51 protein-coding genes (1 of these 51 running past the window's edge) are annotated in these 57,671 nt (G+C 71.1%); 40 read left to right on the top strand and 11 right to left on the bottom strand.

Translation table 11 applies throughout. The features are described from left to right. Positions 1-339: 339 nt before the first annotated feature. Positions 340-606 (bottom strand): 30S ribosomal protein S20, encoded by a 267-nt coding sequence (gene rpsT, locus ACWC1K_RS40880; RefSeq protein WP_351470889.1) that lies wholly within the window; start codon positions 604-606, stop codon positions 340-342. Positions 607-851: 245 nt separating this feature from the next. On the opposite strand from rpsT, the gene lepA reads away from it, so the two are divergent. Then, positions 852-2,720, top strand: coding sequence for a translation elongation factor 4 (lepA, locus tag ACWC1K_RS40885; protein WP_450838225.1), 1,869 nt, complete (start codon positions 852-854; stop codon positions 2,718-2,720). 286 nt (positions 2,721-3,006) lie between these two features. Beyond that, positions 3,007-4,881, top strand: a complete 1,875-nt coding sequence (locus ACWC1K_RS40890) for an AMP-dependent synthetase/ligase (RefSeq protein ID WP_450838226.1) — start codon at positions 3,007-3,009, stop codon at positions 4,879-4,881. A 72-nt stretch (positions 4,882-4,953) separates the two neighbouring features. Here the strand turns inward: ACWC1K_RS40890 and ACWC1K_RS40895 are convergent, their stop codons facing one another. Together ACWC1K_RS40895 and ACWC1K_RS40900 are read right to left on the bottom strand one after the other, a co-directional pair. After that, entirely contained in the window at positions 4,954-5,529 is a 576-nt protein-coding gene (locus ACWC1K_RS40895) for a response regulator (RefSeq protein WP_450838228.1), read from the bottom strand. 12 nt (positions 5,530-5,541) lie between these two features. After that, positions 5,542-9,690, bottom strand: coding sequence for a HAMP domain-containing protein (locus ACWC1K_RS40900; RefSeq protein WP_450838230.1), 4,149 nt, complete (start codon positions 9,688-9,690; stop codon positions 5,542-5,544). A 102-nt stretch (positions 9,691-9,792) separates the two neighbouring features. Here ACWC1K_RS40900 and ACWC1K_RS40905 point away from each other — a divergent pair, with 102 nt between their 5' ends. The 3 genes from ACWC1K_RS40905 (at position 9,793) to ACWC1K_RS40915 (ending at position 13,692) form a co-directional block, all read left to right on the top strand. Further along, the gene (locus ACWC1K_RS40905) at positions 9,793-11,808 is read left to right on the top strand and encodes a SpoIIE family protein phosphatase (RefSeq protein ID WP_450838232.1); all 2,016 of its coding nucleotides are present in this window, start codon (positions 9,793-9,795) and stop codon (positions 11,806-11,808) included. Positions 11,809-11,839: 31 nt separating this feature from the next. Then, positions 11,840-13,072, top strand: coding sequence for a radical SAM family heme chaperone HemW (hemW, locus tag ACWC1K_RS40910; protein WP_450838233.1), 1,233 nt, complete (start codon positions 11,840-11,842; stop codon positions 13,070-13,072). A 68-nt stretch (positions 13,073-13,140) separates the two neighbouring features. Further along, complete coding sequence (locus tag ACWC1K_RS40915) at positions 13,141-13,692, top strand: Uma2 family endonuclease (protein WP_450838234.1); 552 nt, start codon at positions 13,141-13,143, stop codon at positions 13,690-13,692. Here the strand turns inward: ACWC1K_RS40915 and ACWC1K_RS40920 are convergent. Beyond that, complete coding sequence (locus ACWC1K_RS40920; RefSeq protein WP_450838236.1) at positions 13,670-14,485, bottom strand: DUF3097 domain-containing protein; 816 nt, start codon at positions 14,483-14,485, stop codon at positions 13,670-13,672. The genes ACWC1K_RS40915 and ACWC1K_RS40920 overlap by 23 nt on opposite strands. A gap of 34 nt (positions 14,486-14,519) precedes the next feature. Continuing rightward, entirely contained in the window at positions 14,520-15,248 is a 729-nt protein-coding gene (locus ACWC1K_RS40925) for an MBL fold metallo-hydrolase (protein ID WP_450838237.1), read from the bottom strand. A gap of 152 nt (positions 15,249-15,400) precedes the next feature. On the opposite strand from ACWC1K_RS40925, the gene hrcA reads away from it, so the two are divergent. From hrcA to ACWC1K_RS40975, 10 genes are all read left to right on the top strand, one after another. Continuing rightward, positions 15,401-16,417, top strand: coding sequence for a heat-inducible transcriptional repressor HrcA (gene hrcA / locus ACWC1K_RS40930; protein WP_351470863.1), 1,017 nt, complete (start codon positions 15,401-15,403; stop codon positions 16,415-16,417). Then, complete coding sequence (dnaJ, locus tag ACWC1K_RS40935; RefSeq protein ID WP_450838238.1) at positions 16,418-17,554, top strand: molecular chaperone DnaJ; 1,137 nt, start codon at positions 16,418-16,420, stop codon at positions 17,552-17,554. A gap of 123 nt (positions 17,555-17,677) precedes the next feature. After that, positions 17,678-18,754: a nitronate monooxygenase gene (locus tag ACWC1K_RS40940; RefSeq protein ID WP_450838240.1), complete on the top strand. Its 1,077-nt coding sequence runs from the start codon at positions 17,678-17,680 to the stop codon at positions 18,752-18,754. Next, positions 18,751-19,503, top strand: a complete 753-nt coding sequence (locus ACWC1K_RS40945) for a 16S rRNA (uracil(1498)-N(3))-methyltransferase (RefSeq protein ID WP_450838242.1) — start codon at positions 18,751-18,753, stop codon at positions 19,501-19,503. The genes ACWC1K_RS40940 and ACWC1K_RS40945 overlap by 4 nt, the downstream gene beginning before the upstream one ends. A gap of 18 nt (positions 19,504-19,521) precedes the next feature. After that, the gene (locus ACWC1K_RS40950; RefSeq protein ID WP_450838243.1) at positions 19,522-19,914 is read left to right on the top strand and encodes a VOC family protein; all 393 of its coding nucleotides are present in this window, start codon (positions 19,522-19,524) and stop codon (positions 19,912-19,914) included. A 77-nt stretch (positions 19,915-19,991) separates the two neighbouring features. Continuing rightward, a complete protein-coding gene (locus tag ACWC1K_RS40955) occupies positions 19,992-20,555 on the top strand; it encodes a hypothetical protein (RefSeq protein WP_450838245.1) in 564 nt (187 codons plus the stop codon). 45 nt (positions 20,556-20,600) lie between these two features. Beyond that, a complete protein-coding gene (locus ACWC1K_RS40960; RefSeq protein ID WP_450838247.1) occupies positions 20,601-23,798 on the top strand; it encodes a S41 family peptidase in 3,198 nt (1,065 codons plus the stop codon). 65 nt (positions 23,799-23,863) lie between these two features. Next, positions 23,864-24,217, top strand: a complete 354-nt coding sequence (locus ACWC1K_RS40965; RefSeq protein WP_450838248.1) for a histidine triad nucleotide-binding protein — start codon at positions 23,864-23,866, stop codon at positions 24,215-24,217. 6 nt (positions 24,218-24,223) lie between these two features. Beyond that, positions 24,224-25,129 (top strand): ribonuclease Z, encoded by a 906-nt coding sequence (locus tag ACWC1K_RS40970; protein ID WP_450838250.1) that lies wholly within the window; start codon positions 24,224-24,226, stop codon positions 25,127-25,129. Positions 25,130-25,149: 20 nt separating this feature from the next. After that, on the top strand, positions 25,150-26,139 hold the full coding sequence (locus ACWC1K_RS40975; protein WP_450838251.1) for an adenosine deaminase: 990 nt from the start codon (positions 25,150-25,152) through the stop codon (positions 26,137-26,139). Here the strand turns inward: ACWC1K_RS40975 and ACWC1K_RS40980 are convergent. Further along, a complete protein-coding gene (locus tag ACWC1K_RS40980; protein WP_450838253.1) occupies positions 26,136-27,404 on the bottom strand; it encodes an MFS transporter in 1,269 nt (422 codons plus the stop codon). The genes ACWC1K_RS40975 and ACWC1K_RS40980 overlap by 4 nt on opposite strands. A gap of 197 nt (positions 27,405-27,601) precedes the next feature. Further along, on the bottom strand, positions 27,602-28,387 hold the full coding sequence (locus tag ACWC1K_RS40985) for an IclR family transcriptional regulator (RefSeq protein WP_450838254.1): 786 nt from the start codon (positions 28,385-28,387) through the stop codon (positions 27,602-27,604). 76 nt (positions 28,388-28,463) lie between these two features. Between ACWC1K_RS40985 and ACWC1K_RS40990 the strand changes: the two genes are divergently transcribed. From ACWC1K_RS40990 to ACWC1K_RS41040, 11 genes are all read left to right on the top strand, one after another. Next, complete coding sequence (locus ACWC1K_RS40990; protein WP_450838255.1) at positions 28,464-29,429, top strand: 5-dehydro-4-deoxyglucarate dehydratase; 966 nt, start codon at positions 28,464-28,466, stop codon at positions 29,427-29,429. Continuing rightward, complete coding sequence (locus ACWC1K_RS40995; RefSeq protein WP_450838256.1) at positions 29,426-30,715, top strand: glucarate dehydratase family protein; 1,290 nt, start codon at positions 29,426-29,428, stop codon at positions 30,713-30,715. The genes ACWC1K_RS40990 and ACWC1K_RS40995 overlap by 4 nt, the downstream gene beginning before the upstream one ends. A 168-nt stretch (positions 30,716-30,883) precedes the next feature. Further along, positions 30,884-32,032: a carbohydrate kinase family protein gene (locus tag ACWC1K_RS41000; protein WP_450838257.1), complete on the top strand. Its 1,149-nt coding sequence runs from the start codon at positions 30,884-30,886 to the stop codon at positions 32,030-32,032. Between the two features lie 144 nt (positions 32,033-32,176). Further along, the gene (locus ACWC1K_RS41005; RefSeq protein WP_450838259.1) at positions 32,177-33,250 is read left to right on the top strand and encodes a PhoH family protein; all 1,074 of its coding nucleotides are present in this window, start codon (positions 32,177-32,179) and stop codon (positions 33,248-33,250) included. A 13-nt stretch (positions 33,251-33,263) separates the two neighbouring features. After that, a complete protein-coding gene (gene ybeY, locus ACWC1K_RS41010) occupies positions 33,264-33,761 on the top strand; it encodes an rRNA maturation RNase YbeY (protein ID WP_030934120.1) in 498 nt (165 codons plus the stop codon). Next, complete coding sequence (locus tag ACWC1K_RS41015; protein ID WP_450838260.1) at positions 33,758-35,065, top strand: hemolysin family protein; 1,308 nt, start codon at positions 33,758-33,760, stop codon at positions 35,063-35,065. Before ybeY ends, ACWC1K_RS41015 begins: the two co-directional genes overlap by 4 nt. Beyond that, positions 35,062-35,421 carry an MmcQ/YjbR family DNA-binding protein gene (locus ACWC1K_RS41020; RefSeq protein ID WP_450838262.1) on the top strand — a complete coding sequence of 120 codons (360 nt, stop codon included), beginning with the start codon at positions 35,062-35,064 and terminating at the stop codon, positions 35,419-35,421. The genes ACWC1K_RS41015 and ACWC1K_RS41020 overlap by 4 nt, the downstream gene beginning before the upstream one ends. A 54-nt stretch (positions 35,422-35,475) precedes the next feature. Beyond that, positions 35,476-35,829: a cytidine deaminase gene (locus ACWC1K_RS41025; RefSeq protein ID WP_450838263.1), complete on the top strand. Its 354-nt coding sequence runs from the start codon at positions 35,476-35,478 to the stop codon at positions 35,827-35,829. Between the two features lie 210 nt (positions 35,830-36,039). Next, positions 36,040-36,513 carry a hypothetical protein gene (locus tag ACWC1K_RS41030; RefSeq protein WP_450838264.1) on the top strand — a complete coding sequence of 158 codons (474 nt, stop codon included), beginning with the start codon at positions 36,040-36,042 and terminating at the stop codon, positions 36,511-36,513. A 141-nt stretch (positions 36,514-36,654) separates the two neighbouring features. Continuing rightward, entirely contained in the window at positions 36,655-37,971 is a 1,317-nt protein-coding gene (locus ACWC1K_RS41035) for a beta-xylosidase (protein WP_450838266.1), read from the top strand. 106 nt (positions 37,972-38,077) lie between these two features. Further along, positions 38,078-39,094 carry a WxL protein peptidoglycan domain-containing protein gene (locus ACWC1K_RS41040; protein WP_450838267.1) on the top strand — a complete coding sequence of 339 codons (1,017 nt, stop codon included), beginning with the start codon at positions 38,078-38,080 and terminating at the stop codon, positions 39,092-39,094. On the opposite strand, the gene ACWC1K_RS41045 is transcribed toward ACWC1K_RS41040, so the two are convergent. Together ACWC1K_RS41045 and ACWC1K_RS41050 are read right to left on the bottom strand one after the other, a co-directional pair. Continuing rightward, positions 38,988-39,326 (bottom strand): P-II family nitrogen regulator, encoded by a 339-nt coding sequence (locus ACWC1K_RS41045; protein ID WP_450838269.1) that lies wholly within the window; start codon positions 39,324-39,326, stop codon positions 38,988-38,990. The two genes, ACWC1K_RS41040 and ACWC1K_RS41045, sit on opposite strands and share 107 nt — an antisense overlap. Beyond that, positions 39,323-40,633, bottom strand: a complete 1,311-nt coding sequence (locus ACWC1K_RS41050) for an ammonium transporter (protein WP_450838271.1) — start codon at positions 40,631-40,633, stop codon at positions 39,323-39,325. The genes ACWC1K_RS41045 and ACWC1K_RS41050 overlap by 4 nt, the downstream gene beginning before the upstream one ends. 176 nt (positions 40,634-40,809) lie before the next feature. Between ACWC1K_RS41050 and era the strand changes: the two genes are divergently transcribed. From era to ACWC1K_RS41075, 5 genes are all read left to right on the top strand, one after another. Further along, positions 40,810-41,775: a GTPase Era gene (gene era, locus ACWC1K_RS41055; RefSeq protein WP_115908253.1), complete on the top strand. Its 966-nt coding sequence runs from the start codon at positions 40,810-40,812 to the stop codon at positions 41,773-41,775. Positions 41,776-41,987: 212 nt separating this feature from the next. Then, entirely contained in the window at positions 41,988-42,800 is an 813-nt protein-coding gene (locus ACWC1K_RS41060) for an AIM24 family protein (protein WP_450838272.1), read from the top strand. 103 nt (positions 42,801-42,903) lie between these two features. Next, positions 42,904-43,530: a dihydrofolate reductase family protein gene (locus ACWC1K_RS41065; RefSeq protein ID WP_450838274.1), complete on the top strand. Its 627-nt coding sequence runs from the start codon at positions 42,904-42,906 to the stop codon at positions 43,528-43,530. A 90-nt stretch (positions 43,531-43,620) separates the two neighbouring features. Next, positions 43,621-44,526, top strand: a complete 906-nt coding sequence (locus ACWC1K_RS41070; protein ID WP_450838314.1) for a DMT family transporter — start codon at positions 43,621-43,623, stop codon at positions 44,524-44,526. Positions 44,527-44,611: 85 nt separating this feature from the next. Continuing rightward, complete coding sequence (locus tag ACWC1K_RS41075; protein ID WP_450838275.1) at positions 44,612-44,998, top strand: ribonuclease domain-containing protein; 387 nt, start codon at positions 44,612-44,614, stop codon at positions 44,996-44,998. A gap of 58 nt (positions 44,999-45,056) precedes the next feature. Here the strand turns inward: ACWC1K_RS41075 and ACWC1K_RS41080 are convergent, their stop codons facing one another. After that, positions 45,057-45,257 (bottom strand): hypothetical protein, encoded by a 201-nt coding sequence (locus ACWC1K_RS41080; RefSeq protein ID WP_450838277.1) that lies wholly within the window; start codon positions 45,255-45,257, stop codon positions 45,057-45,059. 168 nt (positions 45,258-45,425) lie between these two features. On the opposite strand from ACWC1K_RS41080, the gene ACWC1K_RS41085 reads away from it, so the two are divergent. The 4 genes from ACWC1K_RS41085 to ACWC1K_RS41100 all read left to right on the top strand — a co-directional run bounded on the left by ACWC1K_RS41085 (position 45,426) and on the right by ACWC1K_RS41100 (position 49,310). Then, a complete protein-coding gene (locus ACWC1K_RS41085; RefSeq protein ID WP_450838278.1) occupies positions 45,426-46,679 on the top strand; it encodes a sensor histidine kinase in 1,254 nt (417 codons plus the stop codon). A gap of 47 nt (positions 46,680-46,726) precedes the next feature. Further along, complete coding sequence (locus ACWC1K_RS41090; RefSeq protein WP_450838279.1) at positions 46,727-47,407, top strand: response regulator transcription factor; 681 nt, start codon at positions 46,727-46,729, stop codon at positions 47,405-47,407. Between the two features lie 182 nt (positions 47,408-47,589). Beyond that, positions 47,590-48,774 (top strand): cytochrome P450 family protein, encoded by a 1,185-nt coding sequence (locus tag ACWC1K_RS41095; RefSeq protein WP_450838280.1) that lies wholly within the window; start codon positions 47,590-47,592, stop codon positions 48,772-48,774. A 35-nt stretch (positions 48,775-48,809) separates the two neighbouring features. Next, positions 48,810-49,310 carry a hypothetical protein gene (locus ACWC1K_RS41100; RefSeq protein ID WP_450838282.1) on the top strand — a complete coding sequence of 167 codons (501 nt, stop codon included), beginning with the start codon at positions 48,810-48,812 and terminating at the stop codon, positions 49,308-49,310. 75 nt (positions 49,311-49,385) lie between these two features. Here the strand turns inward: ACWC1K_RS41100 and ACWC1K_RS41105 are convergent, their stop codons facing one another. Continuing rightward, positions 49,386-50,408, bottom strand: coding sequence for a Gfo/Idh/MocA family protein (locus ACWC1K_RS41105; RefSeq protein ID WP_450838283.1), 1,023 nt, complete (start codon positions 50,406-50,408; stop codon positions 49,386-49,388). Positions 50,409-50,525: 117 nt separating this feature from the next. Here ACWC1K_RS41105 and ACWC1K_RS41110 point away from each other — a divergent pair, with 117 nt between their 5' ends. The 5 genes from ACWC1K_RS41110 to ACWC1K_RS41130 form a co-directional block, all read left to right on the top strand. Beyond that, positions 50,526-51,275: a GntR family transcriptional regulator gene (locus ACWC1K_RS41110; RefSeq protein ID WP_450838316.1), complete on the top strand. Its 750-nt coding sequence runs from the start codon at positions 50,526-50,528 to the stop codon at positions 51,273-51,275. Between the two features lie 141 nt (positions 51,276-51,416). After that, positions 51,417-52,565, top strand: coding sequence for an ROK family glucokinase (locus tag ACWC1K_RS41115; RefSeq protein WP_351468048.1), 1,149 nt, complete (start codon positions 51,417-51,419; stop codon positions 52,563-52,565). Further along, positions 52,562-53,143, top strand: a complete 582-nt coding sequence (locus ACWC1K_RS41120; protein ID WP_450838285.1) for a sugar kinase — start codon at positions 52,562-52,564, stop codon at positions 53,141-53,143. Before ACWC1K_RS41115 ends, ACWC1K_RS41120 begins: the two co-directional genes overlap by 4 nt. Before the next feature lie 101 nt (positions 53,144-53,244). Next, positions 53,245-56,076 carry an SNF2-related protein gene (locus ACWC1K_RS41125; protein WP_450838287.1) on the top strand — a complete coding sequence of 944 codons (2,832 nt, stop codon included), beginning with the start codon at positions 53,245-53,247 and terminating at the stop codon, positions 56,074-56,076. Further along, a protein-coding gene (locus ACWC1K_RS41130) for an SWIM zinc finger family protein (protein ID WP_450838288.1) crosses the window boundary here: on the top strand, positions 56,073-57,671 show its 5' portion. It continues 864 nt past the right edge of the window; the window shows 1,599 of its 2,463 coding nt (coding positions 1-1,599); it begins with the start codon at positions 56,073-56,075; its stop codon lies off the right edge, out of view. Before ACWC1K_RS41125 ends, ACWC1K_RS41130 begins: the two co-directional genes overlap by 4 nt.

Below are 57,671 nucleotides of genomic sequence, written 5' to 3' on the forward strand. Positions count from 1 at the left end.
CGCTGCCCCTTCGACCCCGCTGGGGGCTGCCGCCCCCAGGCCCCCGCTTCGGCCTGAACGGCCTCGTCCTCAAACGCCGGACGGGCTGAAGAAATGCGGCCCGGCGCTCAAAGGTGCCGTCAAGCAAATGCCGTCCAAGAACGCCGAAGGCCCCGGCACCTCGCCCTGGGGAAGGGCTGGGTGCCGAGGCCTCGGCTCAAGCTGTCGGATCCGCGCCCGCGTGGCGAACGCAGGCCGCGCGCGGATCCTCGGGTGCCGGTCGGGAGCGGATGAGAGAGGGCCCGCTCTGGGTCTTTCCGGCGGTTCGGTCCCGGGGGACCGGTCAGATCAGTAAGAGGTTCAGCCCTGGATGGAGGCGACCTTGGAAGCAAGCGCCGACTTCTTGTTGGCGGCCTGGTTCTTGTGGATGACGCCCTTCGCGACGGCCTTGTCGAGCTGACGCGCGGCAGCGCGCTGGTACTCGGTGGCCTTCTCGACGTCACCCGCGGCAGCGGCCTCGCGGGCCTTGCGGATCGCGGTCTTCAGGGAGGACTTGACGGCCTTGTTGCGCAGCCGGGCCTTCTCGTTGGTCTTGATCCGCTTGATCTGGGACTTGATGTTCGCCACTGATTGAGCCTTTTCAGGTTCAGGCACAGGGCCAGGCGTACTCCGTGCAGGAGATACCGGGTCCCGTACCAGGTGATTTCTTGGGAGTTGTGCCTCGCGCTGAGAGGGCATGAGACACAGCCACCCAGAGTACCAGTGGCTGTCCCGGCGGCCCAAAACGGTCCCCGGTCGCCACCCGTGGGACCATGGAACCTACGTATCGATCCGACCCGAGGCATAAGGCGCCTCAAGAGACAGGACCCTGCGTGCCCGCGACCCCTAACAATGTGCCCGAGCCGAGCCGTACCGACCCGGCTCTGATCCGCAATTTCTGCATCATCGCGCACATCGACCACGGCAAGTCCACGCTCGCCGACCGGATGCTCCAGCTGACCGGTGTGGTCGAGCAGCGGCAGATGCGTGCTCAGTACCTCGACCGGATGGACATCGAGCGCGAGCGCGGCATCACGATCAAGTCCCAGGCGGTGCGCCTGCCCTGGGCTCCGACCCACGAGCCCGGCAACACGCACATCCTCAACATGATCGACACCCCGGGGCACGTCGACTTCACCTACGAGGTCTCGCGGTCGCTCGCCGCTTGCGAGGGCACCGTCCTCCTCGTCGACGCCGCCCAGGGCATCGAGGCCCAGACCCTCGCCAACCTCTACCTGGCGATGGAGAACGACCTCACGATCATCCCCGTACTGAACAAGATCGACCTGCCGGCCGCGCAGCCCGAGAAGTTCGCCGAGGAGCTCGCGAACCTCGTCGGCTGCGACCCGTCCGACGTGCTCAAGGTCTCCGCCAAGACCGGGCTCGGTGTCGACGCGCTCCTTGACCGGGTCGTCAAGGAGGTCCCGGCCCCGGTCGGTGTCGCCGACGCCCCCGCCCGCGCGATGATCTTCGACTCGGTCTACGACTCCTACCGCGGTGTCGTGACGTACGTCCGGGTCATCGACGGCCAGCTCAACAAGCGTGAGCGCATCAAGATGATGTCGACCGGCGCCACCCACGAGCTGCTGGAGATCGGCACCAACTCGCCCGAGATGCTGGGCGCCGACGGCCTCGGCGTCGGTGAGGTGGGCTACCTCATCACCGGTGTGAAGGACGTCCGCCAGTCAAAGGTCGGTGACACCGTCACCAGCCAGCAGAAGGGGGCCACTGAGGCGCTCGGGGGATACAAGGACCCGAAGCCCATGGTCTTCTCCGGTCTGTATCCGCTGGACGGCTCCGACTACCCCGAGCTGCGCGAAGCCCTCGACAAGCTCCAGCTCAACGACGCGGCGCTCGTCTACGAGCCGGAGACCTCCGCCGCCCTCGGCTTCGGTTTCCGCGTCGGCTTCCTCGGGCTGCTGCACCTGGACGTGATCCGTGAGCGGCTGGAGCGCGAGTTCGGGCTCGACCTGATCGCGACCGCGCCGAACGTGGTCTACCGGGTGGTTATGGAGGACGGCACCGAGCACACCGTCACCAACCCGAGCGAGTTCCCCGAGGGCAAGATCAACGAGGTGTACGAGCCCGTCGTACGCGCCACGATCCTCGCGCCCACCGAGTTCATCGGCTCGATCATGGAGCTGTGCCAGACCCGGCGCGGCACCCTGCTCGGCATGGACTACCTGTCCGAGGACCGCGTCGAGATCCGCTACACGCTCCCCCTCGCGGAGATCGTCTTCGACTTCTTCGACCAGTTGAAGTCGAAGACGCGCGGCTATGCCTCGCTGGACTACGAGCCCACCGGCGAGCAGACCTCCAGCCTGGTCAAGGTCGACATCCTGCTGCACGGCGACAAGGTCGACGCCTTCTCCGCGATCACCCACAAGGACGCGGCCTACGCCTACGGTGTGCGGCTCGTCGCCAAACTGCGCGAGCTGATCCCGCGGCAGGCCTTCGAGGTGCCCATCCAGGCCGCCATCGGCTCCCGGGTGATCGCCCGCGAGACCATCCGCGCCATCCGCAAGGACGTCCTCGCCAAGTGCTACGGCGGTGACATCTCCCGTAAGCGCAAGCTGCTGGAGAAGCAGAAGGAGGGCAAGAAGCGGATGAAGATGGTGGGTTCCGTGGAGGTTCCGCAGGAGGCCTTCATCGCCGTGCTCTCCAGCGATGACAGCGCGGGGTCGGGCAAGGGCAAGAAGTGACCACGTGTAACCGCGGGTAACCACGGGTAACGAAGGGTTGCGGCACCAATCCGGACACAACAGGGGCTCGGCGTACGAAAGTGCGGCGAGCCCCTACGCGTGCGTAGTGTCGCTCTCTGTACGAAGTGACAGGCCGCTGCCCCTTACGAACCGGCCGGTCGGGCTCTACCCTGATCTCTGCTCGATAGTTACTCGCGAGTTAAACAACGGTTCGCGAGTGGATACAGCCGCAGTCAATACCGCCGCACTTGAGCCAGCCGCACTGCCGCGGGCCCCGGAGGATGTCGTGAGCGACACACAGACACTGATCGAGAACCGTCCGCCGAGCGTGGCGACCCTCTTCCTGGAACGCGTTGCGGCCACACCGGACGCGGAGGCCTACCGCTACCCGGTGGCGCCCGCCTCCGGTGAGGGCCCCGACGAATGGAAGACCCTCAGCTGGGCGCAGGCCGCCGAGCGGGTCTACGCGATCGCGGCCGGTCTGATCGAACTCGGAGTGCAGCCCGAGCAGCGCGTCGCGCTCGCCTCCTCGACCCGGGTCGAGTGGATCCTCGCCGACCTCGGCATCCTGTGCGCCGGAGCGGCCACGACCACGGTCTACCCGCAGACCAACGCCGACGAGTCGGCGTTCATCCTCTCCGACTCCGACAGCCGGGTGCTGATCGCGGAGGACGCGGCACAGCTCGCCAAGGCGGTCGAGAAGCGCGCCGAGCTGCCCGACCTCACCCATGTCGTCGTGATCGACCCGGCCGGCGTCGAAACCAGCGACTGGGTGCTCACCCTCACCGAGCTGGAGGCCCGGGGCGCCGCCCGCCTGGAGAAGGACCCCGACCTGATCAAGGAGCGGGTCGGTGCGATCACGTCCGATCAGCTCGCGACGCTGATCTACACCTCGGGCACGACCGGCCGCCCCAAGGGCGTGCGACTGCCCCACGACAACTGGTCGTACATGGCGAAGGCGATCGCCGCGACCGGGCTGATCAGCGGCGAGGACGTGCAGTACCTGTGGCTGCCGCTCGCCCACGTCTTCGGCAAGGTCCTCACCTCCGGGCAGATCGAGGTCGGGCACGTCACCGCCGTCGACGGCCGCGTCGACAAGATCATCGAGAATCTGCCGGTCGTGAAGCCGACCTACATGGCGGCCGTCCCGCGTATCTTCGAGAAGGTCTACAACGGGGTCGCGGCCAAGGCGAAGGCCGGCGGCGGCGCCAAGTACAAGATCTTCCAGTGGGCGGCCGGGGTGGCCCGCGAGTACGCCAAGGTCGCGCAGGACAACTTCCGGCGCACCGGCACGGCGTCCGTCCCGTTCTCGCTCGGCGCCAAGCACAAGGTCGCCGACGCGCTGGTCTTCGCCAAGATCCGCGAGGCGTTCGGCGGGAACCTGCGGGCGTGCGTCTCCGGGTCGGCCGCGCTCGCGCCCGAGATCGGCTACTTCTTCGCCGGCGCCGGCATCCACATCCTCGAGGGCTACGGCCTCACGGAGTCCTCGGCGGCCTCCTTCGTGAACCCCGGCGAGGCCTACCGCACCGGCACGGTCGGCAAGCCGCTGCCCGGCACGGAGGTGCGTATCGCGGACGACGGGGAGATCCTGCTGCGCGGCCCGGGCATCATGGAGGGCTACCACGGGCTGCCCGAGAAGACCGCCGAGGTGCTGGAGTCGGACGGCTGGTTCCACACCGGTGACATCGGGGAGCTGTCGCCCGACGGGTATCTGCGCATCACCGACCGCAAGAAGGACCTCATCAAGACGTCCGGCGGCAAGTACATCGCGCCCGCGGAGGTCGAGGGGCAGTTCAAGGCGGTGTGCCCGTACGTCTCCAACATCCTGGTGCACGGGGCCGACCGGAACTTCTGCACGGCGCTGATCGCCTTGGACGAGCCGTCGATTCTGCAGTGGGCGTCGGAGAACGGCCTCGACGGCAAGCCGTACGCCGAGGTGGTGGCCGCGCCGGCGACGGTCGCGCTCATCGAGGGGTATGTCACGGAGCTCAACCAGGGGTTGCAGCGGTGGCAGACGGTCAAGAAGTTCCGTCTTCTGCCGCGGGATCTCGACGTCGAGCACGGGGAGATCACGCCCAGCCTGAAGCTGAAGCGGCCTGTTGTCGAGCGGGAGTACAAGCACCTGATTGACGAGATGTACGCCGGTACGCGCGAGGCGTAGGGGGAGGCAGAGGATCCTTCGCGGCTGACCGTTCGTCGTGGCTTGTCGCGCAGTTCCCCGCGCCCCTTGAGGTCAGAACCCGCGCCCTCTGGCTACTAGTTCCCGTAGCTCCCGGACCTGGGCACGCAAGATCGTCAGGTCCGGGGGCTCCTCTGCGTCCAGTTGCCTCTCCAGTTCAGCCAGCCGGCTGCCCACCTCCCCGTAATCCGCCTGCTCCTGGGCGACCAAACGTTCCAGCTGCTGGTTCTTGCGGTGGAGGTCCAGGAAGACGGTGACCTTTGCGCGGAGGACCCAGGGGTCGAAGGGCTTGGTGAGGTAGTCCGCGGCTCCTGTGGCGTAGCCGCGGAACGCGTAGCCGGAGTCGTCCTCCGCGCCGGTCAGGAAGATGATCGGGACATCCTTGGTCTGGTCGAGCCGCTTGATGTTGGCGGCCGTCTCGAATCCGTCCATGCCGGGCATGCGGACGTCGAGCAGGACGAGGGCGAAGTGCTGGCGCAGCAGTGCCTTCATCGCCTCCTCGCCCGAACGTGCGCGTACCAGCGGCTCGTTGAGGGACCCCAGGACGGCCTCCAGCGCTATCAGGTTGTCCTCCATGTCGTCCACGAGGAGGATGCTGGCGCGCTCGTTGGTCGTTGCCTCAGCGCTCATGATGAGTGTGCCTCATTCGGTGTTCGGCCCTGCCGCCGCTTCCTCGGTCGTGCCCGGCTGCGGGGCAGTGGTGTCGGTGGTCTCGTCCGGGCCCTCCGGATCCAGTAGTGCGCAGACGACCGTCAGCAGCTGATCGACGTCCACCGGCTTCGGTACGTAGTCGTTCGCACCCCGGCCGATGGACTTCTCGCGGTCTCCGGGCATCGCCTTGGCGGTCAGGGCGACGATCGGCAGACCGGACCAGCGGGGGGTGCGGCGGATGGCGGCGATGGTCTCGTAGCCGTCCATCTCCGGCATCATGATGTCCATCAGGACGAGTTCCACGTCCGGGTTGCGCTCCAGGGTCTCGATGCCCTCGCGGCCGTTCTCCGCGTACAGGACCGGCATGCCGACGCGGCCGAGGACATGGGTGAGGGCGAAGACGTTGCGGATGTCGTCGTCGACGATCAACACCCGCCGCCCGGGCAGGACCTGACCGGCCCGGCCCGACTTCCACGCCTCCAGTTTGGTGGGCGCCGGCCAGGAGTCGTCCACGTCGTGCGTAGTGGTGAAGGGCTCGGCGGACAGCTGCTCCGGCACCGGCAGAGCACGCTCCTCCGGGGTCGGGCCGGTCGCCGGGTGGCCGGGGCTGACCACGGGGACGTACAGCGTGAAGGTGGACCCCTTTCCGGGCTCGCTGGTGGCGACGATACGGCCGCCGAGCAGGCCCGCGATCTCCCGGCTGATGGACAGGCCGAGGCCCGTGCCGCCGTACTTGCGGTTGGTGGTGCCGTCGGCCTGCTGGAACGCCTCGAAGATCACCGGGAGTTTCTCGGCGGCGATGCCGATGCCGGTGTCCGTGACCGCGAAGGCGATCACGTCGTCGCTGTCGCGGACATGGAGGCGCTCGGGGTCCTTGATCCGGCTCACGCGCAGCTCGACCCGGCCCGACGCGGTGAACTTGATGGCGTTGGAGAGCAGGTTGCGCAGGATCTGCTGGAGCCGCTGCTCGTCCGAGTACATCTCGCGCGGCACGTCCTCGCCGACCGCCACCTCGAAGGCGAGGCCACGGTCGAGGGTGAGCGGGCGGAAGGTGGCGTGGACGTAGTCGAGGAGCTTGATGAGCGGCAGCTTCTTCGGGCGTACGTCCATGCGGCCGGCTTCGATCTTCGACAGGTCCAGGATGTCGTTGATCAGCTGGAGGAGGTCCGAGCCGGAGCGGTGGATCGTCGTCGCGAACTGCACTTCCTGGTCGGAGAGATGGCCGTCCGGGTTGTCGGAGAGCAGCCTCGCCAGGATCAGCAGGGAGTTCAGCGGGGTGCGCAGCTCGTGCGACATGTTCGCCAGGAACTCCGACTTGTACTGCGACGACGTCGCGAGCAGCGCGGCCTTCTCCTCCAGTTCGGCGTTGGAGCGCTGCAACTCGGCCTGCTGCTTCTGGAGTTCGTCCGAGCGTTCCTGGAGCTGCATGGCCAGGCGCTGGGACTCGCCGAGCAGGGACTCCGTACGGGAGTTGGCGATGATCGTGTTGATCGCGACGGCGATGGTGTTCACGAACTGATCGAAGAAGGCGAGGTGGACGTCGGAGAAGCGGGAGAAGGAGGCCAGCTCGATCACGCCGAGGAGCTTGTCCTCGAAGAGGATCGGGATGATGACGACACTCGTGGGAGCCGCCTCACCGAGACCGCTGTTGATCTTGATGTAGTCCGGCGGGGCCTCCTCGACGAGGATCCGCTTCTTCTCCCGGGCCGCCTGCTGCACCAGACCGTGCACCGGGAGGCCTCCGGTCTCGACGGTCGCGCCCTGCGCCGAGCCGTAGCCCGCGATGAAAGCCAGTCCTTTCGCAGGAACGGTGGTGCGGAGGGAGGCACCCTCCTCCTCCGGGTCGGCCAGGAAGAACGCGCCGTACTGGGCGTTCACCAGCGGGGTCAGCTCGCGCAGCAGCAGGTCGGCGACCTCCATCAGATCGCGGTGGCCCTGCATCAGCGCGGCCAGGCGGGCCAGGTTGGACTCCAGCCAGTCCTTCGCGCGGGTGGTCTCGCGGAGGTTGGCCACCATCAGGTTGATGTTGTCCTTCAGCTCGGCGACCTCGCCCTGGGTCTCCACGGTGATGGAGCGGGACATGTCGCCCTGGGCCACCGCGGAGGCGACCTCGGCGATCGCGCGGACCTGGGTGGTCAGGTTCGAGGCCAGTTCGTTCACGTTCGTCGTCAGACGCTTCCAGGTGCCGTACACGCCCTCGACCCGCGCCTGGCCGCCGAGCTGTCCCTCGGAGCCGACCTCGCGGGCCACGCGGGTCACCTCGGAGGAGAAGGAGGAGAGCGTGTCGACCATCGTGTTGATGGCGGTCTTCAGCTCCAGGATCTCGCCGCGCGCGTCGACGTCGATCTTCTTGGAGAGGTCGCCGTTGGCGACGGCGGTCGTCACCTGGGCGATGTTCCGCACCTGGGAAGTGAGGTTGTCCGCCATGTAGTTGACGTTGTCGGTCAGGTCCCGCCAGACACCGGACACGCCCAGCACCTGGGCGCGGCCGCCTAGCCGGCCGTCGGTGCCGACCTCGCGGGCCACCCTCGTCACCTCGTCGGCGAAGGCGCGCAGCTGCTCCACCATCGTGTTGACGGTGTCCTTCAGTTCCAGGATCTCGCCGCGTGCGTCGACGGTGATCTTCTTGGAGAGGTCTCCGTTGGCGACGGCGGTCGTCACCTGCGCGATGTTGCGGACCTGCGAAGTCAGGTTCAGCGCCATGAAGTTGACGTTGTCGGTGAGGTCCTTCCAGACGCCGGAGACGCCCCTCACCTGCGCCTGGCCGCCCAGGTTTCCCTCGGTGCCGACCTCGCGGGCGACACGGGTGACCTCGTCGGCGAAGGCGGAGAGCTGGTCCACCATCGTGTTGATCGTGGACTTCAGCTCCAGGATCTCGCCCTTCGCCTCGACCGTGATCTTCTTGCCGAGGTCGCCCTGGGCCACCGCGGTCGAGACGAGGGCGATGTTGCGGACCTGCGAAGTGAGGTTGTCCGCCATGAAGTTGACGTTGTCCGTGAGGTCCTTCCAGACCCCGGACACGCCCCGCACCTGCGCACGGCCGCCGAGGTTTCCCTCGGTGCCGACCTCGCGGGCCACGCGCGTGACCTCGTCGGCGAAGGCGGAGAGCTGGTCCACCATCGTGTTGATGGTCGACTTCAGTTCCAGGATCTCGCCCTGCGCGTCGACCGTGATCTTCTGGCTCAGGTCGCCGTTGGCGACGGCGGTGGTCACCTGGGCGATGTTGCGGACCTGCGAAGTCAGGTTCGAGGCCATGAAGTTGACGTTGTCGGTCAGGTCCTTCCAGACCCCGCTGACGCCCCGCACCTGGGCGCGCCCGCCCAGCTGGCCCTCGGTGCCGACCTCGCGGGCCACGCGGGTCACCTCGTCGGCGAAGGCGGAGAGCTGGTCCACCATCGTGTTGACGGTCAGCTTCAGTTCGAGCAGCTCACCGGTCGCCTCGACGGTGACCGTACGGGTCAGGTCTCCGCGGGCCACCGCCGTCGTCACCAGCGCGATGTCACGCACCTGCGCGGTCAACCGGGACGCCATCGTGTTGACGGCCTCGGTCACGTCCCGCCAACTGCCGGACAGACCCGTCACCTTGGCCCGTCCACCCAGCCGCCCCTCGGTGCCCACCTCGCGCGCGACCCGGGTCACCTCGCCGGTGAACAGCGACAACTGGTCGACCATCTTGTTCACGGCCCGGCCCAGCCGCCGCAGATCACCGCGCAGCTGCCGGTTGCCGTCGTGCAGGTCGACCCGCTGAGTCAGATCGCCGCCGGCCACCGCGTCGAGCACCCGCGTCGCGTTCGCCGCCGGGGCCACCAGGGCATCGAGCAGCTGGTTCACATCGTTGACCCGGGAGGTCCAGGCGCCCTGCCCGGGGCTCGCCGAGACCCGCTCGTCGAGCCGCCCGTGCCGTACCAACTCCCGCTTGACCCTCTGCACTTCCCCGTTGAAGTGCGTGTTGCGGTCCATGATCTGGTTGAACACGGCCGTCAGCTCGGCCACCATCCCGTGGCCCGTCTCCGGAACCTTTGTGAAGTCGCCGTCCCGGGCGGCGGTCATCGCGGCGAGCAGCGGACGCAGCTCCGATGCTCGCAGTTGTTCCGGTTTTTGACCGTCTTCGAGCACACGCGTAGCACTGTTCTCACTCATGGCGGCCCACTTCGGTAACTCGGCGCTTATGGGCGAGGCCAGTCTGTCACTCTGTCGGCATCGACTGAGGCGTATTCGTCCGAACCGCTCGGGGAGCTGTCCATGGGGGCCATTCCGACGCAACGGGAGACCGCTTCCTGCGCTTGCGATGCGCCTGCACACCTGCACGCGACCGCGCACGGGAGGGTGGACCCGCGTGCGCAGGCGTACACGACGCTGCCCGGCAGCCCCCTCGCGCCGGGTTCCGCCCGCGCCCTCGTACGCGCCGCGCTCGCCGACTGGGCCGAGGCCCGGCTCCCCGGTGCCGAACACCTCACCGACCGGCTCGCCGACGACGCGGTCCTCGTCGTCAGCGAACTCGTCACCAACGCCGTCGTGCACGCGGGCACCGAGGTCGAGGTGGAGTGCCGTATGGAGGAGGCGCCGGGCGGGCTCGTGGTGGAGGTCTCCGACCATCACCCCTCCCGGGCGCCCCGCGACTCGGACGCCGAAGGGCCCTACGAGACGGCCGAAGTGCCGTACGGGACACCGGAGTACGGCCGCGGGCTGCGCCTGGTCGCCACGCTCGCCGACTCCTGGGGTGTCACCTTCCGCCGCGGCACCAAGACGGTGTGGGCGCGACTGCCCGCCGAACGGAGCCCGACCGCCGCCGAGCCGGAGGCGCACGCCGGCCGGCAGGCACTGGAACGAGGGCTGCGCGCCGCCGAGATACTGGCGCCCGACCCGCAGCGAGCCGAGCGCGACCGGGACTGGCTGCACCGCGGCGCCCTGTCCTTCCTCGCCGAGGCCTCCGATCTGCTGGCCGGGCAGCTCGACGAGAACCTGGTCGCCGCACTCGCGGGACAGCTGATCGTGCCGCGGCTCGCCGACTGGTGCGCGGTGTGGCTGGAGGACGAGGCCCTGGGCCGCGGGGCCTGGGCCGACGGCACCGGGGGCGCCGGGCCCCGCCTGGCCCGCGTCTGGCACTGCAGCGAGAACCGCATCGAGGAGCTGCGCCGCGCCCTGGAGAAGGACCCGCCGCATCCACCCGAGGCGATGAGCGCACCACCGGGGATGGGGGTCCCCCCGATCGAGCGAAGCCGAGAGTGGGGGAGGAGCCGGGACTGGGGGAAGTCCGGGCCGGTCGTCTATCCGTGGCCCGGCGAGGCGCTCGACGTGCGGGACGAGCACGGTGCGGCGCTCGCCTACCGTCTGATCGCGGGCGGCCGGCCGCTCGGCACGCTCGTCATCGGACGCGCCGGGCTGCTGCGCTTCCCCGACGAGGTCACCGGGCTCGTCGAGGACCTCAGCCGCCGGGTGGCGCTCGCCATCGGCGCGGCCCGCCAGTACGCCCGACAGGCCACCATCAGCCAGGTCCTGCAACGCGGCCTGCTGCCCGCCGCCGTCGCCGAGATCCCCGGCGTACGCAGCGCCCTCGTCTACGAACCGTGCGACAAGGGCGGCCCCAGCGGCGACTTCTACGACCTCTTCCCGGCCGGCGACGGCCGCTGGTGCTTCGCCGTCGGCGACGTCCAGGGCAAGGGCCCCGAGGCCGCCGTCGTCATCGGCCTGGCCCGCCCCTGGCTGCGCCTGCTCGCACGCGAGGGCTACCGCGTCGCCGACGTCCTCGACCGCCTCAACCGCCTCCTCCTGGACGACGCGACCGAGGCCGCGGACGCCGCCGCCCGGGCCCTGGTACGGCCGCCGGCCCCCGGGGACGGCCCGCAGACCCGCTTCCTCTCCCTCCTCTACGGCGAGCTGACCCCCTTCGACGGCGGCGTCCGCTGCACGCTCGCCTCCGCCGGCCACCCGCTCCCGCTGCTCCTCGGCCCCGACGGAAGCGTCCGTACGGCAGCCCGTCCGCAGACCCTCCTCGGTGTCGTCGAGGACGCGACGTACAAGAGCGAAACCTTCGAGCTCCGCACCGGCGACAGCCTCCTGTGCGTCACGGACGGCGTGACGGAGCGCCGCTCCGGCTCCGACATGTTCGACGACGCCGACGGGCTCGCGGCCGCGCTCTCCGGGTGCGCGGGCCTGAGCGCCGAGCTGATCGCGGAACGCATCCGCAGGCTGGTCCACGAGTTCGGCGGGCGCCCGCCGGAGGACGACCTCGCGCTGCTGGTGCTGCAGGCGGAGTGAGCAGTTCGTACGGTGCTGGACAATGGAAGGCATGCCTTCCGCACTCCCCGACGGCGAGCCGGTCCCCGCCGACGGCGCACTCCCCGCTTCCGCACTCGCCGGGCCCCCCGACCGCCCCCTCGGCTTCTATCTCCACGTCCCGTACTGCGCGACCCGCTGCGGCTACTGCGACTTCAACACCTACACCGCCACCGAGCTGCGCGGCACGGGCGGCGTCCTCGCCTCCCGCGACAACTACGCGGACACCCTGATCGACGAGATCCGCCTGGCGCGGAAGGTCCTGGGCGACGACCCGCGCGAGGTCCGCACGGTCTTCGTGGGCGGTGGTACGCCGACGCTGCTGGCCGCCGGTGATCTCGTACGGATGCTGGGGGCGATCCGGGACGAGTTCGGTCTCGCGGCGGACGCGGAGGTGACGACGGAGGCGAACCCGGAGTCGGTGGACCCGGCGTATCTGGCCGCGCTCCGGGAGGGCGGCTTCAACCGCGTCTCCTTCGGCATGCAGAGCGCGAAGCAGCATGTGCTGCGCGTGCTGGACCGGACGCACACGCCGGGGCGGCCGGAGGCGTGCGTCGCGGAGGCCCGCGCGGCCGGCTTCGAGCACGTGAACCTGGACCTGATCTACGGCACCCCCGGGGAGTCGGACGACGACTGGCGGGCCTCCCTGGAGGCGGCGCTCGGCGCCGGACCGGATCACGTGTCGGCGTACGCACTGATCGTCGAGGAGGGCACGCAGCTGGCCCGTCGCATCCGCCGGGGCGAGGTCCCGATGACGGACGACGACGTCCACGCGGACCGGTATCTGATCGCGGACGAGGTGATGTCGGCGGCGGGCTTCGACTGGTACGAGGTCTCCAACTGGGCCACCTCCGAGTCGGCCCGCTGCCTGCACAACGAGCTGTACTGGCGGGGCGCCGACTGGTGGGGCGCGGGCCCGGGCGCGCATTCCCATGTGGGCGGGGTGCGGTGGTGGAACGTGAAGCACCCGGGGGCGTATGCGGCGGCACTGGCGGCGGGGAAGTCGCCGGGCGCCGGGCGGGAGCTGTTGTCGGAGGAGGACCGGCGGGTGGAGCGGATCCTGCTGGAGCTGCGGTTGCGGGAGGGGGTGCCGCTGGAGCTGCTGCGGGAGGAGGGGCTGGCGGCTTCTCGGCGGGCGCTGGGGGAGGGGCTGCTGGAGAGCGGGCCGTATGAGGAGGGGCGGGCGGTGCTGACGTTGCGGGGGCGGTTGTTGGCGGATGCGGTGGTGCGGGACTTGGTGGATTGATCACCCGTGCGGGTGGTCGCCTCTGGTTAGGCCCTCGGGTGTCCACGTCCCGTTTCTAGGGTGCCGTCATGAACGACCGGCAGGTGATCGAGTTCTTCGGCACACTTGACGTCCCCGAGGGGATCAGGGCGGAGCTCTTGCGAGGGGAGATCGTGATGACGAGATCCCCGGACCTGGTGCACAACTACACGGTGACGGACGTCCAGGATGGTGTTCCGAGGAGCCGTTGGCTGCCGCTGCAGCGGCAGTACGTCGAGATGCACCGGGAAACGAGCGAGCCGGTCCCGGACATCGTGGTGCTCGAACGGGGTGCGGGGCCGGACTCCGGTCGCCTCGTACCGGTCGAGGCGGTCACCATGCTGGTCGAGGTCGTGTCCAGGACCAGCGCGCACCGCGACTACGTGACCAAACGATCGATCTACGCTGGAGCAGGTGTACCGGTGTACCTGATCGTCGATCCGGCAGCGGCTGAATGCCTCGTGCTCACCGAGCCGTACGGGAGCAACGAGCGCGCCGACTATCGCTGTCAGCGCAACTGGAGGTATGGGGAGACGCTCCTCCTGCCTGTGCTCGACACGAGCATCGACACGGACGAGTTCAGGCGTGACCCGGCGCCGTGACGAAGTCGATCAGCTCCTCCACCCGCCCCAGCAGCTCCGGCTCCAGATCCTTGTAGGACCCCACCCGCTTCAGGATCGCCTGCCACACCGCCCCGGTGTTCTCCGACGGCCACCCCAGCGCCCGGCACACCCCCGTCTTCCAGTCCTGCCCGTGCGGAACCCGCGGCCACCCGGCGATCCCCAGCGACGACGGCTTCACGGCCTCCCAGATGTCGATGTACGGGTGGCCCACCACCAGCGCGTGCTCGCTCGTCACCGCCTCCGCGATCCGCCACTCCTTGCTCCCCGGCACCAGGTGGTCCACCAGCACCCCCAGCCGCGCATCCGGCCCCGGCGCGAACTCCGCCACGATCGACGGCAGGTCGTCCACACCCTCCAGGTACTCCACGACCACGCCCTCGATGCGCAGGTCGTCGCCCCAGACCTTCTCGACCAGCTCGGCGTCGTGGCGGCCCTCCACGTAGATCCGCCCGGCGCGAGCGACACGCGCGCGTGCGCCGGGGACGGCCACCGAACCGGATGCCGTACGAGTGGGCCGTACAGGAGCCGCGCTGGTCGGACGCACGAGCGTGACCACCCGCCCCTCCAGCAGAAACCCCCGCGGCTCCAGCGGGAACACCCGGTGCTTGCCGAAGCGGTCCTCCAGGGTCACCGTGCCCGCCTCGCAGCGGATCACCGCGCCGCAGAAACCGGTGCCGGGCTCCTCGACCACCAGCCCGGGCTCCGCAGGAACCTCCGGCACGGGCTTGGGCTTCTTCCACGGCGGGGTCAGATCGGCGGAGTACTGGCGCATTCGAGTGACGATAGGAGAAGCGGCCGGTCGGCGACTACGACACGCCGAAACGTGCCGCCAGCTCGTCCCGCTGTCTCCGCACGAACCCCGCGTCCACCACCGCTCCGTGACCGGGTACATACAGTGCGTCCTCCCCGCCCAGGTCCAGAAGTCGGTCGAGGGCGGCCGGCCACTGCGACGGTACGGCGTCGGAACCGGCCTGCGGTTCGCCGGACTCCTCCACCAGGTCGCCACAGAAGACGACCTCCGGGGAGCCCGGCACCAGCACCGCGAGATCGTGGGCCGAGTGGGCCGGCCCGACGTTCGCCAGCAGCACCTGCCGGCCGCCGCCCAGGTCGAGCGTCCACTCGCCCGAGACGTGGTGCCGGGGCGGGACCAGGGCGGCCGCCGCCTCCTCCGCCGCGTGCATGTCAAGGCCCTGCGACACCGCGTCCGCCCGCAGCTCCTCGCGCGCGTGCCGGCCGTCCAGCACCGTGTCGATGCCCACCGCGCCGTACACCTCCGCGCCGGCGAACACCGCCGCCCCGAGGACATGGTCGAAATGGGGATGCGTGAGCGCGAGATGAGTCACACGGTGACCGGCGAGCTCCTGCGCTTCGGCACGCAACCGTGCGCCCTCCGCGAGGCTCGACCCCGCGTCGATCAAGAGCGCCGTGCCCTCCCCGACGACCAGTCCTGTCGTGCAGTCCCAGCGGGGCAGCCGGCACCGGCCGACCCCGGCCGCCAGTCGCTCCCACTCCAGCTCTTCCCAAGTCACCGTCATACGGCGACGCTAGCGGTACGCCCCGTTCAACAGGGGCCGACCTTGCCCTGGGTGTACCCCACCGCCGTACACTGGCCGGTAACGGCTGGCACTCGGACGGACAGAGTGCCAGGCGAACAGCCTGGGGGACGACTTCTGGAGGTGTGCGCTGGATGCTGAGTGAACGACGGCTGCAGGTACTGCGCGCCATCGTCCAGGACTACGTCGGCACCGAGGAGCCGGTGGGATCGAAGGCTCTGACCGAGCGGCACAACCTGGGCGTGTCCCCGGCGACGGTCCGCAACGACATGGCGGCCCTGGAGGACGAGGGATTCATCGCGCAGCCGCACACCAGCGCGGGGCGCATCCCCACCGACAAGGGCTACCGGCTGTTCGTCGACAAGCTGGCGGGCGTCAAGCCCATGTCCGCGCCCGAGAAGCGGGCGATCCAGAACTTCCTCGACGGCGCCGTGGATCTCGACGACGTGGTGGCGCGGACGGTCCGGCTGCTCGCGCAGCTCACCCGGCAGGTCGCCGTCGTGCAGTACCCGTCCCTGACCCGCTCGACCGTGCGGCACGTGGAGCTGCTCTCGCTCGCTCCCGCGCGCGTGATGCTCGTGCTGATCACGGACACCGGCCGGGTCGAGCAGCGCATGGTCGACTGCCCGGCGCCGTTCGGGGAGGCCTCGCTCGCGGATCTGCGGGCGCGGCTCAACAGCCGGGTCGCGGGCCGGCGCTTCACCGACGTCCCCCGGCTCGTGGAAGACCTGCCCGAAGGCTTCGACGTCGAGGACCGGGGTACGGTCTCGACAGTGCTCTCCACACTTCTGGAGACACTGGTCGAGGAGAACGAGGAACGGCTGATGATCGGCGGCACCGCCAATCTGACCCGTTTCGGACATGATTTCCCCCTCACCATCCGCCCCGTCCTGGAGGCGCTTGAGGAGCAGGTCGTGCTCCTCAAGTTGCTTGGCGAGGCGGGGGATTCGGGCATGACGGTGCGCATCGGGCACGAGAACGCCTATGAGGGACTCAACTCCACTTCCGTGGTGTCGGTCGGCTACGGTTCGGGCGGCGAGGCAGTCGCCAAGATGGGCGTGGTCGGACCGACCCGCATGGATTACCCGGGAACGATGGGAGCGGTACGCGCAGTGGCACGGTACGTCGGACAGATCCTGGCGGAGTCGTAAGTGGCCACGGACTACTACGCCGTTCTCGGCGTGCGCCGCGACGCGTCGCAGGAAGAGATCAAGAAGGCCTTCCGGCGGCTCGCGCGCGAGCTGCACCCGGACGTGAACCCGGATCCGAAGACCCAGGAGCGGTTCAAGGAGATCAACGCCGCCTACGAGGTGCTCTCGGACCCGCAGAAGAAGCAGGTCTACGACCTCGGCGGCGACCCGCTGTCCCAGGCGGGCGGCGGAGGCGCGGGCGGCTTCGGCGCCGGTGGGTTCGGGAACTTCTCGGACATCATGGACGCGTTCTTCGGTACGGCGTCGCAGCGCGGACCGCGCTCGCGCACCCGCCGCGGCCAGGACGCGATGATCCGGCTGGAGATCGAGCTCGACGAGGCGGCCTTCGGCACCACGAAGGACATCCAGGTCGACACGGCGATCGTCTGCTCCACCTGCAACGGTGAGGGCGCGGCGCCGGGCACCTCCGCCCAGACGTGTGACATGTGCCGCGGTCGCGGTGAGGTGTCGCAGGTGACGCGGTCCTTCCTGGGCCAGGTCATGACCTCGCGTCCCTGCCCGCAGTGCCAGGGCTTCGGCACCGTGGTCCCGACGCCGTGCCCGGAGTGCGCGGGCGACGGCCGGGTGCGGTCCCGCCGTACCCTCACGGTCAAGATCCCGGCCGGTGTCGACAACGGCACCCGGATCCAGCTCGCCGGCGAGGGCGAGGTCGGCCCCGGTGGCGGGCCCGCCGGTGACCTCTACGTCGAGATCCACGAGCTGCCCCACGCGATGTTCCAGCGGCGCGGCGACGACCTGCACTGCACGGTCACCATCCCGATGACGGCCGCGTCCCTCGGCACCAAGGTGCCGCTGGAGACGCTGGACGGCATGGAGGAGGTCGACATCCGGCCGGGCACCCAGTCCGGTCAGTCGATCCCACTGCACGGACGGGGCGTCACGCACCTGCGCGGCGGCGGCCGCGGGGACCTGATCGTGCACGTCGAGGTCCAGACCCCGACGAAGCTGGATCCCGAGCAGGAGCGGTTGCTGCGGGAGCTGGCCAAGCTGCGGGGTGAGGAGCGGCCGCAGGGGCAGTTCCAGCCGGGCCAGCAGGGGTTGTTCTCGCGGTTGAAGGATGCGTTCAACGGGCGTTGAGATGGTGCTGGGGGCTGCGCCCCCAGACCCCCGCTCACACGCCGGACGAGCTGAAAAGTGCAGGCACGTGCCAAGGGGATGGTCCGATTCGGACTTGTTCGGAGGACGTGACAACATGCCGTCATGTCCTCCGCGCTGACCGATCTCTTCCCTCACCCGATCGTGCAGGCCCCCATGGCGGGCGGTGTCTCCGTGCCGCATCTGGCCGCCGCCGTGTGCGAGGCCGGGGGGCTCGGTTTTCTCGCCGCCGGGTACAAGACGGCCGACGGCATGTACCAGGAGATCAAGCAGCTCCGGGGGATCACCCACCGCCCCTTCGGCGTGAACCTCTTCATGCCCCAGCCCGATTCCGCCGACCCCGGTGCCGTGGAGATCTACGCCCACCAGCTGGCCGGGGAGGCCGCCTGGTACGAGACCGAGCTGGGCGATCCGGACAGCGGCCGTGACGACGCCTACGACTCCAAGCTGGCCGTTCTGCTCGACAACCCCGTGCCGGTGGTCTCCTTCCACTTCGGGGTCCCGAGCCCCGAGGTCCTCGACTCCCTCCGCCGGGCCGGAACCTTCACGCTGGTCACCGCGACCACCCCCGAGGAGGCCATCGCCGTGCAGCTGGCCGGCGCCGACGCGGTGATCGCGCAGGGCGTGGAGGCCGGCGGGCACCAGGGCACCCACCGGGACAACCCGGAGGCGGAGGGCACCGGTATCGGGCTGCTCTCGCTCGTCGCCCAGGTCCGCGAGACCGTGAGCATCCCGATCGTCGCCGCCGGCGGCATCATGCGCGGCGGCCAGATCGCCGCGGTGCTGGCGGCGGGCGCGAGCGCCGCCCAGCTCGGCACGGCGTTCCTCGCCACCCCGGAGTCCGGCGCGAACGCCGTCCACAAGCAGGCGCTCACCAACCCGCTGTTCGTACGCACGGAGCTGACCCGCGCGTTCTCCGGCCGCCCGGCCCGCGGCCTGGTCAACCGCTTCCTGCGCGAGCACGGGCCGTACGCCCCCGCCGCCTACCCGGAGGTCCACCACCTCACCGCGCCCCTGCGCAAGAAGGCCGCCGCCTCCGGCGACGCCCAGGGCATGGCGCTGTGGGCGGGGCAGGGGCACCGCATGGCGCGCGAGCTCCCGGCGGGACAGCTGGTGGAAGTCCTCGCCGCCGAGCTCGACATGGCCAGGACAGCGTTGTCGGGCAAGGGGGACCTGCGATGACCGCGCCGGTGTTCGTCGTCGACTCGCTGGCGGGCGTGGGGCCCGGCTCGATCGTCGAACTGGACGGCCCCGAAGGGCGGCACGCGGTGTCCGTGCGGCGGCTGCAGCCCGGCGAGGACGTGGTGCTGACCGACGGTCTGGGCCGCGGTGCCGCCGGTGCGGTCGTGCGGACGGAGGGCAAGGACCGGCTGTTCGTCGAGCCCGTCGCGTTCCCCGTCGAGCCCGAGCCCAGCCCCCGTATCACCGTCGTCCAGGCCCTGCCCAAGGGCGACCGTGGCGAGCTGGCCGTCGAGACGATGACCGAGACCGGCGTCGACGCGATCGTGCCGTGGTCGGCGGCCCGCTGCATCACCCAGTGGAAGGGCGAGCGGGGGCTGAAGTCGCTCGCCAAGTGGCGGGCCACCGCCCGCGAGGCCGGCAAGCAGTCCCGTCGGCTGCGCTTCCCGGAGGTCGCGGACGCGGCGACGACCAAGCAGGTTGCCGCACTTCTCGCCAAAGCCGACTTCGCCGCCGTACTGCACGAGGACCGCGACTACGCAAGTGAGCCGCTGGCGACCGCCGAGCTGCCCTCCGCGGGCGAGATCGTGCTGGTCGTCGGCCCCGAAGGGGGCGTGTCCGAACAGGAGTTGGCGCTCTTCGCCGAGGCGGGTGCGAAGGCGTACCGGCTCGGGCGTAGCGTGCTGCGTACATCGACCGCGGGCACCGCGGCGACCGCCCTGCTCCTGGGCCGCACCGGCCGCTGGTCCTGAACGATCACGGGGAACACCATGGAACTCGCCCAAGTCCGGCTCCTGGTCAGCGACTTCGCCGCCTGCTACCGCTTCTACGGCGAGGTCCTCGGCCTCAAGCCGCAGTCGGGCGCGACCGCGGGCCCGTACGAGAAGTTCAGCCCGGCCACCGGCTCGGCGGGCATCGCCCTCCAGGACCGTTCGATGATGGCCGAGGTCCTGAACGAACTGGGCGACACGGCAACGGGCCACCGCTCCCTGGTGGTGCTGCGCGTCGACGACCTCGACACCTACTGCGAACAGATCGCCACCCGGGGCGCCGTCCTCCTGCACGGCCCGGCCCCCCTGACGGACCGCATGCGGGTCGCCCATCTCAAGGACCCCGAAGGGAACCTGGTGGAGTTGCAGGAGTGGCTGCTGCTGCGCGGCTGACGGGTAGGCGCCCGCGGGCGCTTTCGTGACCGTATGCGCTCTACCGCCGGACGGCACACGGTGGCAGGCTGCCGTCCATGGGGGCACTGAGGCGGATTTGGCGGCGGCCGCGGGGACGGCGGGTGGCGGCCGCGATGGGACTTGCCGTGCTGGGCGTCGGCGGGGCCGTGGCCTGTGATCCGGGCGGGCTGAACTCGGCGGCCGTGGCGTACACGACCGACCGGACCGCGACCAAGGAGCTGGAGCGGCAGCACGTCGACGTGCAGTGGCTGAGCTGCACCGCCAACTACGGGAACAACAAGGCCGCCACGGCCGGACGGACGGCGCCTTCGGCGAGCGAGACCACTGTGGCCGATGTCGACTGCCAGGGACAGACCAAGGACCGACGGGACATCACCGTCACCGGCAAGGTCACCCGGGCCGTCAACGGTGCCTGTGTGCGCGGTGACCTCACCGCCAAGGTGGGCGGCAAGCAGTGGTTCCATGTGACGGGGCTCGGCAACTGCAACGCGACACCGTCGCCCATCGTCAACAACCCCTCGGGCGGAAACGGCGGGCCGGGCGCCACCGTCACCGTGACGGTCACCCGGACCATCTGGTGCAAGGGCGACCCCAAGTGCTGGCCCGTCGAGGGCAAGTGATCCAAACCGCTGGCCCGGGGTGGTGCCCCTGCGTAGGGTGATCGGGTGACGCAGACTGTGACGCCTGCCTACCTCCGGTTTCCGCATCTGCGGGGCGAGTTGGTCGCCTTCACGGCAGAGGACGACGTGTGGCTCGCCCCCGTGGACGGCGGACGCGCCTGGCGGGTCAGCGCCGACCACACACCGGTCACCCTGCCCCGCATCTCGCCCGACGGCACGACCGTCGCCTGGACCTCCACCCGCGACGGCGCCCCCGAGGTGCACATCGCCCCGGTCGCGGGCGGGCCCTCCAAGCGGCTGACCCACTGGGGCAGTTGGCGCACCCAGGTGCGCGGCTGGACGCCGGACGGGCAGGTCCTCGCGATCACCACGCACGGCCAGGCGAACCTGCGCCGCAGCTGGGCGCACGCCGTCCCGCTCGACGGCGGACCCTCCACGGTCCTGCCGTACGGCCTCGTCGGGCATGTCGCGCACGGGCCGAGCACCGTCCTGCTGTCCGCCCCCATGGGGCGCGAGGCCGCCTGGTGGAAGCGGTATCGCGGGGGCACGGCGGGCAAGCTGTGGATCGACCGGGACGGGCAGGGCGAGTTCGTACGGCTGCATGAAGAGCTAGGCGGGAACCTGGAGTTCCCGGTGTGGGCGGGGGAGCGCATCGCCTTCCTGTCCGACCACGAGGGCGTCGGGGCGGTGTACTCCTCCCTCGCCGACGGCTCCGACCTGCGTCGGCACACACCGCTGGACGGCTTCTACGCCCGGCACGCCGCCGGCGACGGCACCCGTGTCGTCTACGCCTCGGCCGGTGAGCTGTGGATCCTCGACGACCTCGACGGAGCCGAGCCCCGCCGCCTCGACATCCGGCTCGGCGGGCAGCGCGCCGAGCGGCAGCCGTTCGCCGTGAACGCCTCCCGCTGGTTCGGATCGGCCTCTCCCGACCACTCGGGACGCGGCAGCGCGGTCGCCGTGCGCGGAGCCGTCCACTGGGTCACTCACCGTGCCGGTCCCACCCGTGCGCTCGCCGCCGAACCCGGCGTACGGGCCCGGCTGCCGCGCACCTTCCGCGCCGAGGGCGAGGAATGGGTGGTGTGGGTGACGGACGCGGAGGGCGAGGACGCCCTGGAGTTCGCGCCCGCCACCGGTCTGGCACCCGGCGCCACCCCGCGCCGCCTGGCCGCCGGACAACTCGGCCGCGTCCTCGGTCTCGCCATGGCGCCCGACGGCAGCCGGGCCGCGGTCGCCGCGCACGACGGACGTGTCCTGCTCGTCGAGCGGGAGACGGGCGAGGTCCGCGAGATCGACCGCAGCGAGGACGGGGACGTCACCGGCCTCGTCTTCTCGCCCGACTCGGCCTGGCTCGCCTGGTCCCACCCCGGCCCGCGCCCGCTGCGCCAGCTCCGCATCGCCCACACCACCGACCTGACGGTCACCGAGGCGACCCCGCTGCGCTTCCGGGACTACTCACCCGCCTTCACCCTCGACGGCAAGCACATCGCCTTCCTCTCCAACCGCTCCTTCGACCCGGTCTACGACGAGCACGTCTTCGACCTCGCCTTCGTGGTCGGCGACCGCCCGCACCTGATCACCCTCGCGGCGGCCACACCCTCCCCCTTCGGCCCGCAGCGGCACGGACGCCCCTTCGACACCCCCGACAAGGACGAGACCCCCGACAGCGAGGGCACCCCGGCCACCCGCATCGACCTCGAAGGCCTCGCCGACCGGATCGTGCCCTTCCCGGTCGAGGCCGCCCGCTACTCCAACCTGCGGGCAGCGAAGGACGGCGTGCTGTGGCTGCGCCACCCGGTGCAGGGCGTCCTCGGGGTGTCCAGGGCCACCCCGGACGATCCCGACCCCAAGACCGAGCTGGAGCGCTACGACCTCGCGCAGCACCGCCTGGAGCACCTCGCCACCGACGCCGACCACTTCCGGGTCAGCGGCGACGGGAAGCGGCTGCTGCTGTGGACCGACGACAAGCTGAAGGTCGTACCCAGCGACCGGCGCGCGTCCAACGACGACGCCAGCGACACCAACATCACCGTCGACCTGACCCGGATCCGGCAGACCGTCGATCCCTCGGCCGAGTGGCGGCAGATGTACGAGGAGACCGGCCGCATCATGCGGGACCACTTCTGGCGGCCGGACATGAGCGGCGTCGACTGGGCCGGCGTACTCGACCGGTACCGGCCGGTCCTGGACCGCGTGGCCACCCACGACGACCTCGTCGACCTCCTGTGGGAGGTGCACGGCGAGCTCGGCACCTCGCACGCCTATGTGATGCCGTACCGCGGATACGGCAACGGGCCTCGGCAGGGGCTCCTCGGCGCCGACATCTCCCTTCACGAGGACGGCAGTTGGCGCATCGACCGCATCCTGCCGACCGAGACCTCCGACCCCGACGCCCGCTCCCCGCTGGCCGCGCCGGGTGTCGCGGTGCGGGCGGGGGACGCGATCGCCGCGGTGGGCGGGCGGCCGGTGGACCCGGTGACCGGGCCCGGACCGCTGCTCGTCGGCACGGCGGGCAAGCCGGTCGAGCTGACGATCTCCCCGTCCGGCGGAGGCGAGGTGCGGCACGCGGTGGTCGTGCCGGTCGCGGACGAGGAGCCGCTGCGGTACCACGCGTGGGTCGCGGACCGGCGGGCCTACGTCCACGAGAAGTCCGGCGGCCGGATCGGCTATCTGCACGTCCCCGACATGCAGGCGCCGGGCTGGGCCCAGATCCATCGGGACCTGCGGGTCGAGGTGGCCCGGGAGGGACTCGTCGTGGACGTCCGGGAGAACCGGGGCGGCCACACCTCCCAACTCGTCGTCGAGAAGCTGGCACGGCGGATCGTCGGCTGGGCCGTGCCGCGCGGCCTGCGGCCGTACAGCTACCCGGCGGACGCACCCCGCGGCCCTGTGGTCGCCGTCGCCAACGAGTTCTCCGGCTCCGACGGCGACATCGTCAACGCGGCCATCAAGGCGCTCGGTATCGGTCCGGTCGTCGGCACCCGGACCTGGGGCGGTGTCATCGGTATCGACAGCCGCTACCGCCTGGTCGACGGCACGCTCGTCACCCAGCCCAAGTACGCCTTCTGGCTGGAGGGTTACGGCTGGGACGTCGAGAACCGCGGTGTGGACCCGGACGTGGAGGTGATCCAGCGTCCGCAGGACTACGCGGCGGGACGGGACGCCCAACTGGACGAGGCGATCCGCATCGCGCTGGCCGCCCTGGAGGAGACCCCCGCCAAGACACCCCCGAGCCTGGACTGACGTCCCTCGATACGATGCCCCCGTACTCGATCAGCGTGATCGATCAACCGGCTTGAGGAGACCACATGGCAGGGGAGCCGCAGGACGACTGCCTGTTCTGCAAGATCGTCGCGGGGCATGTCCCGGCGACGATCGTCCGCGAGACGGAGACCACCGTCGCCTTCCGGGACATCAACCCCCAGGCGCCCACGCATGTCCTGGTGATCCCCAAGGCGCACTACAAGAACGCGGCCGAGCTCGCCGCCGCCGAACCGGTGCTCGCCGCGGACGTCCTGCGCGAGGCCCAGTCGGTCGCCGACGAGGACAAGCTGGACAGCTACCGCATCGTCTTCAACACGGGCGCCGGCGCCGGCCAGACCGTCTGGCACGCCCACGCGCACGTCCTCGGCGGCCGCGGCCTGCAGTGGCCCCCCGGATAACCGACCGTGTCCGTACGTGAATTGGTGGTCCTCGGCACCGCCAGCCAGGTCCCCACCCGGCACCGCAACCACAACGGCTATCTGCTGCGCTGGGACGGCGAGGGCATCCTGTTCGACCCCGGCGAGGGCACCCAGCGCCAGATGCTGCGGGCCGGGGCCGCCGCGCACGACCTCAACCGGATCTGCGTCACCCACTTCCACGGCGACCACTCGCTGGGCCTCGCGGGTGTCATCCAGCGCATCAACCTCGACCGGGTCCCGCACGAGATCACCGCGCACTACCCCCGCTCCGGGCAGCGCTTCTTCGACCGTCTGCGCCACGCCACCGCCTACCGCGAGACGGTCGACCTCACCGAGGCCCCGGTCGACACGGACGGCCCCCTGGCCGTCACGCCCTCGTACATCCTCGAAGCCCGCAAGCTCTCCCATCCCGTGGAGTCCTACGGCTACCGGCTGACCGAACCCGACGGCCGCCGGATGCTCCCCGACCGCCTCGCCGCACACGGCATCAAGGGCCCGGACGTCGGCCGTATCCAGCGCGAGGGCGCGCTCGGCGGGGTGTCCCTGGACGAGGTCAGCGAGGTGCGCCGCGGTCAGCGGTTCGCGTTCGTCATGGACACCCGACTGTGCGACGGGGTGCATGCGCTCGCCGAGGGCTGCGACATGCTCGTCATCGAGTCGACGTTCCTCGACGAGGACACCGACCTCGCGGTCGAGCACGGCCATCTGACCGCGGGCCAGGCGGCGGCGGTGGCGCGGGACGCGGGCGTACGGCACCTCGTGCTCACGCACTTCAGCCAGCGCTACGGCGAACCGGACGAATTCGAGCGGCAGGCGCGGGCCGCGGGCTTCGACGGCGAGCTGACGGTGGCGCACGATCTTCTGCGGGTGCCCGTTCCGAAACGCCGGTAAGGCGCCCGTACGATGCTTTGATGCCCCTCCCCAAAGCTGAACTGCACCTGCACATCGAAGGCACCCTGGAGCCGGAGCTCGCCTTCGAGCTGGCCGCCCGCAACGGCGTCGAGCTGCCGTACGCCGACGAGGACGAACTCCGCAAGGCCTACGACTTCGAGGACCTCCAGTCCTTCCTGAACCTGTACTACGAGCTCATGGCCGTCCTGCGCACCGAGCGGGACTTCGAGGACCTCGCGAACGCCTATCTGGCCCGCGCCGCCGCGCAGGGCGTGCGGCACGCGGAGATCTTCTTCGACCCGCAGGCGCACCTCGCGCGGGGCGTGGGCATGGGCACGGTCGTGGAGGGGCTGTGGCGGGCGCTGCGGCACAGCGAGTCGGTGCACGGCATCTCCACCCGGCTGATCCTGTGCTTCCTGCGCGACGAATCCGCCGAGTCGGCGCTGCGGACCCTTCAGGCCGCGAAGCCCTACCTGGACCGGATCACCGGCGTCGGCCTCGACTCCGCCGAGGTCGGGCACCCGCCGGTGAAGTTCCGCGAGGTCTACGAGGCCGCCGCCGCGCTCGGTCTGCGCCGGGTGGCGCACGCGGGGGAGGAGGGGCCGCCGGAGTACATCGCCGAGGCCCTGGACGTGCTCGGCGTGGAGCGCGTGGACCACGGGCTGCGGTGCATGGAATCCCCCGAGCTGGTCGAGCGGCTGGTCCGGGAGCGCATCCCGCTGACTCTGTGCCCGTTGTCCAATGTCCGCCTCCGCACGGTCGACACCCTCGCCGACCACCCGCTGCCGGCCATGCTGGACGCGGGGTTGGTGTGCACGGTCAACTCCGACGACCCCGCCTACTTCGGCGGCTACGTCGGGGACAACTTCGACGCGGTGCGCAACACCCTGGGGCTGAGTGACGAGCGCCTGCGCGAGTTGGCCCGCAACTCCTTCGTCGCCTCGTTCTTGGAGGACGACGAGGAGCGGCGGGCGCGCTATCTCTCCGAGGTGGAGGCGTACGAGTTCTAGGCGGCGGTGGTGAAGTCCGGTGCCGGGGGTGCTGCGGGCGTCGCTGGGGGCTGCGCCCCCAGGCCCCCGCTTTCGGCCTGAACGGCCTCGTCCTCAAACTCCTCCAGAGGGGGGACCCCCAGACGGGCTGAGGTGCCCGCCACCGCCGGACGGCCCGAAACAGCAACCACGGTCATCGGGACGGCGATCACCAGCAGCCCCACGGCCAGGACCGCACCCATCACCGGGAACCCCGCCTGTGCCGCCAGCACGCTGCCGGTCAGCGGGCCCGCGGCCGTTCCGAGGGAGGACGCCGAGCCGACGAGGACCGCCCAGCGGCCGCGGGGGTCCAGGGAGGCGGCCAGGCCGATCACGTACGACAGGACGACCGGGTAGAGCACGTTCCAGGCGATCTCACCGCTCGCGAAGGTCGTCAGGTCGGTCGCGGACGCGCTGAGCACGATGCAGCCGGAGATCAGCACCGTTCCCGCCCCGATGGGCAGCGCCCGGCCGAACCGCGGCCCGACCGCCCCCGCGCACACGACCCCGAGCAGGCCCGCGCCGAGCGCCACCGCGAAGACGGCACCGACGGTGGCCTCCGCGAGGTGGGCCTGGGCCAGGCCGATACGGCCGCTGACACCCCACAGCGCGTTCTGCGCGAGCGACCAGCAGAACATGACGAGGGCGAGGACCAGACCGGAGCGCCGACGGGGGAGACGGGTGCCGCCGAGGGGGCTGTGCGCGAGCGCCGTACGGACCGGGAGCCGGCCGGTGAGCGGCCAGACGGCGAGCGCGGTGAGCGCGAGTGCGGCGAGCGGCTGCCCGTGGCCCGCGCCCAGGTGGGGGACAGCCAGATAGACGGCGCCCGCGAGCGCGGAGACACCGAGCAGGCCCAGCGTGGTCGTCCGGTGCGGGTCCGGCTGGGCGGCGATCCCGGTGGCGGCGACCGTTGTCGCCGTACCGGAGCCGAAGCCGCCGACGAGTGTGCCCGCGACGACCGCGGGGACGGCGTGGGTGAGCGCGGCGCCGCCGTAGCCGAGGACCGCGAGCACGAGACCGATGCGGGCCAGGGTGCGCGGGCCGACGCGGTCGACGCGGGAGGCCAGCAGGAAGCCGGCCGCGGCCGAACTCAGCAGCAGCGCGCTGCCGATGGCGCCCGCCTCGGTCGCGGAGAGCGGAAGCCCCGAGTCGAGCCGTCCGACGGTCGTCGGCAGCAGATACGGAGCGAGGTACCCGGCCGTGAAAAGGGCGACGAGGGGCCAGGCGGTGGTGCGAGGGGCGGACACGGGCGTTCCCAGGGCATGCGAAAGAAGCGGCTCAAGAAGGGGGTGGGCGACGACCGTCGACGGACAGGAACGCGCGGAGAATTTGTATCAAGCACGCGGTTCGGGAAAGAAGCGCGGGGGGTGTGATGTGGCGCACGTTGTGTTTGGGGCGGGAGGGGTCGGGTAAACGTGCGCCCCGACTGGCGTAGGCCTGCGCGTCAACGCCAGTGTGCCGAGCCTCCCGCGCCCGGTGCCGTGGCCTCGATCTTCAGGCGGATCTCCCGCATCACCGCCACGATCCGCTCCTCGTGTTCCGGCGTCAGCCGAGCCACCGGCACCGAGCAGCTGATCGCGTCCTGTGCGGGGGTGTCGTAGCGCAGCGCGAAGCCGAAACCGGCGATTCCCACCACGCCCTCCTCGCGGTCGACCGAGTAACCGCGGACGCGGACCCGCGCGAGATCCGCCGCCAATGGTTCCCGGCCGGTGTGCGTGTTCGGGGTGAGCGCCCGGTACGGCCCCTCGGGAAGCTCCTCGTCGTCCCGCTCGGCCAGCAGCGCCTTGCCCAGCGCGCCCGCGTGCGCGGGCAGCCGGCGGCCGACGCGGCTGATGGTCCGCAGATACTCGTGCGACTCCCGTGTGGCCAGATACGCCACGTCCCGTCCGTCGAGCCGCCCCATGTGGATCGTCTCGCCGAGCGCCTCGGACGCCTCGTCGAGATACGGCCGTACGAGGCGCACGCGCGGGTCGGAGTCGAGGTAGCTGGTGCCGGTGAGCAGGGCGTGGATGCCGATGCCGTAGAGCGAACCGGTGACGTCCGTACGCACCCAGCCCCTGCTGATCAGGGTCTGGAGCAGCGCGTACATCGAGCTGCGCGGCACGCCCAGCTGGTCCGCCAGCTCCTGCAGCCGTGCCGGTCGGTCGCCGCGGGCGGCGAGCAGCTCCAGCAGTTCGACCGTCCGCGCGGCGGACTTCACCTCGCGTACGCCGCCACCTGTGTCCGACATGGGGCGATGCTAGTCGGCCCCTGCCGGACCGTTGACGGCCGCTGTTCGCATATCTAGGCTCTGTTTTCATACGTGGATGACATCTACATGGGGAGACGTCGTGACGGGTGAGGCGGAGACAGCTGCGCGGAGGCTGCGCGACGGGATGGAAAGAGGGGTGCTCTCCTTCCCGCTGACGTCCTTCCACGACGACGGCTCGCTCGACCCGGAGGGCTTCCGCGCCCATGTCGCGGCGCAGATCGCCACCGGCCCCGGCGCCGTCTTCCCCGCCTGCGGCACGGGCGAGTTCTTCTCGCTGGACGAGGACGAGTACCGGCAGGTCGTGGCCATCGCCGTCGAGGAGGCGGGCGGGCGACTGCCCGTGGTCCCCGGGATCGGGTACGGCTGGGCGCAGGCCGTCCGGTTCGCCCGCATCGCCGAGGAGGCCGGCGCCGACGCGCTGCTCGTCCTGCCGCACTACCTGGTCGCCGCCCCGCAGGAGGGCCTGGTCGCCCAGGTGGAGCAGCTCGCCGCCCGCACCCGGCTGCCGCTCGTCGTCTACCAGCGCGGCCAGGTCGCCTACACGGCAGCCTCCTTGCGGCGTATCGCGGCCCTCCCGAACGTCATCGGCCTCAAGGACGGCCACAGCGACCTCGACCGCCTCCAGCGCCTGACGCTCGCGGCGCCCGAGGGATTCCTCTTCTTCAACGGCGCGTCCACCGCCGAGATCCAGGCCCGCGCCTACGCCACCGTCGGCATCCCCGCCTACTCCTCCGCCGTGCACGCCTTCGCCCCCGAGATCGCGAACGCCTTCTTCGCGGCCCTGCGCGACGGCGACGACAAGGCGGTGGAGCGGCTGCTGCGCGACTTCTACGTCCCGCTCGTGGAGCTGCGCGACCGCGTGCCGGGATACGCCGTGTCGCTGGTCAAGGCGGCTGCCCGGCTGCGCGGCCGCCCCGTCGGCCCGGTGCGCGCCCCGCTCACCGACCCCTCGGCCGGCGACCTGGCCGACCTCGAAGCCCTGCTCGCCACCGGACTCGACCTCGTAGGAGCCGCGCTGTGAACCTCACGATCAGCGACGTACGGCTGACGCCGATCCTGGTCGCCGACCCGCCCCTCCTCAACACCCAGGGCGTCCACCAGCCGTACACCCCGCGACTCATCGTGGAGGTGGTGACGGCCGACGGGACCACGGGTGTCGGCGAGACCTACGGCGACACCAAGTACCTGGAGCTCGCCCGGCCCTTCGCCGAGAAGCTGAAGGGCCGTCAAGTAACTGATCTCAACGGCCTGTTCGTGATCGCCGACGAGGTCTCCGTGGACTCCGCACGGGTCCAGGACCACGTCGGCGTCGGCGGGCTGCGTGGCGTCCAGACCGCCGACAAGCTGCGGCTGTCCGTCGTCTCCGGGTTCGAGGTCGCCTGCCTCGACGCCCTCGGCAAGGCGCTCGGCCTGCCGGTGCACGCGCTGCTCGGCGGAAAGGTGCGGGACGCGGTCGAGTACAGCGCCTACCTGTTCTACAAGTGGGCGGACCACCCCGAGGGGGTGGCCTGCGAGAAGGACGACTGGGGTGCCGCCCTCGACCCGGCAGGGGTCGTGGAGCAGGCCCGGATGTTCAAGGAGCGGTACGGGTTCACGTCGTTCAAGCTGAAGGGCGGTGTCTTTCCGCCGGACGAGGAGATCGCCGCCGTACGGGCTCTCGCGGAGGCGTTTCCCGGCCATCCGCTGCGGCTGGACCCCAACGGCGCCTGGTCCGTGGAGACGTCGCTGAAGGTGGCCGAGGAGCTCGGAGACGTCCTCGAATACCTGGAGGACCCGGCGCTCGGCACTCCCGCCATGGCCGAGGTCTCCGCCGCCACCGGGGTGCCGCTCGCCACCAACATGTGCGTGACGACGTTCGCCGAGATCAAGGAGGCGTTCACGCGGGACGCCGTCCAGGTGGTGCTGTCGGACCACCACTACTGGGGCGGGCTGCGCAACACGCAGCAACTGGCCGCGATCTGCCGCACGTTCGGCGTCGGGGTGTCCATGCACTCCAACACCCACCTCGGGATCAGCCTGGCCGCGATGACACATGTCGCGTCCACCGTGCCGAATCTGCACCATGCCTGTGACTCGCACTATCCGTGGCAGGCGGAGGACGTGCTGGGCGCGCGGCTGACGTTCGACGGGGGGAAGGTCGTCGTCTCCGATGCGCCGGGGCTCGGGGTGGAGCTCGACCGGGCGAAGCTGGGGTTTCTGCATCAGCGGTGGCTGGATGACGACGGGGCGCTGCGCGAGCGGGACGACGCGGCGGCGATGCGGGTCGCCGAGCCGGGGTGGGTGACGCCCGCCGTGCCCCGCTGGTAGCGCCCCCGCCGCCCCTGCCCTTGCCGTCCCTGGCGGCTGCGCCCCCAGACCTCCCTTTCGGCCTGACGGCCTCGTCCTCAAACGCCGGACAGGCTGAAAGATCAGACGCCGGACGGGCTGAGAGATGGTGCACACTGGCCTGATCCGCACCATGCCAGGGAGTGCACCGTGAGCGCGTCCAACGGGAAGGGACCAGCACCCATCACAGCGGGACCGGAGTGTCAGGCACAGGTCGACCCGCTGGCCGTCCTGCGCACGCCCGACGATCCCCCCTGGGACGTGTATCTCACCGGCCCCGTCTTCCTCGACATCATCTTCACCGGGCTGGACTCCGCCCCGGTGCGCGGCACCGAGTCCTGGGCGCGCGGGATGGGGTCCAGCCCCGGCGGCGTCGCCAACATGGCCACCGCACTGGCCCGACTGGGCCTGAGGACCTCCCTCGCGGCGGCCTTCGGCGACGACCACTACGGGGAGTACTGCTGGGACGCCCTGGAGCAGGGTGAGGGCATCGACCTCTCCACCTCGCGCCGGGTGCCCGGCTGGCACTCCTCGGTCACCGTGTCGATGGCGTACGAGGGCGAGCGCACGATGGTCTCCCACGGCCACGAGCCGCCCCCGGAGACCGTGTTCGACCAGGGCGGCGCCCCCGACTGCCCGCCCCGCGCGCGGGCCGCCGTCGCCTCCCTGACCCCCGGCAAGCGCGCCCCCTGGATCGCGCAGGCCGCACAAGACGGCACCCGCATCTTCGCCGACGTCGGCTGGGACGAGACCGGCGCCTGGGACCTGGCGGGCCTGCCCGACCTCGAGCACTGCGAGGCCTTCCTGCCGAACGCGGAGGAGGCCATGCGGTACACCGGGGCCGCCTCCCCGCGCGCCGCCGCCCACGCCCTCACCGAGCACGTTCCGCTCGCGGTGGTCACCCTCGGTGCGGAGGGCGCCTACGCCGTCGACCGGCGTACCGGGGAGACGGCCGAGGTCCCCGCCATCGCCGTGGAGGCCCTGGACCCGACCGGCGCGGGCGACGTGTTCGTCGCGGGCTTCGTCACCGGCACGCTCGCGGACTGGCCGCTGGCGGACCGGCTGGCCTTCGCGGGGCTGACGGCCGCGCTGTCCGTCCAGGAGTTCGGGGGCTCGCTGTCGGCACCCGGGTGGTCGGAGATCGCGGCCTGGTGGCGCAGGGTGCAGTCGGTGGAGGGGCAGGATCCGACGGCGCTGCGGCGGTATGCGTTCCTGGAGCACCTGATCCCCGAGGGGGAGGCCGCGAGACCGTGGCCGCTGCGTAGGGCCGTACCGACGATCGGGTTCAGATCGGCCTGAGCACCGTGAGCAGTGTGAAACAACGCCTGCGGAAAAGGCCTACGGCGTTGTCAGTCCCCCGGCGTACTCTTGAAACCGCCAGGGCAGCCCCAGTGGCTGGCGTGCCGTTTCGAGGAGGACGAGCAAGGCCTACAGAGCCGGCCCATGACTCAGACACCCACAGCTCACACCCCCGCGCAGGGGCAGGCGAGAGCACAGTTCACCGTCCCCGCCCAGCACCCCATGGTGACCGTTCTGGGGTCCGGCGACTCCCTTCTGCGCGTGATCGAGAAGGCCTTCCCGGCGGCCGACATACATGTCCGGGGCAATGAGATCAGCGCGGCCGGCGACCCCGCGGAAGTCGCCCTCGTCCAGCGCCTGTTCGACGAGATGATGCTGGTGCTCCGCACCGGGCAACCGATGACGGAGGACGCAGTGGAACGCTCGATCGCGATGCTCAGAGCGAGTGAGAACGGCGAGGGCGAAGGCCAGGAGACCCCGGCCGAGGTCCTCACCCAGAACATCCTCTCCTCGCGCGGCCGCACGATCCGCCCCAAGACCCTCAACCAGAAGCGGTACGTCGACGCGATCGACAAGCACACGATCGTCTTCGGCATCGGCCCCGCCGGCACCGGCAAGACGTACCTGGCCATGGCCAAGGCGGTGCAGGCCCTGCAGTCCAAGCAGGTCAACCGCATCATCCTGACCCGGCCCGCGGTCGAGGCGGGCGAGCGGCTGGGCTTCCTGCCCGGCACGCTCTACGAGAAGATCGACCCGTATCTGCGCCCGCTGTACGACGCGCTGCACGACATGCTCGACCCGGACTCGATCCCCCGGCTGATGGCCGCGGGCACGATCGAGGTCGCGCCGCTCGCCTACATGCGGGGCCGCACGCTGAACGACGCCTTCATCATCCTGGACGAGGCCCAGAACACCTCGCCCGAGCAGATGAAGATGTTCCTCACCCGCCTCGGCTTCGACTCGAAGATCGTGATCACCGGTGACGTGACGCAGGTCGACCTGCCGAGCGGCACCAAGTCGGGCCTGCGCCAGGTGCAGGACATCCTCGAGGGCCTCGACGACGTCCACTTCTCGCGCCTCACGTCGCACGATGTCGTACGGCACAAGCTGGTCGGCCGTATCGTCGACGCGTACGAGAAGTACGACAGCAAGCACGGCACCGAGAACGGCACCCACAAGGGCGGCCGGGGCAGGCAGTCCGGGCACAAGGGGAAGTAGAACAAGCAGCACCATGTCGATCGACGTCAACAACGAGTCCGGAACCGAGGTCGACGAGCAGGCGATCCTCGACATCGCCCGCTACGCACTCGCGCGGATGCGCATCCACCCGCTCTCCGAGCTCTCGGTGATCGTCGTGGACGCCGACGCCATGGAGCAGCTGCACATCCAGTGGATGGACCTGCCGGGGCCGACGGACGTCATGTCCTTCCCGATGGACGAGCTGCGTCCGCCGTCGAAGGACGACGACGAGCCCCCGCAGGGCCTCCTCGGCGACATCGTGCTCTGCCCGGAGGTCGCCAAGAAGCAGGGCGAGGAAGCACACACCCAGCACTCCATGGACGAGGAGCTCCAGCTGCTCACCGTCCACGGGGTGCTGCACCTCCTCGGGTACGACCACGAGGAGCCCGACGAGAAGGCCGAGATGTTCGGTCTGCAGGCGGCGATCGTGGACGGCTGGCGCGCGGAGAAGGGCCTGACCGGTCCGTCCCCGGCCCCGACCGTCTCATGAGTCCCCAGATCGTCGCGGGCGCGATCGCCCTGGTCGTCGTCGCCTGGCTCGCCGCCTGCGCGGAGGCGGGTATCGCGCGCGTCTCCAGCTTCCGCGCCGAGGAGGCCGTACGCTCCGGCCGCCGCGGCAGCGCGAAGCTGGCCCAGGTCGCCGCCGACCCGACCCGCTATCTCAACGTGGCGCTGCTGGTCCGCGTCGCCTGCGAGATGGCGGCCGCGGCCCTGGTCACGTACGCCTGTCTCCAGGAATTCTCCGGCACCACCCGCGCCCTGCTGGTCGCGATCGGCGTGATGGTCCTGGTGTCGTACGTCGCCGTCGGTGTCTCCCCGCGCACCATCGGCCGCCAGCATCCGCTGAACACGGCGACGGCCGCGGCGTACGTGCTGCTGCCGCTGGCCCGGATCATGGGGCCGATCCCGTCCCTGCTCATCCTCATCGGCAATGCGCTGACCCCCGGCAAGGGCTTCCGCCGGGGCCCGTTCGCGTCCGAGGCGGAGCTGCGGGCGCTGGTGGACCTCGCCGAGGCGGAGTCGCTGATCGAGGACGAGGAGCGCCGCATGGTGCACTCGGTCTTCGAGCTCGGCGACACCCTCGTACGGGAGGTCATGGTCCCGCGGACCGATCTGGTCGTCATCGAGCGGTACAAGACGATCCGCCAGGCCCTGACCCTCGCGCTGCGCTCCGGTTTCTCGCGCATCCCGGTCACCGGGGAGAGCGAGGACGACATCGTCGGGATCGTGTATCTGAAGGACCTGGCCCGCAAGACGCACATCAGCCGGGACGCCGAGAGCGAGCTGGTGTCGACGGCCATGCGGCCCGCCGCGTTCGTGCCCGACACGAAGAACGCCGGCGATCTGCTGCGCGAGATGCAGCAGGACCGCAACCACGTCGCCGTCGTCATCGACGAGTACGGCGGCACGGCCGGCATCGTCACCATCGAGGACATCCTCGAGGAGATCGTCGGCGAGATCACCGACGAGTACGACCGTGAACTGCCGCCGGTCGAGGACCTCGGCGAGGACCGCTACCGGGTCACCGCCCGCCTCGACATCACCGACCTGGGCGAGCTGTACGGGCTCGACGAGTACGACGACGAGGACGTGGAGACCGTCGGCGGACTGCTCGCCAAGGCGCTCGGCCGGGTGCCCATCGCCGGGGCGTCGGCGGTCGTGGAGGTGCCCGACGGACGCCAACTGCGGCTCACCGCGGAGGCCGCCGCCGGCCGCCGGAACAAGATCGTGACCGTGCTGGTGGAGCCGGTGGATCCGACGGATCCGCCGGGGGAGGAGGCGAAAGCGGAGTGAAGCCCGAGGAACTGCGCAGCTTCTGCCTTTCCTTCAACGCTGCGGTGGAGGACTTCCCCTTCGCCCCGGACATCTCGGTCTTCAAGGTGCTGGGCAAGATGTTCGCCCTGAGCTGGCTGGACTCCCGTCCCCTCACGGTCAACCTCAAGTGCGACCCGGAGGACGCGATCCGGCTCCGCGCCGAGCATGAGGGCCTGATCATCCCCGGCTACCACATGAACAAGCGCCACTGGAACACCGTCACGGTCGACGGCGAGCTCCCGGACCGGCTGGTGCGGGAGCTCATCGAGGACTCCTACGACCTGGTGGTCGCCGGGCTGCCGCGTGCCGAGCGGCTCCGCCTGGACCGGCCCTGAGCGCGCTGCACCCCGTGGCCGGATACGGCCGATGCCGGTACGTATGCTCGGCACATGACCGACAGCAACGCGCTTGACCCCGAGGACCGCAAGATCGTCACCCTGGCCCGTTCCGCGCGGGCCCGCAACGCAGTGCCCGAGGGGGCTGCCGTACGGGACGAGACGGGCCGTACGTATGTCGCCGGGACGGTCGACCTGGACTCGCTGAAGCTGAGTGCGCTGCAGACGGCGGTGGCCATGGCGGTGGCGTCCGGGGCGAAGTCCCTGGAGGCGGCGGCCGTGGTGACGGAAGCCGAGTCGGCCTCGGCTCAGGACCGGGCCGCCGTACGGGATCTGGGCGGGGCCGCGACGCCGGTGCTCGTCGCCGGGCCCGACGGAACGGTACGGACCACCGTCACCGCAGGCTGAAAACCGGCCGCTTCAGAGCCGTCCGGAATTCACCCTTGCCGTTTCTTCACCTCACCGGCATCAATGGAACCGGTAGTTCCGACGGACCGTCAGATCGACCCTCCACCCCCCACCCGGCGCCCCGCACCGCGCCTGCCGGCTGTCCGTACGGACCTCTCCCATCCATCCCCACATGGCAGTTCCCAGCTTCGGGAAGGGAGCCGGATCCCCATGAGAGCCAAACGGATCAGTACAGGTGCGGCAGTCGCGGTGGGGGCCCTCGCGGCCGCCTCGCTCGCGTTCGCGCCCAGCGCCCTCGCGGTCACCCCGCAGTCGGCGACGATCACCGCCGACTGCGGCAGCTTCGGCGGCGGACAGGCCACGCTCACGGCCACCCAGGACGGCACGGCGGCCACCCTCACCGTCACGTCGTCCATCACCGCGCCGATCGCCCTGTCCCAGGACTCGATCTCCTCCACGCTCACCCTGGTCGACGCGAGCGGCGGCACCACCGCCTTCACCGGCACCAGGAACCCGGCGATGGCCGCCGGCGACCCCGTCACCGTCGGCCCGCTCTCCGGCACCGTCGCCTCCGGCGACAGCCTGGAGGCCTACGGCGGCTCGCTGCAGATGACCGTCTTCGGCATCACCATCACCTGCACCGCGACCGGCCCGCAGTCGCCCGGACCGTTCGTGTTCGACTGAGACATTTCCGACGGACCGTCAGTTCCGCTTGGACACACAGGAACTGACGGTCCATCAGTTCATTTCGGCTTCTCCATTGACTTCTCACGCAATCCCCACATCAATGCCCCCAGTGAGCGCAGCAGAGAAGGGGGCACACCCATGGGTTCGACCACCCGAAGACGCCGTTGGGCGTCGCTGCTCGGCGGGACCGTGCTCGCGGTCACCGCGGGTGGCGCGCTGGCCTGTCCGGCCGGTGCCGCCACCAACGTGGACTTCGCCACGCACTGCATCCCGCCCGCGGTCGCGGGCATCCCGCCGATCGACGGTACGACGACCGCGAGCATCGCGGTGGACAACGCCAGTCCGAAGGTCGGCGACACCGTCACCGTCACCTACACCGTCGTCAAGCCCGCCGCCAGCAACCCCACCGCCATCGCCCTGCCGGCCGACATCATGACGCCCACGGGCAAGGTCACTCTCGGCGGTGCGCAGACGGGGGACGTGACGGTCGCCGGGCCCAAGAAGAACGACCCGGTGCCGGGCAACGGCGCCTTCCCGTCGTTCTCCATGACCGGCACCTTCAAGGTCACCGCGGCCGGATCGATCACGCTCTCGCCCGGTGACTACAACATCCACACCAGCTACATCCTCGAGCTGGACACCCCGTGCACGGTGACCAACCCGCCCGCCCCGGTCTCCGCGACCGTCACGGCGACGGACGCCACCCCGGTCAACAACCGTGCCATCACGCTGGGTTCGGCCTCCGGCAACCCCGGTGCCGGTGTGACCGTCAACGGCAGCAACTTCACGCCGGGCGCGACCGTCACCCTGGCCGGGCGCTCCGGGGACACCCAGACCGCGGACAAGGCGACGGTCACCGCCGCTGGCGACGGCTCCTTCAGCGGCTCCCTCGTCGTCAACGACAAGACGACGACGGGGATCGTGGCGTACGAGGGAAGCGCGTGGAGCGCCGGCAAGGGGGCGGGGCCCGCGGCCTACGTCGTGAACGACACCACCCCTGTTCCCGCCGGCAGCCAGAAGGTCACCACCACGGTGAAGGCGGGCACGCTGTCCATGTCCCAGGCCGGGGACTCGGTCGCCCTTTCGGCGGTCGACTTCGGCAAGGGCGGGGCCTCCACCGGCGCCCTGAACGCCGTCACCGTCAAGGACTTCCGCGGCGGACCCGCGGGCTGGTCCCTGACCGGCAAGGTCACCGACCTCACCGGTCCCGGCGCCAAGATCGATGCCGGGAAGCTGAGCTGGACCCCTGCCTGCACCACCAAGGCGGGCAGCCCTAGCACCTGCCAGGCGGGTTCCGCGGGCACGGTGGGCAGTGCGGGAGCGACCCTGGCGTCCACCCCCAACGGCACGCTGACCGGCGGCGAGTTCACGGCGAACGCGGGACTCTCGCTGGACGTACCGGCGTTCACGCCTCCCGGGTCGTACTCGGGCGTGCTCACCCTGACGCTCAGCTGACCGTACGGGCGTCCGCACCCGCCTGTTCCCCTCGTCCCGCCGAAGTCCGTCGAAGCCCGTCGAAGTCCGTCGAAGTCCGTCGTCGATGTCCGTGGGGGCCGCACCCATGAGAAAGCCCTACGTCCTCCTCCTGGGCCTCTTCCTGGCCCTCTTCGTCGCGCCCGCACCCGCGCACGCCGCCGACAACGGCAGCTGGTCCGTCTACCCGGCCTCCTTGAAGGTCGCCGCCCGCCCGTACTTCTACCTCTCCGCCGACCCCGGGACGACCATCGAGGACAAGGTGGTCGTGGCGAACAGGACCGGGCAGCCGCTGAGCTTCCGGCTGTATGCCGCCGACGCCTACAACACCCCGCGCGACGGCGGTTTCGCCGTCAGGACGGTGCGGGAGAAGCAGCGGGGCGTCGGCGCCTGGGCGAAGCCCGCCACGTCACGCGTGACGGTCCCGGCACACGGCAAGGTCACCGTCCCCTTCACACTGCACGTGCCCGAGGATGCGGAACCCGGCGACCACCCGGGTGCGCTCGTGGCCCTCGACGAACGGATCGACAAGGGCGACGGCTCCCTCGCGCTCGGTGTGCAGCGGGCGGTCGCCGCCCGCGTCTACCTGCGCGTCGGCGGCCCGACCCTGCCCGCGATCTCCGTGGAGAACGTCCACGTCGTCCACCACCAGCCGCTCGTCCCCGGCCTCGGCGACAGCACGGCGACCATCTCCTACACCCTGCACAACACCGGCAACGTCACCCTCGACCCGAAGGTGCACCTGCGCGCCAAGGGCCTGTTCGGCCGTACGCTCCTGTCCCGCAACCTGTCCCGCATCCCCTCCGAACTGCTGCCCGGACAGCGCGTCCACCTCAGTGAACCATGGCGGGGCGCGCCTCAACTCGACTGGGGCGACGTGACGTTGACGGCGAGCGCGACGGACACGCGGAACTCGGAGAGCGCGTCGTTCTTCGCGCTGCCGTGGGCGGCGGCGGTGGTCGTGCTCGTGGGGGCGGTCGTGGGAGCGGCCCTCGCGGTCAGAGCGCGTCGGGGCCGCGCTCTCCCGTCCGTACCCGTACGACCGTCTCGACCGGCAGCGCCCACACCTTCCCGTCCCCGATCTTCCCCGTCTGCGCGGCCTTGACGATCGCGTCGATCACGGCGTCCGACTCGGCGTCGTCGACCACGACCTCGATACGGACCTTGGGGACGAGGTCGACCTGGTACTCGGCGCCGCGGTACACCTCGGTGTGGCCGCGCTGCCGCCCGTACCCGCTGGCCTCGGTCACGGTCAGACCGTGCACGCCCAGCTCCTGGAGAGCCGTCTTCACCTCGTCGAGGCGGTACGGCTTGACGGTCGCGGTGATGAGCTTCATGCCTGGCTCTTGACCTTCTGCGTGGAGGAGAGGACGGAGGACGAGACCGGGGCGCCGTGCCCCAGGACGCCGTGATCGTATGCGGTCTCGGCGTGCACCGTAAGGTCCAGGCCCTTGTACTCCTGCTCCTCGCTCGCCCGGAAGTCCATCGCCTTGTCGATCAGCTTGCCGATGCCGTACGTCACGAGGAAGGCGTACGCCGCCACGACGACCACGGCCACCAGCTGCTTGCCGAGCTGGGCGAGCCCGCCGCCGTAGAGGAGGCCCTCGGCGGAGCCTGTCATCGCCTTCTGAGCGAAGACGCCGATGAGCAGGGTGCCGATGATGCCGCCGACCAGGTGGACACCGACGACGTCGAGCGAGTCGTCGTAGTTGAGCTTGAACTTCCAGCTCACGGCGTACGAGCAGACGACACCGGCGGCCAGGCCCACGACCAGGGCGCCGAGGAGGGAGACCGAGCCGCAGGAGGGCGTGATGGCGACCAGACCGGCGACGGCACCGGACGCGGCGCCCAGCGTCGTCGGATGCCCGTCGCGCTTCTGCTCGACGAAGAGCCAGCCGAGCAGGCCGGTGCAGCCGGCGGCGAGGGTGTTGAGGAAGGCGGCCGCCGCGAGGCCGTTGGCTCCGAGTGCCGAGCCCGCGTTGAAGCCGAACCAGCCGAACCAGAGCAGGCCCGCGCCCAGCATCACCATGGGCAGGTTGTGCGGACGCATCGCGTCCTTCTTGAAGCCGAGCCGCGGGCCGAGGACCAGGCAGAGGGCCAGACCGGAGGCGCCGGAGGTGATTTCCACGGGGAGTCCGCCCGCGAAGTCGAGGGCGCCGAGGCGGTGCGCGATCCAGCCGCCGGGGCCCCACACCCAGTGGGTGACGGGAACGTATACGAGCAGCGCCCACACCGGCACGAAGACCAGCCAGGCCGCGAATTTCACGCGGTCCGCGATCGCGCCGCTGATCAGCGCTGCCGTGATGATCGCGAAGGTGAGCTGGAAGGTGGCGAACAGCAGGGTGGGGACGGTGCCCTGCACGCTGTCGGGCCCGAGACCGGCCATCCCGGCGTGCTTCAGACCGCCGATGAGTCCGCCGCCGACGTCGTCGCCGAAGGCCAGCGAGTACCCGGCGGCCAGCCACACCACCGTGACCAGGGCGATCGACACGAAGCTCATCATCAGCATGTTGAGGACGCTCTTCGTGCGGACCATGCCGCCGTAGAAGAGGGCGAGGCCCGGGGTCATCAGCAGGACGAGGGCGGTGGCGGCGAGCAGCCAGGCGGTGTCACCTGTGTCTACGTGCGCTGCGGCGAAGGTCACGGTCGTCTCCAACGAGGTGGGGGCTCGTCAGAGGCTCACTTCCGTGCGTTTCCGGATGTGCACGTCCGTGTTTCCGTGATGTTTCGTTGCGTGGAGGTTTCCTGAATCTCACAGGGTGGACAGCGATCGCCCGGTGATCGCTCGGCTGTACGGCGGGGCTCTGTGGATCAGGGAGAATGGGCGCCATGAGCGTTCGTAGTCAGTCATCCGAGCCGTCGGCGTCGTCGGCACCCCACCGCGCCGGCTTCGCCTGCTTCGTGGGCCGCCCCAACGCGGGCAAGTCCACCCTCACGAACGCTCTGGTCGGCCAGAAGGTGGCGATCACCGCGGACCAGCCGCAGACGACGCGGCACACGGTCCGGGGGATCGTGCACCGGGAGGACGCCCAGCTGATCCTGGTCGACACCCCTGGGCTGCACAAGCCGCGGACGCTGCTGGGTGAGCGGCTCAACGACGTCGTCCGCACGACCTGGGCCGAGGTCGACGTGATCGGCTTCTGTCTGCCGGCGAACGAGAAGCTCGGGCCCGGTGACCGTTTCATCGCGAAGGAACTGGCGTCCATCAAGAAGACGCCGAAGATCGCGATCGTCACCAAGACCGACCTGGTGGACAGCAAGACGCTCGCCGAGCAGCTCATCGCGATCGACCAGCTCGGCAAGGAGCTGGGCTTCGAGTGGGCGGAGATCGTGCCGGTGTCGGCGGTCGGTGACAAGCAGGTGGACCTGCTGGCCGATCTGATCGTTCCGCTCCTTCCGGAGGGGCCCGCCCTGTATCCCGAGGGCGATCTCACCGACGAGCCCGAGCAGGTCATGATCGCGGAGCTGATTCGGGAGGCGGCGCTGGAGGGTGTGCGGGACGAGCTTCCGCACTCCATCGCGGTCGTGGTGGAGGAGATGCTGCCTCGCGAGGACCGCCCCGCGGACAAGCCTCTCCTCGACATCCATGCCTTCGTCTACATCGAGCGGCCGAGCCAGAAGGGGATCATCATCGGGCCGAAGGGCGCGCGTCTGAAGCAGGTCGGCATCAAGAGCCGTAAGCAGATCGAGGCGCTGCTGGGCACTCCCGTGTTCCTGGACCTCCATGTGAAGGTTGCCAAGGACTGGCAGCGGGATCCTCGGCAGTTGCGGAAGCTGGGCTTCTGAGCCGTTTCCTCGCCCCCGCCGCCCCTTCCCGTCCCGACCCTGGGGGCTGCCGCCCCCAGACCCCCGCTTTCGGCCTGAACGGCCTCGTCCTCAAGCGCCGGACGGGCTGAAAAGCTCAAACCCCGGCCGGCGAAAAATCAGCCCTTCCGGCATTTGAGGAGCGGGGGTCCGGGGGCCGGAACTCTTTCCTCCACCTCCCGCGTTCTCCCCACGTGACACTTCAGCAAGAGATCGTCGGCAACGCCATGCAGATGGCGGTCGTCAACCTGAGCCCCGGCCAGACCGTCTACTGCGAGGCGGGCAAGTTCCTGTTCAAGACGACGAACGTGACCATGGAGACCCGCCTCTCCGGTCCGTCGAACAGCGGCGGGCAGTCCCAGAACGGCGGAAGCGGCGTGGGCGGCATGCTGCGCCAGGCCATGGGCACGGCCATGCAGGTCGGCCAGCGCATGCTCGCGGGCGAGTCGATCGCGTTCCAGTGCTTCAGCGCACAGGGCGGCGAGGGCACCGTCGGCTTCGCGGGCGTGCTCCCGGGCGAGATGCGCGCCCTGGAACTCGACGGCACACGCGCGTGGTTCGCCGAGAAGGACGCCTTCGTGGCCGCCGAGTCCACCGTCGACTTCGGCATCGCCTTCCAGGGCGGCCGCACCGGCATGAGCGGCGGCGAGGGCTTCATCCTGGAGAAGTTCACCGGGTACGGCACGGTGATCATCGCGGGCGCCGGCAACTTCATCGACCTCAACCCGGCCGACTTCGGCGGCCGCATCGAGGTCGACACGGGCTGCGTCGTCGCCTTCGAGGAAGGCATCCAGTACGGCGTCCAGCGCGTCGGCGGACTCAACCGCCAGGGCATCATGAACGCCGTCTTCGGCGGCGAGGGCCTGTCCCTGGCGACTCTGGAGGGCAACGGCCGGGTGATCCTGCAGTCCCTCACCATCGAGAGCCTGGCGAACGCCCTGAAGAAGGCCCAGGGCGGCGACAAGCAGGGCCCGACGGGCGGACTGTTCTCCACTCATGCCGGATGACGCACTCCGGGTGAGGCGCCCCGCGACCGACCGATGAGTTGCGGGCGCCGGTGGGGTCTGAGGTGATGACAACAAACCCCACACCAGGAAGCAGGCACCCGCCATGGGAAAGCTGGTCTCCACGATCTTCGTCACCCTCGACGGCGTCTACCAGGCCCCCGGCGGCCCCCAGGAGGACACCCGGGGCGGCTTCGAGCACGGCGGCTGGAGTTTCGTGTACGGCGACGAGGACTTCGGCCGGTTCGTCGGCGAGGTCTTCGAGCGCCCCGCCGCGTTCCTCCTCGGCCGCCGAACGTACGACATCTTCGCCGCGTACTGGCCGAAGGTGACCGACCCCGCCAACCGCATCGCCGCCCAGCTGAACGCGCTGCCGAAGTACGTCCCCTCGTCCACCCTCACCGACCCCGCCTGGGCCGGCACGACGGTGATCAGCGGCGACCTCGCCAAGGAGGTCACCGCCCTCAAGGAGCGCACCGACGGCGAGCTCCAGGTGCACGGCAGCGGCGCCCTCGTCCAGTCCCTGCTGGACCTCGGCCTCGTCGACACCCTCCACCTGGTGACGTTCCCGGTGGTGCTCGGCACCGGCCTCCGGCTCTTCAGGGAGGGCGCCGTACCGACCAAGTTCCGCCACACCGGCGGCCGTACCACCCCCGCCGGGGTCTCCATCCAGACGTACGACGTGGCCGGACGGCCCGACTACGGCTCGTACGAGCTGCCGGAAAACGCCTAGCCGAAGATCAGCCGCGCCGGTACGGTGATCGCTCCCGTGGGAGCCGCCGACGTCTCCGCACACCCGCCGGAGACCGGGAGAGCCGCCCGCATGTCGTCGATCGCCGTACCGCGCCCGCTCGCGCCCCGCCGGGCCTGGCTCACCGACCTGCCCGTACTGCTCGTCGCGGTCGTGTGGGGCGCCAGCTATCTCGCCGCCAAGGACATCACCACCGCCCGGACGGTGCTCGCCGTGCTGGTGCTGCGCTTCGCCGTGGTCCTGCCCGTGCTCGCCGTCGTCGCACGGCGCTCCCTGCGTGCCCTCACCGCCGCCCAGTGGCGCGGCGCCGCCCTGCTCGGGCTGATCCTCGGCGGGATCTTCCTGCTGGAGACATACGGCGTCGTCCACACCTCGGCGACCAACGCCGGCCTCATCATCAGCCTCACCATGATCTTCACGCCGCTCGCCGAGGCCGCCGTCACCCGCGTCCGGCCCCCGCGGGCGTTCCTCGCCGCGGCCGGCCTCTCCGTGCTCGGCGTCGTCCTGCTCACCCAGGGCGGCGGCTTCACCCGCCCCTCCCTCGGCGACCTGCTGATGCTGCTCGCCGCCCTCGCCCGCACCGTGCACGTCCTCGCGATGTCCCGCATCAGGGCCGTCCGGGGCGCGGAGGCCCTGCCGCTCACCACCGTCCAACTCGGCGCCGCCGTCGTCGTGTTCGCGGTCCTGTCCGCGGGCGCCGACACCACGCCGTGGGGCACGGCGGCCGGCTTCGGGGTGCGCGAGTGGGCCGGGCTGCTGTTCCTGTCCGTGTGCTGCACGCTGTTCGCGTTCTTCGTGCAGATGTGGGCCGTGCGCCGGACCTCCCCCTCGCGGGTCAGCCTGCTGCTCGGCACCGAGCCCCTGTGGGCCGCCGCGGCCGGCATCGCGCTCGGCGGGGAACGGCTCGGAGTCCTCGGTCTGACGGGCGGTGCGCTGGTGCTTGTGGGGACCGCGTGGGGACGCCGGGCCGCAGGTTAACGCGCGGAAAACTCATCGGACTTGACGGGAAAATCTCCGGACTTGACATTGACATGCCACTGTCTACGCGCGTCATCATGAGGGCATGACATCCCCCACACGCACCACTCGCATCGGTGCCGCAGCCGCCCTGCTGTCCGCCCTCCTCGTGGGCGGCGCCGTCACCGCCACCCCGGCGTCCGCCGCGGTCGGCAGCATCTGCTACAGCGCCCTGCCCTCCCAGGCGCACGACACCCTCGACCTGATCGACCAGGGCGGGCCGTACCCGTACTCGCAGGACGGCACCGTCTTCTCGAACCGCGAGCGGGTCCTGCCCAGCCAGCCGTCCGGGTACTACCACGAGTACACGGTCATCACCCCCGGCTCCTCCACGCGCGGTGCCCGCCGCATCGTGACCGGTGAGGAGACCCAGGAGGACTACTACACCTCGGACCACTACGCCACGTTCAACCTGATCGACTTCGGCTGCTGAGCGACTTCCCCCGCTCAGTCGCTCCGAGGGAACGGTGCGCCGGAAGTCCGGTCGGCGCTCATCCGGACTTCCGGCTCTCCGCGGCGGCGAACAGCGCGAGCGCCAGCACCACCAGGGCGACGCTCGCATAGACCCCGTAGCCGTCCAGGAAGCCGAGCCGTTGCACGAGGCCCGCATGCCAGTGGGTGAACTCGTGCACCAGGCCCAGCACGCCCTGCACCAGGGCGATGAATCCGACGAGCTCCAGCAGCTGCTTCATGCTCCGACCCTCGCCCCGCGGACCCCCCACAGACATCGGCCGCGGGGCGAGTCGTGCCCGACGGAAGTCCACCGTCCGGCGACGCCGTGCACCTAAAGTCTCCAAGGGCGCGACTTTGGTCGTGAATCCGCCGTGTGGAGGGGTGACGGCGCGCCGTACTGCGTAGATTTGTCGACCGTGAGGGATGACAAGCCGACACCGGCCGCGGGGGTCATAGGCCGCAGATGGCTGTTCCCGTCGGCCCTACTGCACGAGATCGACCCCGATGCCGGGCGACCCGGGCGGCCCCGGCGCACCGCGCGGGACTGGGTCGTCGACTTCACCTGCTTCCTGCTCGCCGTGGCCATCGGTCTGGCGGCCGCGGACACCCTGCACCACGACACGCACACCCCGCACGCCCTCGCCGTCGTCGACCAGCTGCTGGGTGCGCTGTCCTGCGCCGCGGTGTGGGCGCGCCGCCGGTGGCCGCTCGGGCTGGCCGTCGCGATGATCCCCGTCGGCCTCCTGTCGAACACGGCGGGCGGCGCCGGGATGGTCGCCGTCTTCACCCTCGCCGTGCACCGGCCCTTCCGGTACGTCGCCTGGATCGGCGGTATCTCCCTCGCGCTGATCCCGCTGTTCTTCTGGATGCGCCCGGACCCCGACCTGCCGTACGCGGGCGCGGTCGCGTTCGCGGAGCTGTTCACCCTCACCGTCATCGGCTGGGGCATGTTCGTACGGTCCAAGCGCCAGCTCATGGTGAGCCTGCGCGACCGCGCCCGGCGTGCCGAGACGGAGGCGCAGCTGCGCGCAGAGCAGGCGCAGCGGCTCGCCCGCGAGGCCATCGCCCGTGAGATGCACGACGTCCTCGCGCACCGGCTGACCCTGCTGAGCGTGCACGCGGGTGCCCTGGAGTTCCGGCCCGACGCGCCCCAGGAGGAGGTCGCGCGGGCGGCCGGCGTCATCCGGGAGAGCGCGCACGAGGCCCTCCAGGACCTGCGGGAGATCATCGGCGTCCTGCGGGCGGGCGAGCCCGACGACGCGGGCCGCCCGCAGCCGACGCTCGCCGCGCTGGACGGGCTGGTCGCCGAGTGCCGCGAGGCCGGTATGAAGGTCACCCTCGCAAGCCGCGTCACCGACCCCGCCGCCGTCCCGTCCTCCGTCGGCCGCACCGCGTACCGCATCGCCCAGGAGGCCCTGACCAACGCCCGCAAACACGCCCCCGGCACCGAGGTCACCGTCTCCGTCACGGGCACCCCGGGCGAGGGCCTCGTCGTGGACGTACGCAATCCCGCCCCGGAGGGGGAGGTGCCCGCGGTGCCCGGCTCCGGGCAGGGGCTGATCGGGCTGACGGAACGGGCCACCCTGACCGGTGGCCGGCTGGAGCACGGGCCGGAGCCGGACGGCGGGTTCCGGGTGCGGGCCTGGCTGCCCTGGGGATGAGGCGACCCGGCCGCGGCGGCCCCGCCCACCGTGATTACGTAAGGCCCATGACTGCGATCAGACTGCTCCTCGTCGACGACGACCCCCTGGTGCGGGCCGGGCTGTCCCTGATGATGGGCGGCGCCGAGGACATCGAGATCGTCGGCGAGGCCGCCGACGGCACCGAGGTCGAGGAACTCGTCGACCGCACCCGCCCCGACGTGGTCCTCATGGACATCCGGATGCCGTCGGTCGACGGCCTCACGGCCACCGAGCGGCTGCGGGACCGCAAGGACGCCCCGCAGATCGTGGTCCTCACCACCTTCCACGCCGACGAACAGGTACTGCGCGCCCTGCGCGCGGGAGCCGCCGGGTTCGTCCTGAAGGACACCCCGCCCGCCGAGATCGTCGACGCCGTGCGCCGGGTCGCGGTGGGCGACCCCGTGCTGTCACCCACCGTCACACGGCAGTTGATGGAGCACGCCGCGGGCTCCGGGGCCGACACCCGGCGCACGCACGCGCGCGTGCGCATCGACGCCCTCAACGACCGCGAACGCGAGGTTGCCGTCGCGGTCGGCCGGGGCCTGTCCAACGCAGAGATCGCCGCCACGCTCTTCATGAGCGTCGCCACCGTGAAGACCCATGTCTCCCGCATCCTGGCCAAGCTGGACCTCAACAACCGTGTGCAGGTCGCCCTGTTGGCGTACGACGCGGGCCTTCTGGAGGAGCCGGAGGGGAACGGGCACTGAGCGCTCCGCGGGGATGTGCCGGTCGGTCGTCCGCGGCGTCGTCGTGGCTTGTCGCGCCCCGCGGCGCAGCACATCGGCCGTGGCATCAGGCGGTGCCCGGGCACTGACGCCGCCCGCCGTGCGTTGTCGGTGCACCGGGGGAAAACCGGGCGGGGGACGGGGCGGGACGGGACGGGGAGAGCATGGCGGACTTGATCGACCTGGGGGAGTTCGGCGACGGATTCCGCGAGGACCCGCATTCCGTGTACGCGCGACTGCGCGAGCGCGGGCCGGTGCACCGGGTGCGGCTGCCCGTGCCCGACCAGCACCACGTGACCTGGCTCGTCGTCGGCCACGAGGAGGCGCGCACGGCGCTCGCCGACCCGCGGCTGGCCAAGGACGGCAGCAGGATCGGCATGGTGTTCCTCGACGAGGAGCTGATCGGGAAGCACCTGCTGGCTTGCGACCCGCCCCAGCACACACGCCTGCGCGGCCTGGTCTCGCGGGCCTTCACCATGCGCCGCGTGGAGGAGCTGCGGCCCAGGATCCAGGAGATCACCGACGAACTGCTCGACGCCATGCTGCCGCGCGGCCGCGCCGACCTCGTGGACTCCTTGGCGTATCCGCTGCCGATCACCGTCATCTGCGAGTTGCTCGGCGTACCGGAGTTGGATCGCGGCGAGTTCCGGAAGATGTCCTCGGAAGCGGTCGCGCCGACCGACGCGGACCTCGAACACAACGCGTTCACGCGGCTCGCCGAGTACCTCACCGAGCTGATCGAGGACAAGCGGCGGTCCGGGCCGAGCGGCGACCTGCTCAGCGAGCTGATCCGCACCACCGCCGAGGACGGCGACCGGCTCTCCCCGGGCGAACTGCGCGGCATGGCCTTCATCCTGCTCATCGCCGGGCACGAGACGACGGTCAACCTGATCGGCAACGCCGTCCACGCCCTGCTCACCCACCCGGACCAACTCGCGGCCCTGCGCGCCGACTTGAGCCTCGTAGACGGGGTGGTCGAGGAGACGCTGCGCTACGAGGGACCGGTGGAGAACGCCACGTTCCGGTTCGCCGCCGAACCCCTGGAGATCGGCGGCACACAGGTGGCGAAGGGTGACTTCGTCATGGTCGGCCTCACCGCGGCCGACCGCGACGGACTGCGCTACCCCGCCCCGGACCGCTTCGACATCCACCGCGACACCCGCGGCCACCTGGCCTTCGGCCACGGCATCCACTACTGCCTCGGCGCCCCCTTGGCCCGCCTCGAAGCCCGTACGGCGATCCGCGCCCTCCTGGAGCGAGCCCCCGGCCTGGCCCTCGACGGCCCACCCGGCGACTGGCTCCCCGGCATGCTGATGCGCGGGGTGCGCAGTCTGCCGGTGCGCTGGTAGAACACCGTGATCCGGACGTTCCCAGGGGGGCATGCGTGCTGCGCACCGCGGAGATCACCGCCGAGCTGACCGGACCGCTCGGCGGCGACGACTTCCACCATCTGCACTGGAGTTCCAAGCTGGAGTTCAGCGTGGACTGCTTCATCTGCGAGCGGACCGGCCGCACCACGGTCTACGAGCGCGGCGCCGAACGGGCGCTGTGCTCGGGCAGCCGCAGCGGTTTCCGCAGCCACTACACCGCCGGCCGGATCGCCGCGTACGACACGACCTCCGGTTCCGAGCGGCTCGCACTACGGGCCCTGGTGGACTTCTGGTGGGCCCCCTTCGAGGACGTGAGGGACAGCAGACGGGGAATGGCGCCCACCAGCCACCCCTGGGTGCGTCTGAACCTGCGCTACCACTGCCCGAAGACCAAGGAGTCGGGCACGACCAGCATCCAGACCAATCTGGTCCGGCCGTACGAACTGAGATGCGCCCACTGCGAGTCCCTCATGGCGACGGACGCCGCGGCCCCCGCGATACGCCTGCTCACCTGAACACCGACTCCACCCGCCCCGGAACCTCCGCAGGTCGGCCGGCGGCCGCCGGCCTGGTCCTCGGGCTGGGGCGGCTCACCTGAAGGCGGTCTCGGCCCGGCCCGGGATCTCTGCGAGTGCGACTTGTCTGCGCTCTCGCCGGGAGACCTCGCAGGCCTCGGCGATGCGCAGCGCCTGGAGGGCCTCGCGACCGTCGCAGGGGTTGGGGCGCCGGCCGAGGACGACCTCGACGAATGCGGCCAGCTCGGCCTCGTAGGCAGGTCCGAAGCGCTCAAGGAAGCCGGACCACGGCTTGTCCGCCGCCGGGGGCCCGGTCGGCTCCGTGGACGCGATCGGCGTGCGGTCGTCCAGACCGACGACGATCTGGTCGAGCTCCCCGGCCAGCTCCATGCGGACGTCGTAGCCGGCGCCGTTCAGCCGCGTCGCCGTGGCCGTGGCGAGGGTGCCGTCGTCGAGCGTGAGCAGCGCGGCCCCCGTGTCCACGTCACCGGCCTCCCGGAACATCGGCGGCCCGGCGTCGGACCCGGCCGCGTACACCTCGACGACCTCGTGTCCCGTCACCCAGCGCAGCGCGTCGAAGTCGTGGATCAACGCGTCCCGGTACAGCCCGCCGGACAGCCGCAGCCACCCGGGAGCGGGAGGAACCTGGTCGGAGGTCACCGCCCGTACGGTGTGCAGCCGCCCGAGCCGGCCCGAGAGCACCGCGTCGCGTGCGCCCGTGTAGCCCGCGTCGAAGCGGCGCTGGAACCCCATCTGCAGAATCGTCCCGGCCGCCTCGACCTCGCTGATGGCGTGCAGGGTTCCGGGCAGATCCAGCGCTATGGGCTTCTCGCAGAACACCGGGAGCCCCGAGCGTGCTGCCCGACCGATCAGTTCGGCGTGGGCCGACGTCGCCGTTGTGATCACCACGGCGTCCACGCCCCACTTGAAGATCTCGTCGACCCCCGGCGCAGCCGTCTCCCCGAGGCGGAGCGCGAGCTCCTGGGCCCGCGCCGGATCCACATCCGTGAGGATCAGCGACCCCACCTCGCGGTTGCGGCTGAGCGTGTTCGCATGGATGGTGCCGATCCGGCCCGTACCGATGACCCCGATGCGCATGAAAACAAAGTGAGGGTTCAGTGCGTACGCTGTCAATGCATATGTCCGGACAATCGAACTACACAACTTCCCGTCAACAACTCGTGGAGCTACGCTCGCCCCGTGCCGAAACCAGAAGTGGACCCGACCGCGTCGCTCGAGCTCCGTGTGGACCGGAGCTCTCCGGTGCCGTTGTACTTCCAGCTGTCCCAGCAGCTCGAAGCGGCGATCGAGCACGGAGCGCTCACCCCCGGCAGCCTGCTGGGCAACGAGATCGAGCTGGCCGCACGGCTCGGCCTGTCCCGGCCCACGGTCCGCCAGGCCATCCAGTCCCTCGTCGAGAAGGGCCTCCTGGTGCGCCGCCGCGGCGTGGGCACGCAGGTCGTGCACAGCCAGGTCAAGCGCCCCCTGGAGCTCTCCAGCCTCTACGACGACCTGGAGGCGGCCGGCCAGCGCCCCGCCACCAAGGTGCTCGTCAACAAGGTCGTACCCGCGACCGCCGAGGTCGCCGCGGCCCTCAATGTGGCCGAGGACAGCGACGTCCACCGCGTGGAGCGCCTGCGGCTGGCCCACGGAGAGCCGATGGCCCACCTGTGCAACTTCATCCCGCCGGGCCTGCTCGACCTGGACACCGCCCAGCTGGAGGCCACCGGCCTGTACCGCATGATGCGCGCCGCCGGGATCACCCTGCACAGCGCCCGCCAGACGATCGGCGCCCGCGCCGCCACGGCCGCCGAGGCCGAGCGCCTCGCCGAAACCGAGGGCGCCCCCCTGCTCACCATGCAGCGCGTCACGTTCGACGACACGGGCCGCGCGGTCGAGTACGGCACCCACACATACCGCCCGACGCGCTACTCGTTCGAGTTCCAGCTGCTCGTACGGTCCTGAGGGGCCGGAGGCCGGGGCCGGTCCCGGTTCGTCGCAATGTCAGGACAAACCGGTCGGGTCTGCGGACTTCGCCACACACGGCGCCCCCCTGTGCTCCCCAGCACAGCACCCTTACCCACGGTGAGGCAGAATCGGGCCTTGATGAGCACCTACGGCAACTTCACCGCCCCCATAGGGTCCAGGCGTGCCCCCGCGCTCCGTACCGTCGGCACACGGGAGCGCCGCTCGCACCTGACCGCACCCCGCGTGCCCACGGTCGGCATCGACATCGGCGGCACAAAAGTGATGGCGGGCGTCGTCGACGCCGACGGAAACATCCTGGAGAAGCTCCGCACGGAGACCCCGGACAAGTCCAAGAGCCCCAAGGTCGTCGAGGACACCATCGTCGAACTGGTCCTGGACCTCTCCGACCGGCACGACGTGCACGCGGTCGGCATCGGCGCGGCCGGCTGGGTCGACGCCGACCGCAACCGCGTCCTGTTCGCCCCTCACCTGTCCTGGCGCAACGAGCCCCTGCGGGACCGGATCGCGGGCCGCCTCGCGGTCCCGGTCCTGGTGGACAACGACGCCAACACCGCCGCCTGGGCCGAGTGGCGCTTCGGCGCGGGCCGCGGCGAGGACCACCTCGTCATGATCACGCTGGGCACCGGCATCGGTGGTGCGATCCTGGAGGACGGCCAGGTCAAGCGGGGCAAGTACGGCGTCGCGGGTGAGTTCGGCCATATGCAGGTCGTGCCCGGCGGCCACCGCTGCCCGTGCGGCAACCGCGGCTGCTGGGAGCAGTACAGCTCCGGCAACGCGCTGGTCCGCGAGGCCAAGGAACTGGCCGCCGCCGACTCCCCGGTGGCGTACGGGATCATCGAGCACGTCAAGGGCAACATCGCCGACATCACCGGCCCGATGATCACCGAGCTGGCCCGCGAGGGCGACGCGATGTGCATCGAGCTGCTCCAGGACATCGGGCAGTGGCTCGGTGTCGGCATCGCGAACCTGGCGGCCGCCCTGGACCCGTCCTGCTTCGTGATCGGCGGCGGTGTCTCGGCCGCCGACGACCTGCTGATCGGCCCCGCGCGGGACGCCTTCAAGCGTCAGCTCACCGGCCGCGGCTACCGCCCCGAGGCCCGTATCGCCCGCGCCCAGCTCGGCCCCGAGGCCGGCATGGTCGGCGCCGCCGACCTCGCCCGCCTGGTCGCCCGCCGCTTCCGCCGTGCCAACCGGCGCCGGGTCGAGCGGCACGAGCGCTACGGGCGGTATCTGGAGACCCGCCGCTCCACCAGGGACACCGCATGACCGCCTCGCTGCCGCGCCAGGCCCTGCCCCCGGACGAGCCGCGGAAGCCGGCCGAGGACCGCCGGCACAAGATCCGCCGCAGGGCGCTCACCCTGCTCATCATCGTGCTGCTCATCGGCGTCCCGGCCGGCTACCTGGCGATCTCCGCCAGCCAGAGCCGCGACAGCGGCAAGGACAAGGAGGCCAAGTACGCGGCGACCGGCCTGACCAAGGGCTGGCCGTCGAAGGTGCAGCGCCGCCTCTACCAGGTGCCGATGCCGCACCCCTCGGGCAAGGTCGCGAGCTACGAGACGAACAACTGGAAGACCAGCCGTCTCTACGTCCAGTTCCAGACCCCCCTGCGCAACCTCGACGTCTTCCTCCACGACATGGGCGTCACCCGCGCCGATCTGAAGCGGGGCGACATCACCATCAGCGCACGCGACCAGAAGATCACCGGCTGGGACTTCACCAGCCCGGGCCCCTGGTACGGCCTGGTCCACGAGCAGAAGGCACCCAAGCCCACCCAGTACGTCATGATGAGCCTCGGGAACAGGAACAACCCGTTCTTCTACGTCGTCTCCCGTACGGTTCCCTGACGCGGCCGGCCTCGGCGCGGCCGCCGGAGCCGATTGTCAGACCCCGCCCGTAGAGTCGAAGACGTCTGATCCGACTCACGGGACGGGAGGTGACAGGTCGTATGAGCGACACCGCTGCGGTGGCCGCGCGAGCGGGGGAGCAGGGCGCGGGGGAGTCCGTGCCCGTCGGGCTTGCGGCCGTCTTCCTGCCCGCCCCGCTGCCCAGGGACGGCCGGATCGCCTTCTGGGATCCCGAGGGCGGCCCACTGACCGCAGGGGACACCGAGCTCACGGTCGTACGACCGCATGGCGCGGGAGTACGGCGCAGGACCGCCCCCGCGCTCTCCCTCCCGGTCGGCGAGGCGCTGCCCCACCTCGTCCGTGCCCGCCGCGACCCGGCCGCCCACCCCGCCACCGCCTGCTGGGGCGCGGCCGCACTGCACGCGCTGCGGCTCATCGCCCGCGGACGCCTGCTGCCCGGTCTGACACCCACCGGACACGACGCCTGGCGGGCCGGCCCCCTGGACCCGGACGACATCGCACACATCCGGTCGGTCGCCGCGGCCCTGCCGTACGAGGGCCACGCCGTCCCGCTGCCCGGACCGGGCCCGCTCAGGCTGCCCGAGCCGGAGGCGCTGCTGCGCTCCTTCCTGGACGCGGTCGCCGACACCCTCCCGCGCACCCCCGCCGCACCGCACGCCTCCGGCAGGCCCTTCGCCGACCGCCGCCCGCAGCGCCTGCCCGAGGCCCACGACTGGGCCGCCGAGGTCGCCGCCGGCATGGACGCGGGCGTGCGCATCTCGCTCCGCCTCGACCTGTCGGCGTACGAGCTGTTCGACCGGGACGAGGGCGTGCGCACCGCGGGCGCCGCGATCGTCCAGGTGCACAGCCTCGCCGACCCCACGCTGATCACCGACGCGGCGGCCCTGTGGGCGGGCGAGGCGGACGCGGCGTTCGGCCCCCGCGCCCGCGTGGACGCGGCCCTCGCCGTGCGGCGCGCGGCCCGGATCTGGCCGCCGCTGGACCGGCTCTCCGAGCAGGACGTGCCCGACGTCCTGCCGCTGTACGACGAGGAGCTCGGCGAACTGCTCGGCGTGGCGGCGACCCGGCTCGCGGCCGCCGGGGTCGCCGTGCACTGGCCCCGGGACCTGGCCCAGGACCTGAGCGCCGCCGCGGTGGTCCGGCCCGCTCCGGGCTCCGCGACCGACGGCACCGGCTTCTTCGAGAGCGAGGAACTCCTCCAGTTCCGCTGGCAGTTGGCGCTCGGCGGCGACCCGCTCAGCGAGGCCGAGATGGACGCGCTGGCCGAGGCTCACCGTCCGGTGGTGCGGCTGCGGGACCGCTGGGTCCTGGTCGACCCCGCCCTGGTCCGCAAGGCCCGCAAGCGCGAACTGGGCCTGCTCGACCCGGTGGACGCGCTCTCGGTCGCGCTCAGCGGCAGTGCGGAGGTGGACGGCGAGACGGTCGAGGCGGTACCGGTCGGCGCCCTGGCGGCCCTGCGTGACCGTCTGACGGCCGGGGTACGTCCCGCCGAACCGCCCCCGGAGCTGCACGCCACCCTCCGCGACTACCAACTCCGGGGTCTGGCCTGGCTGGACCTCATGACCTCCCTCGGCCTGGGCGGCTGCCTCGCCGACGACATGGGACTCGGCAAGACGATCACGCTCATCGCGCTGCACCTCAAGCGCGCCCGCAGCGAGCCGACCCTGGTCGTCTGCCCCGCCTCCCTGCTCGGCAACTGGCAGCGGGAGATCACCCGCTTCGCGCCCGGCGTCCCCGTCCGCCGCTTCCACGGCCCGGACCGCACCCTGGACGACCTGACCGGCGGCTTCGTCCTGACCACCTACGGCACGATGCGGACGACGGCACCACGACTGGCCGAGCAGCGCTGGGGCATGGTCGTCGCGGACGAGGCGCAGCACGTGAAGAACCCGTACTCGGCGACGGCGAAGGCCCTGCGCACCATCCCGTCCCCCGCGCGCGTGGCCCTCACCGGCACCCCCGTGGAGAACAACCTCTCCGAACTCTGGGCCCTGCTCGACTGGACGACACCGGGACTCCTCGGCCCCCTGAAAGCCTTCCGCGCCCGGCACGCGCGCGCCGTGGAGAACGGCGAGGACGAGGAGGCGGTGACCCGCCTGGCCCGTCTGGTCCGCCCCTTCCTCCTGCGCCGCAAGAAGTCCGACCCCGGCATCGTCCCGGAGCTGCCGCCCAAGACGGAGACGGACCACCCGGTGCCGCTCACCCGTGAACAGGCGGCCCTTTACGAGGCGGTGGTGCGGGAGTCCATGCTGGCCATCGAGACCTCGGACGGCATCGCACGCCGGGGCCTGGTGCTCAAGCTGCTCGGTGCGCTGAAGCAGATCTGCGACCACCCCGCGCTGTATCTCAAGGAGGAGGCCGCCCAGGGCGAACGGCTGCTCGCGCGTTCCGGCAAACTCGCCCTCCTGGACGAGCTGTTGGACACCCTGTTGGCGGAGGACGGTTCGGCACTCGTCTTCACCCAGTACGTGGGGATGGCCCGCCTGATCACCGCGCATCTGGCCTCCCGGGCGGTCCCGGTGGACCTGCTCCACGGCGGCACACCGGTACCGGAGCGCGAACGGATGGTGGACCGCTTCCAGGGCGGTGCGACCCCCGTACTGGTGCTGTCGTTGAAGGCGGCGGGCACCGGCCTGAACCTGACCCGCGCGGGCCATGTCATCCACTTCGACCGCTGGTGGAACCCGGCGGTCGAGGAACAGGCCACCGACCGCGCCTATCGCATCGGCCAGACCCAGCCGGTCCAGGTCCACCGCCTCATCACCGAGGGCACGGTCGAGGACCGCATCGCCGAAATGCTGGAGTCCAAGCGGGCGTTGGCCGACGCCATCCTCGGTTCCGGCGAGTCGGCCCTCACCGAACTGACCGACCGCGAACTCACCGACCTGGTCACCCTCCGGAGGCCGACATGACCCCGGGCCCGGCCGACGAGGCCCGCCGGGCCCTGAGGGAGGCACGGGAGCACGGCACGGAGAACCGTGGCGCACCGGAGCGGGGGAGGGGCGCGGGACACGAACCGGCGTCCAAGCGGGGTGCGGCACAGGAGCCGGGGCCGGCCGGGCAGGCAGCACAGGAGCCGGTGGCGGGGAACGCCCCCGGGGACGACCAGCCTTCCGAGCGGCCCCAGGTACCGGAGGGCGCGGAGGCAAGGCCCGCCGACGCCGCCCGCGCGGCGCTGCGCCGAGCAGTCTCCGCCAGACGCGACGCGGACGCCGCGGGCCGGACCACGCACGCCGTGTCCGGCGCCCCTGACTCGGCGGGGCCGGTGTCGGAGACCGCGGTCGGGGACACGCCGGAGATGCCGTCAGGTGGGGGCGGGTTCGCGGACGCCGTGGCGTCGGGCGCCGGGGCGGGAGGTTTCGGGGGAGGTGCTTCGGGTGTTGCGTCCGGTGGGGGAGCAGACGCGGATGGGGTCCCTCCGGCGGTAGGGACTGGCCGAGTTGACGGTGGTGGAGGTGCTCCGGGGTGCAGCACGGACGGTGCCGTCCCCGGCCCGCCGCCGGACGACGCGGCGGTCGGTGTGTCGCCCATGGGCACACCGGGCGGCGACGCGGCAGCCACCGCGGAGCGCCAGGGTGAGGCGCCGGGTTCCGTGCTGCCGGATGCGGATAGTGCATCGGCGGGTGGCGAGTCTGCGGGTGAGTGGCCCCGTGCCGGTGCGCGGCCCGCTGATGTCGCTCGTGAGGCGTTGCGGGCCGCGCGGGCGGAGTTGCGTGAGGCTCGGGTGGACGCCGAGCGTGCCGTGGGCGACACCGGGCGTCGGTCGCGGCGGGCGTCGGCGGCCGATCGAAGTCGCGGTGGTGCGCCTCGCCGGGCTGCCGGTGTCCAGGCCCGGGATCTGAAGGAGTTGCTTGCCGGCGCCTTCCACATGCCTCCCACGGCGGCCGGTCCAGGAGAGGTCCCGGACGACAACCCCCCTGCACGGGAGGCGAATTCGAACCCCCGGACGCCCACCTCCGATGAAGGCCCGCAGACAGCCGGGCCCGCCGAGCCCTTCGCCGAAGTCCAGAGTCTTGGCACCGCCCGCTCCGCCCCGCCCCCCTTCCCCGGCGAATCCCCGACCGGCCCCACGGCCTCCCGCCCCCACTCCATGGCCGCCCCCGGCCGGGACAGCGAATTGCGCCGTACCTTCCCCGCGTTCGCGCCCCGCGCCACCCGTTCCCCGGCCTCCGCCGCCGACGCCCGCTTCGCGGAGACATGGTGGGGCAATGCCTGGGTCACGGCCTTGGAGGAGGGTGCGCTGGACGCCAAGCGGCTGGCGCGTGGCCGGAGTTACGCCGAGCAGGGCCATGTGGACGCCATCACGGTGACGCCCGGACTCGTGCTCGCGTATGTGCAGGGCAGCCGCCCGCGCCCGTACCGCGTGCAGGTGCGGCTGCGTACGCTGGAGGACGCCGACTGGGCGCGGTTCCTGGACGCCGCCGCCGAGCGGCCCGGGCACATCGCGGCGCTGCTCGACAAGGAGCTGCCCCAGGGTCTCGCCGACTGCGGAGTGCCGTTGCTGCCG

This window comes from Streptomyces sp. NPDC001492, from assembly GCF_053597275.1.

What these genes read in the sequence shown, in the direction of transcription:
- hemW (WP_450838233.1), top strand. Translation starts at nt 11,840, where the DNA reads ATGCCTTCCGCACTCCCCGACGGCGAGCCGGTCCCCGCCGACGGCGCA.
- ACWC1K_RS41065 (WP_450838274.1), top strand. Translation starts at nt 42,904, where the DNA reads ATGGGAAAGCTGGTCTCCACGATCTTCGTCACCCTCGACGGCGTCTAC.
- era (WP_115908253.1), top strand. Translation starts at nt 40,810, where the DNA reads ATGGGCGCCATGAGCGTTCGTAGTCAGTCATCCGAGCCGTCGGCGTCG.
- ACWC1K_RS41115 (WP_351468048.1), top strand. Translation starts at nt 51,417, where the DNA reads ATGAGCACCTACGGCAACTTCACCGCCCCCATAGGGTCCAGGCGTGCC.
- ACWC1K_RS41095 (WP_450838280.1), top strand. Translation starts at nt 47,590, where the DNA reads ATGGCGGACTTGATCGACCTGGGGGAGTTCGGCGACGGATTCCGCGAG.
- ACWC1K_RS41105 (WP_450838283.1), bottom strand. Translation starts at nt 50,408, where the DNA reads ATGCGCATCGGGGTCATCGGTACGGGCCGGATCGGCACCATCCATGCG.
- ACWC1K_RS41015 (WP_450838260.1), top strand. Translation starts at nt 33,758, where the DNA reads ATGAGTCCCCAGATCGTCGCGGGCGCGATCGCCCTGGTCGTCGTCGCC.
- ACWC1K_RS40920 (WP_450838236.1), bottom strand. Translation starts at nt 14,485, where the DNA reads ATGCGCCAGTACTCCGCCGATCTGACCCCGCCGTGGAAGAAGCCCAAG.
- ACWC1K_RS40945 (WP_450838242.1), top strand. Translation starts at nt 18,751, where the DNA reads ATGACCGCGCCGGTGTTCGTCGTCGACTCGCTGGCGGGCGTGGGGCCC.
- ACWC1K_RS41125 (WP_450838287.1), top strand. Translation starts at nt 53,245, where the DNA reads ATGAGCGACACCGCTGCGGTGGCCGCGCGAGCGGGGGAGCAGGGCGCG.
- ACWC1K_RS40900 (WP_450838230.1), bottom strand. Translation starts at nt 9,690, where the DNA reads ATGAGTGAGAACAGTGCTACGCGTGTGCTCGAAGACGGTCAAAAACCG.
- ACWC1K_RS40955 (WP_450838245.1), top strand. Translation starts at nt 19,992, where the DNA reads ATGGGGGCACTGAGGCGGATTTGGCGGCGGCCGCGGGGACGGCGGGTG.
- ACWC1K_RS41030 (WP_450838264.1), top strand. Translation starts at nt 36,040, where the DNA reads ATGAGAGCCAAACGGATCAGTACAGGTGCGGCAGTCGCGGTGGGGGCC.
- ACWC1K_RS41090 (WP_450838279.1), top strand. Translation starts at nt 46,727, where the DNA reads ATGACTGCGATCAGACTGCTCCTCGTCGACGACGACCCCCTGGTGCGG.
- ACWC1K_RS41040 (WP_450838267.1), top strand. Translation starts at nt 38,078, where the DNA reads ATGAGAAAGCCCTACGTCCTCCTCCTGGGCCTCTTCCTGGCCCTCTTC.
- ACWC1K_RS40940 (WP_450838240.1), top strand. Translation starts at nt 17,678, where the DNA reads ATGTCCTCCGCGCTGACCGATCTCTTCCCTCACCCGATCGTGCAGGCC.
- ACWC1K_RS41035 (WP_450838266.1), top strand. Translation starts at nt 36,655, where the DNA reads ATGGGTTCGACCACCCGAAGACGCCGTTGGGCGTCGCTGCTCGGCGGG.
- ACWC1K_RS40895 (WP_450838228.1), bottom strand. Translation starts at nt 5,529, where the DNA reads ATGAGCGCTGAGGCAACGACCAACGAGCGCGCCAGCATCCTCCTCGTG.
- ACWC1K_RS41120 (WP_450838285.1), top strand. Translation starts at nt 52,562, where the DNA reads ATGACCGCCTCGCTGCCGCGCCAGGCCCTGCCCCCGGACGAGCCGCGG.
- ACWC1K_RS41075 (WP_450838275.1), top strand. Translation starts at nt 44,612, where the DNA reads ATGACATCCCCCACACGCACCACTCGCATCGGTGCCGCAGCCGCCCTG.
- ACWC1K_RS40905 (WP_450838232.1), top strand. Translation starts at nt 9,793, where the DNA reads ATGGGGGCCATTCCGACGCAACGGGAGACCGCTTCCTGCGCTTGCGAT.
- ACWC1K_RS40915 (WP_450838234.1), top strand. Translation starts at nt 13,141, where the DNA reads ATGAACGACCGGCAGGTGATCGAGTTCTTCGGCACACTTGACGTCCCC.
- ACWC1K_RS41045 (WP_450838269.1), bottom strand. Translation starts at nt 39,326, where the DNA reads ATGAAGCTCATCACCGCGACCGTCAAGCCGTACCGCCTCGACGAGGTG.
- ACWC1K_RS40990 (WP_450838255.1), top strand. Translation starts at nt 28,464, where the DNA reads ATGACATCTACATGGGGAGACGTCGTGACGGGTGAGGCGGAGACAGCT.
- ACWC1K_RS41070 (WP_450838314.1), top strand. Translation starts at nt 43,621, where the DNA reads ATGTCGTCGATCGCCGTACCGCGCCCGCTCGCGCCCCGCCGGGCCTGG.
- ACWC1K_RS40985 (WP_450838254.1), bottom strand. Translation starts at nt 28,387, where the DNA reads ATGTCGGACACAGGTGGCGGCGTACGCGAGGTGAAGTCCGCCGCGCGG.
- ACWC1K_RS40965 (WP_450838248.1), top strand. Translation starts at nt 23,864, where the DNA reads ATGGCAGGGGAGCCGCAGGACGACTGCCTGTTCTGCAAGATCGTCGCG.
- ACWC1K_RS40950 (WP_450838243.1), top strand. Translation starts at nt 19,522, where the DNA reads ATGGAACTCGCCCAAGTCCGGCTCCTGGTCAGCGACTTCGCCGCCTGC.
- ACWC1K_RS41005 (WP_450838259.1), top strand. Translation starts at nt 32,177, where the DNA reads ATGACTCAGACACCCACAGCTCACACCCCCGCGCAGGGGCAGGCGAGA.
- ybeY (WP_030934120.1), top strand. Translation starts at nt 33,264, where the DNA reads ATGTCGATCGACGTCAACAACGAGTCCGGAACCGAGGTCGACGAGCAG.
- ACWC1K_RS41025 (WP_450838263.1), top strand. Translation starts at nt 35,476, where the DNA reads ATGACCGACAGCAACGCGCTTGACCCCGAGGACCGCAAGATCGTCACC.
- ACWC1K_RS40925 (WP_450838237.1), bottom strand. Translation starts at nt 15,248, where the DNA reads ATGACGGTGACTTGGGAAGAGCTGGAGTGGGAGCGACTGGCGGCCGGG.
- ACWC1K_RS40975 (WP_450838251.1), top strand. Translation starts at nt 25,150, where the DNA reads ATGCCCCTCCCCAAAGCTGAACTGCACCTGCACATCGAAGGCACCCTG.
- ACWC1K_RS41080 (WP_450838277.1), bottom strand. Translation starts at nt 45,257, where the DNA reads ATGAAGCAGCTGCTGGAGCTCGTCGGATTCATCGCCCTGGTGCAGGGC.
- hrcA (WP_351470863.1), top strand. Translation starts at nt 15,401, where the DNA reads ATGCTGAGTGAACGACGGCTGCAGGTACTGCGCGCCATCGTCCAGGAC.